The 57,671-nt window shown below is 59.2% G+C and carries 51 protein-coding genes and 4 pseudogenes (2 of these 55 cut by a window edge); 27 read left to right on the top strand and 28 right to left on the bottom strand.

Annotated elements, in window-relative coordinates:
• Together repB and repA are read right to left on the bottom strand one after the other, a co-directional pair.
• Positions 1-915, bottom strand: partial view of a plasmid partitioning protein RepB gene (gene repB, locus CO664_RS24165; RefSeq protein ID WP_097540148.1) — the 5' portion only. 66 nt of this gene lie to the left of the window's left edge; the window shows 915 of its 981 coding nt (coding positions 1-915); it begins with the start codon at positions 913-915; the stop codon falls past the left edge of the window.
• 54 nt (positions 916-969) lie between these two features.
• Positions 970-2,193, bottom strand: coding sequence for a plasmid partitioning protein RepA (repA, locus tag CO664_RS24170; protein WP_097540149.1), 1,224 nt, complete (start codon positions 2,191-2,193; stop codon positions 970-972).
• Between the two features lie 569 nt (positions 2,194-2,762).
• Here repA and CO664_RS31335 point away from each other — a divergent pair.
• Positions 2,763-2,885, top strand: a pseudogene (locus tag CO664_RS31335) (aldehyde dehydrogenase family protein); the annotation flags it as partial.
• A 635-nt stretch (positions 2,886-3,520) separates the two neighbouring features.
• Here CO664_RS31335 and CO664_RS24180 read toward each other — a convergent pair.
• The 9 genes from CO664_RS24180 to CO664_RS24225 form a co-directional block, all read right to left on the bottom strand.
• Positions 3,521-4,402 carry a zincin-like metallopeptidase domain-containing protein gene (locus tag CO664_RS24180; protein WP_097540150.1) on the bottom strand — a complete coding sequence of 294 codons (882 nt, stop codon included), beginning with the start codon at positions 4,400-4,402 and terminating at the stop codon, positions 3,521-3,523.
• 220 nt (positions 4,403-4,622) lie between these two features.
• Complete coding sequence (locus CO664_RS24185) at positions 4,623-5,672, bottom strand: Fic/DOC family protein (protein WP_097540151.1); 1,050 nt, start codon at positions 5,670-5,672, stop codon at positions 4,623-4,625.
• A 63-nt stretch (positions 5,673-5,735) separates the two neighbouring features.
• The gene (locus tag CO664_RS24190) at positions 5,736-5,942 is read right to left on the bottom strand and encodes an antitoxin VbhA family protein (RefSeq protein ID WP_097540152.1); all 207 of its coding nucleotides are present in this window, start codon (positions 5,940-5,942) and stop codon (positions 5,736-5,738) included.
• A gap of 120 nt (positions 5,943-6,062) precedes the next feature.
• On the bottom strand, positions 6,063-6,395 hold the full coding sequence (locus tag CO664_RS24195) for a DUF736 family protein (protein ID WP_097540153.1): 333 nt from the start codon (positions 6,393-6,395) through the stop codon (positions 6,063-6,065).
• A gap of 397 nt (positions 6,396-6,792) precedes the next feature.
• On the bottom strand, positions 6,793-7,305 hold the full coding sequence (locus tag CO664_RS24200; RefSeq protein WP_097540154.1) for a thermonuclease family protein: 513 nt from the start codon (positions 7,303-7,305) through the stop codon (positions 6,793-6,795).
• Complete coding sequence (repC, locus tag CO664_RS24205) at positions 7,302-8,579, bottom strand: plasmid replication protein RepC (RefSeq protein ID WP_097540155.1); 1,278 nt, start codon at positions 8,577-8,579, stop codon at positions 7,302-7,304. Before repC ends, CO664_RS24200 begins: the two co-directional genes overlap by 4 nt.
• Positions 8,580-9,143: 564 nt before the next feature.
• Positions 9,144-11,072 (bottom strand): ParB/RepB/Spo0J family partition protein, encoded by a 1,929-nt coding sequence (locus CO664_RS24210; RefSeq protein WP_097540156.1) that lies wholly within the window; start codon positions 11,070-11,072, stop codon positions 9,144-9,146.
• Between the two features lie 576 nt (positions 11,073-11,648).
• A complete protein-coding gene (locus CO664_RS24220; RefSeq protein ID WP_097540158.1) occupies positions 11,649-12,656 on the bottom strand; it encodes a dienelactone hydrolase-related enzyme in 1,008 nt (335 codons plus the stop codon).
• A 12-nt stretch (positions 12,657-12,668) separates the two neighbouring features.
• Positions 12,669-14,258 carry a hypothetical protein gene (locus CO664_RS24225; protein WP_097540159.1) on the bottom strand — a complete coding sequence of 530 codons (1,590 nt, stop codon included), beginning with the start codon at positions 14,256-14,258 and terminating at the stop codon, positions 12,669-12,671.
• Positions 14,259-14,592: 334 nt separating this feature from the next.
• On the opposite strand from CO664_RS24225, the gene CO664_RS31340 reads away from it, so the two are divergent.
• The 4 genes from CO664_RS31340 (at position 14,593) to CO664_RS24240 (ending at position 20,495) form a co-directional block, all read left to right on the top strand.
• Complete coding sequence (locus CO664_RS31340; protein WP_234820333.1) at positions 14,593-14,895, top strand: hypothetical protein; 303 nt, start codon at positions 14,593-14,595, stop codon at positions 14,893-14,895.
• A 941-nt stretch (positions 14,896-15,836) separates the two neighbouring features.
• Positions 15,837-16,310, top strand: coding sequence for a response regulator (locus CO664_RS31345; RefSeq protein ID WP_234820326.1), 474 nt, complete (start codon positions 15,837-15,839; stop codon positions 16,308-16,310).
• The gene (locus tag CO664_RS24235; protein WP_234820327.1) at positions 16,252-17,487 is read left to right on the top strand and encodes a Glu/Leu/Phe/Val dehydrogenase; all 1,236 of its coding nucleotides are present in this window, start codon (positions 16,252-16,254) and stop codon (positions 17,485-17,487) included. Before CO664_RS31345 ends, CO664_RS24235 begins: the two co-directional genes overlap by 59 nt.
• A gap of 35 nt (positions 17,488-17,522) precedes the next feature.
• The gene (locus CO664_RS24240) at positions 17,523-20,495 is read left to right on the top strand and encodes a response regulator (protein WP_097540160.1); all 2,973 of its coding nucleotides are present in this window, start codon (positions 17,523-17,525) and stop codon (positions 20,493-20,495) included.
• Between the two features lie 146 nt (positions 20,496-20,641).
• Here the strand turns inward: CO664_RS24240 and CO664_RS24245 are convergent, their stop codons facing one another.
• The gene (locus CO664_RS24245; protein ID WP_176536657.1) at positions 20,642-21,337 is read right to left on the bottom strand and encodes a GntR family transcriptional regulator; all 696 of its coding nucleotides are present in this window, start codon (positions 21,335-21,337) and stop codon (positions 20,642-20,644) included.
• Between the two features lie 3 nt (positions 21,338-21,340).
• On the opposite strand from CO664_RS24245, the gene CO664_RS24250 reads away from it, so the two are divergent.
• The 12 genes from CO664_RS24250 (at position 21,341) to CO664_RS24305 (ending at position 34,978) form a co-directional block, all read left to right on the top strand.
• Entirely contained in the window at positions 21,341-22,720 is a 1,380-nt protein-coding gene (locus tag CO664_RS24250; RefSeq protein WP_272939099.1) for a CapA family protein, read from the top strand.
• A 452-nt stretch (positions 22,721-23,172) separates the two neighbouring features.
• Positions 23,173-24,330 carry an amidohydrolase family protein gene (locus CO664_RS24255; protein WP_097540162.1) on the top strand — a complete coding sequence of 386 codons (1,158 nt, stop codon included), beginning with the start codon at positions 23,173-23,175 and terminating at the stop codon, positions 24,328-24,330.
• On the top strand, positions 24,327-25,370 hold the full coding sequence (locus CO664_RS24260; RefSeq protein ID WP_097540163.1) for an amidohydrolase family protein: 1,044 nt from the start codon (positions 24,327-24,329) through the stop codon (positions 25,368-25,370). Before CO664_RS24255 ends, CO664_RS24260 begins: the two co-directional genes overlap by 4 nt.
• 42 nt (positions 25,371-25,412) lie before the next feature.
• The gene (locus CO664_RS24265) at positions 25,413-25,826 is read left to right on the top strand and encodes a Rieske (2Fe-2S) protein (protein WP_202859985.1); all 414 of its coding nucleotides are present in this window, start codon (positions 25,413-25,415) and stop codon (positions 25,824-25,826) included.
• A gap of 82 nt (positions 25,827-25,908) precedes the next feature.
• Positions 25,909-26,865 carry a PDR/VanB family oxidoreductase gene (locus CO664_RS24270; protein ID WP_097540165.1) on the top strand — a complete coding sequence of 319 codons (957 nt, stop codon included), beginning with the start codon at positions 25,909-25,911 and terminating at the stop codon, positions 26,863-26,865.
• A 100-nt stretch (positions 26,866-26,965) separates the two neighbouring features.
• Complete coding sequence (locus CO664_RS24275) at positions 26,966-27,739, top strand: VOC family protein (protein WP_097540166.1); 774 nt, start codon at positions 26,966-26,968, stop codon at positions 27,737-27,739.
• An 8-nt stretch (positions 27,740-27,747) separates the two neighbouring features.
• On the top strand, positions 27,748-28,719 hold the full coding sequence (locus CO664_RS24280) for a peptidyl-alpha-hydroxyglycine alpha-amidating lyase family protein (protein WP_097540167.1): 972 nt from the start codon (positions 27,748-27,750) through the stop codon (positions 28,717-28,719).
• Positions 28,720-29,393: 674 nt separating this feature from the next.
• The gene (locus CO664_RS24285) at positions 29,394-30,422 is read left to right on the top strand and encodes an ABC transporter ATP-binding protein (protein WP_158254935.1); all 1,029 of its coding nucleotides are present in this window, start codon (positions 29,394-29,396) and stop codon (positions 30,420-30,422) included.
• 46 nt (positions 30,423-30,468) lie between these two features.
• Positions 30,469-32,022 carry an ABC transporter substrate-binding protein gene (locus CO664_RS24290; RefSeq protein ID WP_158254936.1) on the top strand — a complete coding sequence of 518 codons (1,554 nt, stop codon included), beginning with the start codon at positions 30,469-30,471 and terminating at the stop codon, positions 32,020-32,022.
• Complete coding sequence (locus tag CO664_RS24295) at positions 32,012-33,025, top strand: ABC transporter permease (protein WP_097540170.1); 1,014 nt, start codon at positions 32,012-32,014, stop codon at positions 33,023-33,025. The genes CO664_RS24290 and CO664_RS24295 overlap by 11 nt, the downstream gene beginning before the upstream one ends.
• A gap of 128 nt (positions 33,026-33,153) precedes the next feature.
• Positions 33,154-33,951, top strand: coding sequence for an ABC transporter permease (locus tag CO664_RS24300; RefSeq protein WP_158254937.1), 798 nt, complete (start codon positions 33,154-33,156; stop codon positions 33,949-33,951).
• Positions 33,952-33,976: 25 nt separating this feature from the next.
• Positions 33,977-34,978 carry an ABC transporter ATP-binding protein gene (locus CO664_RS24305; RefSeq protein ID WP_097540172.1) on the top strand — a complete coding sequence of 334 codons (1,002 nt, stop codon included), beginning with the start codon at positions 33,977-33,979 and terminating at the stop codon, positions 34,976-34,978.
• Between the two features lie 344 nt (positions 34,979-35,322).
• On the opposite strand, the gene CO664_RS24310 is transcribed toward CO664_RS24305, so the two are convergent.
• A complete protein-coding gene (locus CO664_RS24310; protein WP_097540173.1) occupies positions 35,323-35,778 on the bottom strand; it encodes a MarR family transcriptional regulator in 456 nt (151 codons plus the stop codon).
• A 636-nt stretch (positions 35,779-36,414) separates the two neighbouring features.
• Between CO664_RS24310 and CO664_RS24315 the strand changes: the two genes are divergently transcribed.
• Complete coding sequence (locus CO664_RS24315; protein ID WP_202859986.1) at positions 36,415-37,668, top strand: MFS transporter; 1,254 nt, start codon at positions 36,415-36,417, stop codon at positions 37,666-37,668.
• 8 nt (positions 37,669-37,676) lie between these two features.
• Here CO664_RS24315 and CO664_RS31350 read toward each other — a convergent pair whose 3' ends face one another.
• From CO664_RS31350 to CO664_RS24340, 4 genes and pseudogenes are all read right to left on the bottom strand, one after another.
• Positions 37,677-37,919, bottom strand: coding sequence for a hypothetical protein (locus tag CO664_RS31350; RefSeq protein WP_234820328.1), 243 nt, complete (start codon positions 37,917-37,919; stop codon positions 37,677-37,679).
• A 112-nt stretch (positions 37,920-38,031) separates the two neighbouring features.
• Positions 38,032-38,176 (bottom strand): annotated as a pseudogene (locus CO664_RS31005) (hypothetical protein); the annotation flags it as partial.
• 284 nt (positions 38,177-38,460) lie between these two features.
• On the bottom strand, positions 38,461-39,096 hold the full coding sequence (locus CO664_RS24335; protein ID WP_097540177.1) for a 3-oxoacid CoA-transferase subunit B: 636 nt from the start codon (positions 39,094-39,096) through the stop codon (positions 38,461-38,463).
• On the bottom strand, positions 39,096-39,806 hold the full coding sequence (locus tag CO664_RS24340) for a CoA transferase subunit A (protein ID WP_097540178.1): 711 nt from the start codon (positions 39,804-39,806) through the stop codon (positions 39,096-39,098). Before CO664_RS24340 ends, CO664_RS24335 begins: the two co-directional genes overlap by 1 nt.
• Before the next feature lie 83 nt (positions 39,807-39,889).
• Here CO664_RS24340 and CO664_RS24345 point away from each other — a divergent pair, with 83 nt between their 5' ends.
• Complete coding sequence (locus CO664_RS24345; protein WP_097540179.1) at positions 39,890-40,807, top strand: LysR family transcriptional regulator; 918 nt, start codon at positions 39,890-39,892, stop codon at positions 40,805-40,807.
• 381 nt (positions 40,808-41,188) lie between these two features.
• Here the strand turns inward: CO664_RS24345 and CO664_RS24350 are convergent, their stop codons facing one another.
• A complete protein-coding gene (locus tag CO664_RS24350) occupies positions 41,189-42,088 on the bottom strand; it encodes a LysR family transcriptional regulator (protein WP_097540180.1) in 900 nt (299 codons plus the stop codon).
• 113 nt (positions 42,089-42,201) lie between these two features.
• Between CO664_RS24350 and CO664_RS24355 the strand changes: the two genes are divergently transcribed.
• Genes CO664_RS24355 through CO664_RS24370 form a run of 4 tightly spaced genes read left to right on the top strand, consistent with a single transcriptional unit; the run spans position 42,202 to position 45,931 of the window.
• The gene (locus tag CO664_RS24355) at positions 42,202-43,284 is read left to right on the top strand and encodes a 4-oxalomesaconate tautomerase (RefSeq protein WP_097540181.1); all 1,083 of its coding nucleotides are present in this window, start codon (positions 42,202-42,204) and stop codon (positions 43,282-43,284) included.
• Positions 43,285-43,329: 45 nt separating this feature from the next.
• Entirely contained in the window at positions 43,330-44,331 is a 1,002-nt protein-coding gene (locus CO664_RS24360; RefSeq protein ID WP_097540182.1) for an ABC transporter substrate-binding protein, read from the top strand.
• Between the two features lie 12 nt (positions 44,332-44,343).
• Positions 44,344-45,174 carry an ABC transporter ATP-binding protein gene (locus tag CO664_RS24365; RefSeq protein WP_097540183.1) on the top strand — a complete coding sequence of 277 codons (831 nt, stop codon included), beginning with the start codon at positions 44,344-44,346 and terminating at the stop codon, positions 45,172-45,174.
• Positions 45,158-45,931 carry an ABC transporter permease gene (locus CO664_RS24370; RefSeq protein ID WP_097540184.1) on the top strand — a complete coding sequence of 258 codons (774 nt, stop codon included), beginning with the start codon at positions 45,158-45,160 and terminating at the stop codon, positions 45,929-45,931. Before CO664_RS24365 ends, CO664_RS24370 begins: the two co-directional genes overlap by 17 nt.
• Positions 45,932-46,346: 415 nt before the next feature.
• On the opposite strand, the gene CO664_RS24375 is transcribed toward CO664_RS24370, so the two are convergent.
• The 4 genes from CO664_RS24375 to CO664_RS24395 all read right to left on the bottom strand — a co-directional run bounded on the left by CO664_RS24375 (position 46,347) and on the right by CO664_RS24395 (position 49,604).
• Positions 46,347-46,544: a trans-acting factor B gene (locus CO664_RS24375; RefSeq protein WP_097540185.1), complete on the bottom strand. Its 198-nt coding sequence runs from the start codon at positions 46,542-46,544 to the stop codon at positions 46,347-46,349.
• 1,136 nt (positions 46,545-47,680) lie between these two features.
• Entirely contained in the window at positions 47,681-48,127 is a 447-nt protein-coding gene (locus CO664_RS24385) for a hypothetical protein (RefSeq protein ID WP_097540186.1), read from the bottom strand.
• A gap of 32 nt (positions 48,128-48,159) precedes the next feature.
• Complete coding sequence (locus CO664_RS24390; RefSeq protein ID WP_234820329.1) at positions 48,160-49,155, bottom strand: hypothetical protein; 996 nt, start codon at positions 49,153-49,155, stop codon at positions 48,160-48,162.
• On the bottom strand, positions 49,155-49,604 hold the full coding sequence (locus CO664_RS24395; RefSeq protein ID WP_097540188.1) for a protein psiB: 450 nt from the start codon (positions 49,602-49,604) through the stop codon (positions 49,155-49,157). The genes CO664_RS24390 and CO664_RS24395 overlap by 1 nt, the downstream gene beginning before the upstream one ends.
• A 418-nt stretch (positions 49,605-50,022) precedes the next feature.
• On the opposite strand from CO664_RS24395, the pseudogene CO664_RS24400 reads away from it, so the two are divergent.
• Together CO664_RS24400 and CO664_RS24410 are read left to right on the top strand one after the other, a co-directional pair.
• Positions 50,023-50,130, top strand: a pseudogene (locus tag CO664_RS24400) (CsbD family protein); the annotation flags it as partial.
• Positions 50,131-50,866: 736 nt separating this feature from the next.
• Positions 50,867-51,355 carry a GNAT family N-acetyltransferase gene (locus CO664_RS24410; protein ID WP_097540190.1) on the top strand — a complete coding sequence of 163 codons (489 nt, stop codon included), beginning with the start codon at positions 50,867-50,869 and terminating at the stop codon, positions 51,353-51,355.
• A gap of 65 nt (positions 51,356-51,420) precedes the next feature.
• Here CO664_RS24410 and CO664_RS24415 read toward each other — a convergent pair.
• From CO664_RS24415 to CO664_RS24430, 4 genes and pseudogenes are all read right to left on the bottom strand, one after another.
• Positions 51,421-52,001: pseudogene (locus tag CO664_RS24415) on the bottom strand (AAA family ATPase).
• Between the two features lie 163 nt (positions 52,002-52,164).
• Entirely contained in the window at positions 52,165-52,521 is a 357-nt protein-coding gene (locus tag CO664_RS30825) for a DUF6176 family protein (protein WP_158254938.1), read from the bottom strand.
• A 165-nt stretch (positions 52,522-52,686) separates the two neighbouring features.
• Complete coding sequence (locus CO664_RS24425; RefSeq protein ID WP_097540192.1) at positions 52,687-53,226, bottom strand: GNAT family protein; 540 nt, start codon at positions 53,224-53,226, stop codon at positions 52,687-52,689.
• A 40-nt stretch (positions 53,227-53,266) separates the two neighbouring features.
• Positions 53,267-54,058: a class I SAM-dependent methyltransferase gene (locus CO664_RS24430; RefSeq protein ID WP_158254939.1), complete on the bottom strand. Its 792-nt coding sequence runs from the start codon at positions 54,056-54,058 to the stop codon at positions 53,267-53,269.
• A gap of 286 nt (positions 54,059-54,344) precedes the next feature.
• On the opposite strand from CO664_RS24430, the gene CO664_RS24435 reads away from it, so the two are divergent.
• The gene (locus tag CO664_RS24435; RefSeq protein ID WP_097540252.1) at positions 54,345-55,337 is read left to right on the top strand and encodes a carbon-nitrogen hydrolase family protein; all 993 of its coding nucleotides are present in this window, start codon (positions 54,345-54,347) and stop codon (positions 55,335-55,337) included.
• Between the two features lie 283 nt (positions 55,338-55,620).
• Here the strand turns inward: CO664_RS24435 and CO664_RS24440 are convergent, their stop codons facing one another.
• On the bottom strand, positions 55,621-55,875 hold the full coding sequence (locus CO664_RS24440; RefSeq protein ID WP_097540194.1) for a hypothetical protein: 255 nt from the start codon (positions 55,873-55,875) through the stop codon (positions 55,621-55,623).
• 133 nt (positions 55,876-56,008) lie between these two features.
• On the opposite strand from CO664_RS24440, the gene CO664_RS24445 reads away from it, so the two are divergent.
• On the top strand, positions 56,009-56,572 hold the full coding sequence (locus CO664_RS24445) for a DUF5710 domain-containing protein (RefSeq protein ID WP_141471772.1): 564 nt from the start codon (positions 56,009-56,011) through the stop codon (positions 56,570-56,572).
• 231 nt (positions 56,573-56,803) lie between these two features.
• On the opposite strand, the gene CO664_RS24450 is transcribed toward CO664_RS24445, so the two are convergent.
• Positions 56,804-57,671: the 3' portion of a hypothetical protein gene (locus CO664_RS24450; RefSeq protein WP_097540196.1), read on the bottom strand. 728 nt of this gene lie beyond the right edge of the window; 868 of the gene's 1,596 nt are visible here — the last part of the coding sequence; its start codon lies off the right edge, out of view; its stop codon occupies positions 56,804-56,806.

Consider the following 57,671-nt stretch of genomic DNA (forward strand, 5'->3'; position numbering starts at 1 on the left):
ATATTGGCCGAACCGGCCGGCATTCTTCGACTTCATCGAGAGCACGAATGCCTTGCCGGAGTTCGAATACTGGGCGGACACAGACTTGTCCTCTGGCTGCCACGTTTCCTTGACAGCAAGCGCCGTTTTCCTGACGGGCTTTGCCGAAGTTGAAAGAGCACTAAACAGTGTGTTGAACCGCTCGTCGCTCGAAAGCGAACCGAATGCGGCTCCGCCGATGACGTCCTCTACCTTTGCCGCGTTCGTCGCCTTTCCGACCAGCAGCGAGAGTTCGAGCCAGCGGTCGCGCCCCGTCGATGGAGCAGGGCCAATGCTCTCGATTACCGCCGGCAAAATCCGCTCGGTTACGCTGAGCATCTTGGAGACCGCGGTCTTGTCGGCCGCAAGCGCCGAAGAGATAACCGAACGGTCGTAGCCGAGGGCCTCCAAGCGGGCGGCAAAACTGGCGCGCTCGATGAACGAAAGATTGGCGCGGGCTGAGTTTTCCTGGCCTTGCGCGATTACGTGCGTACGATCATCAAGAGCCTTGACGACCGCCTTGACCTTGCGGCCAAGCTCTCGTGCAACCCGAGCTCGACGATGCCCAAAAACGATCTGGTAATGGCCGGAGATGGTCGGGTGTGGGCGCACGAGGATCGGCGTGTCCTGACCACGTTCTGCAATCGCCGCCTTGAGCTCCTGGAATTGTCCCTGGTCGTCCGCCAGACGATCGATCACAAATGAGCCCTCGATCGTCTCGGGATCGAGTTCGACAACAGCTTCCCCCTCGAGGAACTTTTCGGCCTGCCGTGACAACTCATCGAGCGAGCGCACCATGCTCTTCGAAGCACCACGCATCGGATAGGCCGGCGCCGCCTCAGCCTGCGAGATTTCCGCTGCGTCTACCAGACCGGCCAATAGGTTCTTTCTCGCCATATGCCTGCTCCGTTTGCCTTCAATCTACAGGACGTCCTCGCGAAGTTGCCTTCCTCAGCCGACAATCTTCCTGCCCCACGATGCGTGGACGAGTTCTGCGATCTCAGCATTGACTGCGTTCAAGGATTCCATTGCCCGTTCGTAAGTCGACCGTGTCATCTGGCTCTTGTCGACTTCGTAAAGCGTCTGCTTGGTGATGCCGGCGTCGGAGACGGCTGTCGATTTCACCATTTGGTTCTTCAGCACGAACTGATGGAACAAGGTCTGCATGAAGCCCACCATCTGCGCCTGCGGTCCGTCCATCGGCTCGTATCGAGTGATCAGGTAGCGATACCATTCGAGATTGACCGCAGCGCCCGCATCGCGGATCGGCTTCAGGATGCCGCCGAGCATCAAAAGAAACTGGCCCATCGACATAACGTCCAGCATTTGCGGATGGATCGTGATTAGTACGCTGGTGGCCGCGGTCAGGGCGGTGATCGTGAGATAGCCGAGTTGAGGAGGGCAGTCGATCACGACGACATCATAGCGATCATCGACTTCGGCCAGCGCGCGCGAAATCCGCGTGAAGAAGGTCTTGCCGTCGTTCGAGCTCTTGTTCGACATAGCAAGAGGAGTGTCGTACTCATACTCTTGGAGCTCGAGGTTCGCGGGTACGATATCGAGACCGGGAAAATTGGTCGGCTGGATGATCTCGCTTATCGGTCGACGCTGTTCGTCATAGCGGATCGCGTCATAGAGCGACGGCGCCATGTCGAGCTCTGGCTGAAATCCGTGAAGCGAAGAGAGCGAGGCCTGCGGATCAAGATCCACCGCCAGGACGCGATGCCCGGTAAGCGCCATATACTGCGCAAGATGGGCGGCAGTCGTCGTCTTGCCCGAGCCGCCCTTGAAATTCACGACCGCGATGATCTGAAGCTTTTCACCGGCGCGCCTGTGCGGCACGTAGTTCCGCGCTTCCGACCGGCCGTGCTGATCAAGATACTGACGCAGTTCCACCATCTGCTCGGCACTATAGGACCGGCGACCCGACGAAGAGGTCTGGGGGAGGGGGCCTTTTCCTTCGAGGTGGAGCTTCTTCAGCGTGCTCTGCGAAACGCCCAGAAACTGAGCAACTTCCGAAAGAGAGAACTGACGAAGCAGTTTCTTGGCATTCGGCGGGAACTGCTGCATGCTTAAGAGATGCAGCTTCTTCGAAATCAGGTCGCCCTGTTCGAGGATGAGATCCTCGAAATGCATCGGCTGCGCAGGAGCCGTGGACGGCGAATTAGCGTTCATTGAAGTGGAACTCTCGAATAACGATTTTTCGGTCTGAGAACTGACATAACCGTTATTATGTGCGATTCTAGCCGACTGACAAGGAATATAGAGTTAACAAAAGGTTAATGCCGCGCCCCCAGCGGCCCCGCGCGCTCGCAATGCGCCCGGCTTTCTCCTTTATTCCTAGTCACTTAGAAGGCCGCTCCCGGTCTACTAGCCACCGGCATTTTCGCAGGGGACAAATACGGCCGTTCGCCTGACGACGAAACGTCACCTCGAAATAGCGTTGTGTTTCTTCCCGCGACTCACACGACTCAGGCTTGGTGGACACATCGAGTTCGGAGTTGCTGCCGTTTCCGGGACGCCCGCCTGGGCATCATTATACTGCGTTAATTGCGGATCCCGCAGCCCGGCGGCTGCCGAACGCGTTCGCGCCCAGGATCAGGCGGTTCGCCCAAGCCCGGATGGCGGATCGGCGTCAAATCGACAGCAGCTGTTATTAGTTGAGAAGGGCGGGGTTGTTCAGGGGAGCCCGACGCGATGACCTCAATTAGACGCTGCTTATCGAGGACGACAGTATCCCTCCGAACACCGAGCTGATTTCGACAGAAGTGGCGCCTTTTGGCGGCATCAAAAAGTCTGGGCAGGGTAGGGAGGGATCGAAATACGGTCTCGATGATGACACTGAACTCAATTACCTTTGTCTGACGTGTCACGATCCTCCTGATGACCTGAGCGGCGCCCTTTCGAAGACCACCATGAGGGCGGCGCCCCTGTTGCCTGCTTAAAGATGGAGCTTGTTCATTTTCCATCCAACGATCCTCTTCTCACATTGGAAGGGCTATGTTGATGGTGCAATGGTGCGTCTGCATGCCACATGTAGCAAAGTGCCTCTGAACTACGAAGCACGCTTTACGACTACTGACGACTTCCATCGTGCACAGCCGCGCCAAGGCTGCTTCAGCATAGTTCAGTGCCGTCTTAACTGCTACCGCTCCTCATCGGCGAAGGCCGGTTAGATAGCCTGAGATCGCGTTGAGGGGAGGTCGCGAGTTAACTTATTCGTCGCCAGTGAAAATGTATCTCCATGAGCAGCGGCTCAAATTCTCCTTGAAAAAAGTATAATTCGGAATACGTATCGAGAACGACTTTGCTGACAATCTCGCTGCCATCGTCTTGACTGAATTCTTCGCCCGCGGGGAACTCGCTCCTGTCAACGGGCGTCCCCCGCCCTCAGATTCTGCATCACACGCAAATAGTGACATGCTCGTCTGGGCCGACGAACAAACCGCCGGCCGCGACGGAGTTCGCGACCCAGTTCCCCGCGGCGAACTTTTGCGCGGGATCAGACTGGCGGAATGCCAGTCGTTTGAAGCTCGTGCAGATAGTCGGCTGCTGCCTGGGCTTTGGCGGACGCGGTGATGATCGCCCGCTTGTCGTTCCTCAGCACCTTGAGCCAGCTTTCCAGGTAGGTTGCGGTATTGTCGCGGGGATCGTGGGCCACTCCGAGATCCGCGCCGAGGAACGAAGCGGAGAGCTCGGCAACCAGCTCCTCCATGGCGTAGCTTTCACTGCCGAAGCGGCCGCTCAGGTCACGGTCGAGGCGATGCTTTGCACCTGACCAATGCGACATTTCGTGAAGCAAGGTCGAGTAAAGGTGAACCTCGTCGACGAAGCGTGACCGATCGGGCATGAGGATGTCGTCGGGGGCGGGGCGATAGCAGGCGGTCGGCCCGCCGTAGGTGATCGCCGCACCCGTTTTGCGGACGAAGATCTCGACGGTCTCAAGCTGCGGAACTGGCGTCGCCGGCAGCTCCTCAACCGGTCGATAGAACCGGTCCGGAAGGCTCTCGATCTGCTCGACGTTGAAGACCGTGTAACCCTTCAGATAGGGAATTGCGCGTTCGTCGTCATCTTCGCGCTCCTTGGGGGTGAATGTGCCGTACTTGACAACGAGGGCACCCTTCTCGCCCTTTCGGACTTGTCCGCCGAGATCCTGAGCTTGGCGGTAGGTCATCCAGGTGTTTTCCTCGTAGCCGGCGAGCTCGCTTGCGAGCCACAGCATCAGGACGTTGATCCCGCGATAGGCTTCGCCTGTAGCGCGGCGCGGAACGAGGGAGCCGCGGCTGTTTCCGCGCCAGGGCCGGATCCACGGCTTTGTGCCGGCTTCAAGCTGCTCAATAATGGCATCGGTGATGCGCTGGTAGGTGTCCTTGATGCTCTGCATTGCCGTCTCCTTCCGTTGGTTGACGGCAAAAAACGGAGATAGCCGAAGCGAGCCCAAGCACCCGAAGGGCCGCAACAGAGTGGAGGACCGCGCCAGCGGTTGCGTGGGGGAGGGGCTATCGTAGCTTGTCCGTCAAATCACCCAACGGAAGGAGAGGGAGCAGAGCGTCGGCGCCTCCTGCTCACGAATAGTTCTTGCAGCTTAAAAGCCGCTCGGCCGGTTACCGCCCGCGATCGTCGTCGTCGCGCTCACGGCTGCGCTTTGCCGTCATTTGCGCCTCGATCGCCTTCAACTCCGGGTTCAGGTCCTGCTGTGGCGGTCTCGCTGGCGCCGGCTGCGATTGCGCCTCCTGGGCCGGCTGTTCTCTCCTCATTCGAGAAAACTCCGACCGGGCAGTGAAGGTAATTTCCTCGTCGTCCGGCAACCTCTCCGGCAAATCCGCGCGATCGGCGGCGACAATCCCTTGATCGGTCACAAGGCTGGCAACGCGATCGTCATGGCCGAGAACTGTTCCCGTGATCTGCTCGCCCGAGCGGGCGGTGCGAACCTGGTGCTGCAGAGGCTCCTCGCCGACCTCCCGCAAGTCTTCGAATGCGGATCGAATGGCCTCCCGACGGCCCGGGTTCATCGCATCCTCAATCACATGCTTCATCGCGGGACTGGACGGGTCATTTGTGGTCTCGATCGACGCCTCGATCATGCGCGGCTTGGTGATTACGGAAAAATCGATCTCTTGGCCGTAATGGCGGCCCAGCTCGGAAATGAAAGCCTCTTGAGCACGCCCGTTGCCCTCTCTGAATGGATGCACGTAGTTCAGCTCTGAGAGGACCATTGCGGCCCGGTCAGCAAATTCCTCCGGCGTTGCATTGCGAAGGGCCCGCGGATCTCGGATCGGCTTCAGCGCCTCGTCCAGGCCCATTTCTATCCGCGAGCCGGGCAGGAAGGACGTGCGCCCCTTGGAGAGACCGCCGATTGGCTCCACCGGCTGGCCGTCGACAATGGGACTTTCGTTGCGCGTATGACCAGCCCACTCATAGACGTCCTGAAAAATGTACCCGTGAATCGCCTTCAGATGTGCCGTGTCGAAATCACCGCTCGGTCCACGTCCCTCGGTTATCTCGATCTGTCGGATGTTGGTCAGCGCGTATTCGGCCGGTCGAAGTTCGGAGTGCGTCGTCAGGCTCAGTTTGTTGCGCAGGACGCCAGTGCGATCTGGGTCACCGGGAACGTCGGGGTAGGTGTAAGAGCCATTCGGCTGGTCGCTTGCCAATCGATTCCTCATAAAAAAGCCGCCCGGGAATGCAGGCGGCTTGTTCAAATCACTGATCGAAGATCAGGCGCGCTTGAAGCGCGCCAGCATCTCTTCGCGAAACTCTTCCGTGGTAATCTCGCCGGCGACATAGCGAGCGTTGGCTGCCTCGAGCACCGGATCGTGAACGTAGCCCTGCCGGATGTTGGCAGCGCGCGCCTGCTCGACGGCCTTGCGCCGCTTCTCGATGGCTTCCGGGGAACGATCCGGACGGCGGGAATGAACGTTCATCGGCAAATCTCCAGTTACGGGCCACCCTAGCAGGAAAAGTGCTGGAAATCCAGCACTTTGCCGGGTTTTCCGGTCTTTCGACGGTGGGCGCCCGGCTGCTCGCCGGGCGCTGTGGGCGGATTAATCGCGGGGTTCCCATTCGATGATCGCCTGCAGGGAGGCGTCGTCCTGGCCGGGGAACCGGCCGAGATTGGCGTTGTAGCGAAGCTTGCGGATCGAGAGGGTGTAGTACGGCTTGCCGTCCTGGTTCTCTTTCTTCCAGATGCCGCCGACCTCGATGTCATGGCCGCGCGGTGACTTGGCGTAGACGCGGTGCGTCGGGGCCTTTTCATTGTCGGACTCGAACGGCACGACCTTGACGTCCATGTCGCGGTCGATAGTGGAGATGAGGCCGGCGCCCTTCGCGGTGTCGAGCTTGTCGCCGTCAAACTGGATGTAGTTGGTGATGTTCATGTCTTTCACTCCTCTTTGGTGGTTGCGATGATCGTTCCAAAGGCACGGCGGAAAGCGGTGCGCACCGTAGGCCGGAGCGTGAGCGGAGGAGGCGAGGGGACGCAAAAATTTGCTTCGCGAGGAAGCCGAAGGCGGGGAAATTATTGTGGCGTCCGCTTTGCGTAAACTGCGTCGACGTGCGAACGAGCGTCACCAGCAACCGCCTTGGAGGAGTGTGGCGTGAACCGTTTTGGCAACATTTCCCCGTTTGTCAGCGACGTACCAACCGCACAATTTGCGCCAATATTATTCAGCGCTGACACCTGATCAATAGGGTTTTCAGCGTTCTTGTCCGACAACTGGAACCAATTTGGCTCACAAGCCGTCGGCGCCATTGCGCCATATTGGCTACTCTCGGTCACGGGATCTCGGTAGTTTTGGAACGGCGGTAGACATGCGGGCTTTCGATCTCAGCAGACCACATGCCGAAACGGTGATCGCGGGCACTGTTCTCGGCCTCGCCGTACTCGACCGCGCTGATTGAATGGTTCGCCGGCAGATACCGCAACATCGCCTCCGCCAGTCCGGCCTTCACCATCGCAAGGCCGACATCGATTTCGCCGATGAAACATTGGCCCACCAGGCGCCGATATTGATCCTGATCGATGATGTCGCAGCGGACATGCTGACCGTCGACGATTTTTGCAAGATAGCTGCGAGCTACAACGCCGCACCGCCAGACCTTTCCATCCTTCAATCCGGTTTGATTGCGCTCGCAAGCGTCGATGGCCGCGATCCTGATGCGCTGCTTCCGGATGCTGATGGTGTCTCCGTCGATTACACGAGCGCGACCCGAATAATCGGCGGCCGCGGCTGAACCGTGAATGACGACGAGGGCGGCGAAAAGCGCCGGTAGGGCATTACGTCTCAATGTGTGACCTCCATGGAACTTCGGGCCGCGAGCCCGAAAACAGAGCGGGCGAGATACAATTCGCCCGCTCTAGCGCGGTCCGTCATAGCCCGCAAATAGCCTCCCGGCGAGCTGACGTCCTGCCGCTCGTATTTCTCGAGCGTCACGGCGACCGCAACGGCGGCTTGCTGCTCACCCATTTGTTCGACGGCGCGGCGGCGGGCATCCTCGGAGATACCGGCAAACCGGCACATCAGCGGGACGGCCCGCGCCAGGTCGGCCCAACTCTTCGGGGCAAGCCCGTAGGTCTTTAGTGCTGGCGCCGCCCTAATCACGTCTTGCAATGCCACCATGGCCTGCGGCAAGTGCCGGGGTTGGTTGATTTCGCGCCGGCGTCGCCTCAGGCTCTTTTCAAGAGCCCATTTGCTGGCGGAGCTAGCCTTAAGGGACCTGTGTTGTTCGGCGTCAGCCGAACGCCGTTCCTCATTACTGGCTGCAAAGGGATGAGGGGTTGTAATCTGTCTGTGCATGCCGTTTTCGACACGCAGGCATGTCATATTTTCTGTTTCTTGCGCTTCCGCGGATCGGGGCGGGAGGTGCATCAATCTCTCAACTAGCCATTCCAGGAGGGCGGTCGCCCGGCGCAGCAATCGGCTCGATGCCTTTCCCGCGACCCCTACGAGATTGCTCACGCGATCGACGCGGGCTCCGATCCGGCCCAAAATGTACTCGGAATGCTCTGCGGCAGTCGCAAGGGCATGGCGGGCATTGCGAAGCGCTCCACGATAGCGCCGCAAAGCCGCGTCGGCGGCCTTCTTCTCGGAGCGAACCTGTCTCACGAGCTCGTCGAGCTCGGCATATCGAGCAACCAGGATGCGAAGGTCGATCCCGCACCCATCGGTAATTTCGCCTTCGCCATTGCGGATCGGGTAACGCTTGTAGTTGCCGCTGTCTTGCATCGTGATCAGGCCAGTATCGAACAGGCGCGACAGCATGCGGCTGACGCGCCCGACCGATCGGCCGATCTCAAAGGCCAGTTGCTGGTTGGATTTGAACACGATCGGACGGCCTGACTTGTCGAACGCTTCGGCCGGAGCCGTATTGATCAGGGCGACCAACAGGTGACTTTCGGTCCCGTTGATCAGCCCTGTGCATGTCAGGCTTTGAGCAAGTACGGCCAATTGAGCGCGCGTCACCGTCCCAATTTCCGCCGACTGTGCCAGTCGCCGATTTTGCGCACGCTGCGGCGTTATCCTGCGGCCGATTGGCCGCGGATGCATGTGGGTGTCCCTCATTTCCCATCTCCGTTTAGGGACCAGGTAAAGCTTCGCCGTTCACCGAGAAGGTGTTTTCATTGTTGACAGGGAAGGGAGGGTCTGCGAGAACGGTTTTGGCTAATTTTTCGACTCATAGACCCGCTTCCGGATTTCTTCGGGAGCGGTTTTTCTTTTCTGGTCGGCTTTCTCTTCTCCGTAAAAATGGTCAGATTGTCAGACTCGGAATCGCACCGATTCCGCTGCTTCGGAACATAGCCTCATAAGCCATATTGGCGCAACAACGTGCTACACGCGGTTGCCATTCAAGCGCGCGTTATGGCTTTATCTCCCTATTTTTTCAGGGTTTTTCGGCTTAACACCTATTCTCTTCATGCATTTCTCCCCCAGTTGCGTGAGCCAATTTGGCTCAGCAATCTAGCAAAAGCGCGTCGGATCGGGGAGGAAGGGGAGCTTGAGGGGAGGGGTGCCGGCCTCCCCTCAACATGACCGTGGGCCAGGTCGATCCTGGCCCACGGTCATCGGCGGTTGTGAATGCGGGAAGGCCGATCACGCGGGAGGGACGTGACCGGCCCGCGACTGAGGTCACTCAGCCGCTTTGGGGAACTGCTCGTCTTCGGTGATTCGCTCGGCCTCAGCCTCCTGTGCAGCCTCGACGGCTGCTATTCGAACAGGAGCCGGTAGCCAGCCGCTTCCGGCAACGAGGCGGTCGGCAATCGTAACCGCCTCGGACTTCTTGGCTGCGACTCTCACCGACAATTCCGCGTCGCTGCCTTTCGCTTCGGCCACCGCAAGTTCAATGGTGGTGCGATTGACGTGCTTGAAATAGCTGTCGCCGGTCGTCTCGAACCAATCCGCCATGTTCACCTTGAGCGCTCGGCCAAGCTGGTTCGCTTGCTCAATCCCCTTTTTGCGGTCTGTGAACTTCTTTTCCACCGCATTGACCGAGTGCGCCGCGCCGAAAGCCAATAGTGCAAGCACCATGTCTTGCGGCTGCTCCATCAGCCAATCGAACAGATCGGCGGGATTTCCCGGCAGATGATGGCCGTAGATCTCCGCAAGGTCGTTGAAGGCGGAGAGCCCCTTGCAACTTTCGGCGTCCTTCATCGACGGCTCCAAGCGTTCATGCGTGAGCGACAATTGCAGGGCGCTCTGCTCCGAATTGTAAGGGTAGGCCACCCTCAACAGCATCGCGTGAACGACGGCAACGAGCGCCACGTCCGGATTGTTCGCGAGTTCGATCCGCAGAGCCGCAGTCTTCTGCGCGGTCAGGTCCTCAATCAACGCGGCCGAATGGGTGATCGTCGGTGCCTTCGGCTGTGCCGCGCTGCTGGCGCTCGGCAAGCCTTCGCCGCTCTCGTCGTCGTCCCCCGTCTCACCGGTTTCCTCCGGCTTCACAAAGCCGCGCTCGATGCAAAGCCGCCCGTAGTAATCGACGAAAACAAAAGCTCCCGCCTGTGCCAACGCCTCGGCGCTGTAGGCTTCCGTCCGGGCATTGAGAGCGTCGATCCGCTTTTCGACTTCCGCCAGCTTTGTCTCTGCCTCGTCGTCGGCCACGCCGTTTTCGATCAACTCGGAAAGCTCGTCATATTCAGCCTGGGCGGCATCAAGCGCAGCCTGATCTTCCTCGGAAAGAGCAATCGCCTCCGGATAGCGACGCTTCAGGGCATGGTAGCCAACGGGGGCTGTTGCGGAGCATTCCACCCATTGCCAGCCTTCGGCGCGAACAGTCGCTGCGGTCGCCTCGAGCTTTTCCGCGACGAGCCTTTCCACTAACGCGGCGTCCGTCGCATAACCGGCGTTACGGTCATCGAACAGGTCGCGCTTTACTGGCCCGCCAGCTTCCTCGTAAGCCGCCAGTCCGCCAATGAACTGCACACGCTTGTCCGTCGCGGCGATCATTTCTTCGGTGAGCGCTCGTCGGATCGAATGAGGGTCGCGGCTCCAAGAGGGGAGCGCGTTCCAAACCGCCACCTGCCTTTCGTGATCATCGCTGATCGTGAAGGCCGATAGCTGCGCAAAGCTCACGTCCTCGTCGCGGTAAAGTTGCAACAGGACCGGCGAAACGCGAGCGAGCGCCAACCTCTTTCGGACAATGGTCTCGGTCGTGCCGAAACGCGCCGCGATGTCCGCGATCTGCTTTCCCTGCTTGGCGAGCGCGTCGAACGCCTCATATTGGTCAAGCGGGTGCATTTCCTCGCGCATGACGTTCTCTGCGAGGCTGATTTCCGTTGCGATCTCGCCTTCACGCTCCTTGCACTCGACGGGGAAATCCTTAGCGATCTCTCCCGCCTCGGCCAGCAGGTTGAGCGCGGCCAGTCGGCGGCCACCGGCCACCACGAAAAAGCGGCCCTTCTTGTCGCCCTTGCGAACAACAAGGTTCTGCAAAAGCCGATAGCCGTCTTCTCGAATGTTCGCGGCCAGAACTTCAATACCCTCGGCGCTGTATGTCTTGCGGACGTTCTGCGGATCGGCGTCCAGCTTGTTCAAAGCCACGGTGATGATGTCCGTCATGGTGGTTCCCTTTTTCCCTAATCCCGCGAAGCGGCCTCATGCCCGAAGGGGCAGGAGCCCCGCTCCTGCTCCCGAGCTCGCGCGGAGCAGCGGGGAAGAGGGGGGCCAAGGGGACAAATCGGAGGGGGATCGCCCGCCCGAGGCGAAGCCGAAGGGGCGACGCTGATCCGCACCCAAGCGGATCCGCGTCGATCATGCACGAGAGCGAGCGAAGGCGAGCGGAGGAAGGACGGGGAGACCGATTTTCCCCTTGCAGGGGAGAGGGGGCAGAGCGCCCTTTCCCCACTAAGGCAAACAATGAGCATACCAGGCGAAGGCGTAGCCGAAGCCAGTTCGCGCACCGCTTGACCGGTCTAAAAGGGCAGCCGCAGGAGGTTTAGCATAGCGCCGCCCGAAGGGCGGAAACCGGGACCGACTGCCCCCGGCAAGCGGTTCCATGTAATATCGGCCAGAGACAGCCCGTTCACCACCGCAGCTTCGAGTATGGAGCGCTCCGCGTCGCCGGCGAACTCCGCAGCGCCGATGCGCCCCACCGTCCCTCGAAGGAAGCGAGCAATCTCAGCCGCGGTTTGGCGGTCATTCAGCACGCGACAGAAACCGCCTCAAGGACAAACCGGCGAACAAAATATATGGCGGCATGGCGAGCGAATAGTGACCGCAATTTAGTTCCAAAATGTTTGGCTTAGCTCCGGCGTCCCTCAGCTTCTGCATGAAGCTCCCCGATAGCTCTGGCAAAACAACCTTGTCCCTCTTAGCCAACACGACGTGAAGCTCGAGATTGGGCCGTGCCAAATTATGCGCGTAATTCTCCAAGTTAAGCGGACCCCATGCCCTTCTGAGATCGGTCAGCTCAATTGCAGGCTCAAGACTCTCACGTATCGATCGTGTCGCGCGCCCCGTCCAAACCATATCCGCGAGACTTCCAGCCGTGAGAAATAACGAGGCTTTTGACACTGCCAAATCGTGCGCCGCGATCATTCCCGCGACCCAGGAACCTAAGCTCATACCGAGAACCGAAATCTCTCGATAGCCTTTGCTCTTCAACCAACGTATGAGTTTTCGCCCGTCCCACACTGCCTGCCTTAGAGACTGGATCGTTCGACCGAGATTAGGGCTAAGCATATAATCGGCGTACAGCGAACCGGATCGGCTGCGCTCGAAGTGATAAGGCATAGCGATCTCGACTACCGTGATTCCACGCTGCGAGAAAAAGCTGGCAATCCGACGGTTCCGGGCGCTTGCATTCCAATGATGAAAAATCACCATCGCCTGATCGAAGGACCCGCTTTCTGTGATATTAGCCCAGACGACATTGTTCTCTCCGACGTCAGTAGAGATGTCCGACGGAAATTTGAGCCACCCGCCCTGGCTTTCGAAACCCTGATCACTCCCTGCCGGCTCATCGAAATAGGCCGGATCAGCCGCGGCCTGGTCCGCAAGGACACAAAACTCCTCGATAGTCGCGACGTTCTTCGCGCCTGGAAAGGCGCGGTCGGCGTCAAGGATGAAATCGGTTGCTTTCTTCCATTCCTCACCGCGCCGCGCCCGCCGCTCATCCCACCAATCAAGCCAGCTATAATACACCCTGCTTGTTTCCTACTCGCTCGCCTGCGATTGCCCGAACCCTGGATCAGTAAGGCCATATATCGCGAGCAGCACCCCAATGCCCAGGAGGATCGAGAAACCTGCAAACACACCGATCAGCAGATAGCCAGCAAAGAGTATCGCTACGACTGCCGACATCTTCCACAAGGCCAGACGAAATCGGCTTTCGGCGCCTAAACGGATGGCGCCATGCAGAAAAACAACACAGGTCGAAATAGCGATAAGAAGGCTGCTGTAATGCGTCGGCATTCTATAGCTGAACCCGTTGCTCACATCCTTGCGCTCGTACAGGGCTGAAGACATATCGCCGACCAACCAAGCCGCAATATCCTCGCCATTCGATGTCAGGTAAGAGCTTTGGGCCTTCATGCATATGGCCATCAGAATCCCCAAAACAGTACACCGAAAAATTCCGCGCATCATCCGTAGGCTGACTTCATGGACTCCGTATTGATGATCCACTCCCGGCAGGTTCTTCGATGCTTGGCCAATTTTCCAAAGGTCATGGACCACCGTATGAAGCAAAATGAGACCTGCGAAGAACAGATAGAAACACAGGCACATGTAGAGGTAAGCGAGCGCTGTGAATACAATCTGCATCGGCAGCGATATAACTTCAGGGCGCACAATTGCTAACTTACCCCAATCTATCGCGTAGTTGCCTCCACCGTTGATCAACGGAATCAAGGACACACCGATCCACTGAAAAAGACCGGCGAACAGCACACAGATTAAAAAAACCGCCCAATATGAATACGAGTAAGCTTCAACGTTGCACGCCCAAGCATCGTCGCTTTCCATCCGGTCGCCCTGCGCGACAAGCTTTAAGCGCCCTTCATATTTCCAGAAGAGCAGCAGCTCTATTACGAACGCAAAAAACAGCGGTAGAAGCACCATGAAGAGGAATGTCCAATTCGGCGCCCAAAGGAATCCGACCTGCTTAACAAGGCCATCCGGCCGGCTGTAAGTAGCGTTGTGAATTCCCGTGATATAAGACAAAAACCCAAGAGCGGTGGCACCCGCAAACACCGACGCCGGTAAATTCAGAGGAGATCCGCGACTAAAAAGCGCCTCCGATCTACTCGCTAAACTGAAACGCCGACTTGGCCCGTGGGCGTCCGCAACCTGTGTTCGCTCTGCCGGGGACTCTGTACCATCATCGGCGGTCCCAGTATGTTCCAGATCTGGGGGCCGTGGCGCAGCGCTGCTTCCCGCTTTCTTTGAGTCTCGCCTCTTGGCGGTTAACCGAGATTGCGCCGCACTAAGCTCTATCTGCCATTCGCTGGTTGCCGCCGGATCATCGCACCCAAAAATCCTTGCCAGCCAACGAATGTTGGCAGTGCTGATTCCCTTGTCGTTCTCTTGAAACCAAAGCTGCACCGTTCGCAGATCGACCCCGATCCGGTTGGAATCGATCTGTGAAATCGCCTCTGCAAGAAGCTCGGGCGTCCATGGTCCCGCGGGAAATCCATCAGGGCCCAATGGCCGACCCGCCCCCGCCGCGGCTAATTGTCGAAAGAGTTCTTTGAAATCACTCCCGTCTTTCGGCGGAGGGAGAAATAACTTTCCGTTCTTTAACAATGACTTACAGGCTCTGGCTTCGTTTCGTTTCGCTAGATTTCGTATCCTATCGTGCCTTTGTCCCCAATCAACGTTTTATCGCTCGTGCAACTTGGTGGCACTTCCGAAATGAAGCGTACAACTGCGGGGCGGAGGGGCTTTTTCGCCATCGATGAGGCATTCAACCATGTCATTAGTGTCGTTATCAGCGTCGCAGCGAACGATAGAGACCGACAGCTCATCAAGCTCGCTTCGGTCCCATGGTCGCGGATTCATTTCTTCAGGCCTTCACACCGCTTTAAGTGCGTCAGCTTCCGAGAGTACGGCGGAAACTGCGGTTTCCCTTGGTGACTTGATTGATCGGCATATCGCGGCGCGTCTGGCGACTGCGGATGCCGTTCGTGCGTGGGATCAACGCACGGCGGCGGGAGAGGCTACGAGCGTAGCCGGTCCAAATGGACTGTTGGATGTTGCGCGGGACGAAGAGGCCGCCCGACTGGCGATCGTCAATTACAGGCCGCGGGGTTCTCGGGAATCAAGGCAGAAGCTGGTCTATTTGGCGGCTTACCTGTTCGCGACACGGGGCACCCTGAACGCCAATGAGATGAATTCCGTCTTGGAAGCTCCTCGCGATCGGCCAAACGCATCGGTTTCCTGAGTCCCCGTTTTATGCCGACTGCACAATGATGTGCCCGGACCACAGTGCTGTCGATCATGTCTGCGGTGGCGTTCCGTTCCACCACTAGAGGGGGCAAGGGGACAAATCGGAGGGGGATCGCCCGCCCGAGGCGAAGCCGAAGGGGCGACGCATGATTCGCGGCCCAAGCGGATCATGCGTCGATCCTGCACGAGAGCGAGCGAAGGCGAGCCGAGGCGAGCGAAGGAAGGACGGGGAGACCGATTTTCCCTTGCAGGGGAGAGGGGGCAGAGCGCCCTTTCCCCACTAGAGCAAACAATGAGCATACCAGGCGAAGGCGTAGCGAAGCCAGTTCGCGCACCGCTTGACCGGTTAATAGGGCAGCCGCAGGAGGTTTAGCATAGCCCGAAGGGCGGAAACCGGGACCGACTGCCCCCGGCAAGCGGTTCCTGTGGAATTCCACCTCTGACGCCGGCGTTTCCCACAAGCCTCCGGCAAACCCTACGGCGCTACCTGGCGGGCGCGGGTTGCCTTCGGCTGCTCCGTTCCCTGAAGCTCACTGCGGCCGCTTATGCCGGCCTTGCCGGCGCGGCTGGAAAACACCTCCCGCAATTCGGGAACGTGAGGGCTGAACTTCTCAAGAGGGTGGGATCCGGAAATTCGCAGCAACAGCGCCGAATGGCAAGATTGCTCGCCAGCACCGGACATCGTCGTCGCTATGAGCGGGAGCGGTGGGGTCGAGCCGCTACTCCGGAGCCTCGCGGGTAATCGCGAACGTGTTCTCCGATTCGAGATCTCATATGTATGATGTATGAACGGGAACTAGGGCTGCCTTCGCGCCGCGACGATATGATGCCACCACGCCAACGGCGGGTGTGACACGCTCCCTCCGACAGTCAAGATTCAGCAGCCACGACAAACCTGATATACTCGCGGGGCGGCCGTCCGGAGGGAGGCAAAGCATGAGCGATCAAACAGTGCGCATATTGCTTGTCGAGGATAACCCGCTCCACGCGAAGCTGATCCAAAGACTGCTCGACACGGAAATGCAGTTGCGCTGCGAGGTGGTGGCTGTGGATTGCCTGGCCGACGGGCTTGGACAGCTTGAGCGGGGCGCGACTGATCTGGTGCTGCTCGATCTGATTCTGCCCGATAGCCAGGAGCTGGAGACGCTGTTCAGAATCCGGTCGGCTGCGCCGAATGTCCCGGTGGTGATCCTGACCGGCCTCGACGATGTAAAGCTCGCGGCGCACGCGGTCGAGGCAGGTGCCAGCGACTTTTTGCTAAAGACGAGGCTCAATGGCGTCGCGCTCGACAGGGCAATCCGCTACACGCTGGCGCGCAAGCGCGCCCCATGGCGGCGAGTGGGACTCGCCGATGTTCCGCCTCGCCCAGCAACAATTCCTGAAGGCCGCCCAGATCATGAATCTGGATGACAACATCCGCCAACGGCTGCTGTTCCCGCAGCGCACCCAGGTGGTGTCGTTCCCGTTCTTCCGCGACGACCGCGCGCAGGTCGAGACGGTGTTCGGCTACCGGGTCCAGCATGTCCTGACCATGGGGCCGACCAAGGGCGGCATCCGCTACCACGAGGACGTCGATCTCGGCGACATCGCTGCGCTGGCGACCTTGATGACCTGGAAGTGCGCGCTGATGCGGTTGCCCTTTGGCGGCGCCAAGGGCGGTGTGCGCGTCGACCCCACCGTGCTCTCGAAAAGCGAGCTGCAGCGGCTGACCCGGCGCTACACGGCCGAAATCATCGACATCATCGGACCCGACAAGGACATCCCGGCGCCCGACATGGGGACCGACGAGCAGGTTATGGCCTGGGTGATGGACACGTACAGCCAGCAGGTTGGTCATGCGGTTCCGGCGGTGGTCACCGGCAAGCCGGTGGTGCTCGGGGGCTCGCTTGGACGCAAGGAGGCGACCGGGCGCGGACTGGTCTATGTCATCGAAGCCGCGGCGGAAGCGATCGGGCTGGATCTGGCCAAATCGACCGCCGTGGTCCAGGGGTTCGGCAATGTCGGCAGCTTCGCGGCGCGGTTTCTGGCCGAGGCGGGCGTCAAGATCATCGCAATTAGCGACGTCTCGACCGGGCTCTACAACCCCGCCGGCCTGTCAGTGGACACGCTGTTGGAATATGTCGCCAAAAATCGCGTGTTGGCGGGCTTTCCGGATGCGGAGGCGATCTCGAACGCCAAGCTTCTCGAACTGGAATGTGATGTCCTGGTGCTGGCGGCACTGCAAAATCAGGTAACCGCCGAGAACGCTGAGCGGATCAAGTGCCGTTTAATCGCCGAAGGCGCCAACGGGCCCACCACGCTGGAAGCTGACGAGATCCTCAACGAGCGTGGCGTGCACATCATACCCGACATTCTCGGCAATGCCGGCGGCGTGACAGTTTCCTATTTCGAGTGGGTGCAGGGTCTGCAGAACCTGACCTGGACGCTCGACGAGATCAATCACCGGCTCAAGGCGATCTTGCTGGATGCGTTCGTGCGGACGCGCCGCCGTGCGGAAGATGACCAACTGGATCTGCGCACGGCTGCCTTGATCGAGGGGATCACCCGCGTGACCGAAGCCAAGCTGCTGCGCGGTCTATTCCCATAAGGAGCCTGCACATCCCACCGGATGGGAGGGATCTAATGACCAAGAATACCGCCATTACTGACGCTTCCCGCACCGAGCACATGCTTGCGGAGCAGCTAGAAGCTGCCCGGGCGGCACAGGCACGGGCAGAAGCAGCGCGCGACAGTCTTTTGGACGGGATCGAGTCAGCTTTGGAAGGATTCGTTCTTTATGACGCCGACGACCGAATGGTCGCGTTCAACTCGCGCTTCGAAAAGCTGTTTGCCCCCAGGGTCGCGATCGGAATGCGCTTCGAGGACCTGATACGCTCCGCAGTGGAGCACGGGTTGGCCCCAGTTGGCGAGCTCAGCGTGGAGGAGTGGGTTGCGCAACGAATGGAGCGGCACCGCAATCCGGGTCCGCCATTCAAGCTCAGGCTCAACAGCGGAATGTGGATTCGCATCAGCGAAGGCCGGACCCGCGATGGCGGTCTGGTAGGCGCCTATACCGACATTACCGAACTGGAGGAACAGCGCGAGCATCTCGAGGAACTGGTCAAGACAACCGAGGCTGCAACCGAGCGAGCCAAAGCCGCGCAAAGGCAACTGCTCGATGCAATCGAATCTTCCCTGGAGGGTTTTGCCCTCTATGACTCCAGCGACCGGCTGGTCGTCTACAATTCGCGCTACCGAGATTTCTTTTCAGGGCCCGAGCGTGCCGTCCTTCCTGCCGAACCATTTGCCGTCGAAACACCGGGCACGCCCTTCGAGCTGGTGATCCGTACTTTTGCGGAAAGCGGCTTGTCGCCGCTCGACGGCCAGGCGGTCGACGAGTGGATTGTCCAGCGCCTCGAGCGCCACCGCAATCCGCGCGGACCCTTTAATTTGATGCACAAGGATGGGACCACTATCCGCGTCAGCGAGCGCAAGACCAGCGATGGCGGAACGATATGCGTCTACTCCGATATCACCGAGCTTGAAGAGCACCGCCATCACCTGGAGGAACTGGTTGCCAAGCGCACAGCCAAGCTCGAGCAGCGCACGGAGCAACTGCGCAAGTCGCGTGAGGACCTTGAGCGCGCCCGTGACGCGGCCGAGCAGGCCAGTATCGCCAAGAGCGAGTTCCTCGCGAATATGAGCCATGAGATCCGCACGCCGATGAACGGTGTGATCGGCATTGCAGAACTGCTCGAGGGCACCGAGCTTTCCGAACAGCAGCGCAGATATGTCTCGATCATCCTCCATTCCGCCGACACGCTGATGGACCTGATCAACGACATTCTCGACTTCTCGAAGATCGAGGCCGACCGGCTTGAGCTCGAGGCGATCCCGTTCATGCTGCGCGATACTTTGGGCGACACCCTGCAGACGCTCGCCAAACGCGCTGCCGACAAAGGCCTCGAGCTTGCCTGCCATATCCCTCCCGAAGTGCCGGACCATTTGGTCGGTGATCCGACAAGGCTCCGGCAGATCATCGTCAACCTTGTCGGCAATGCCATCAAGTTCACAGAGAACGGCGAAGTGGTGGTCGATGTCACCCTGGAAGGGCAGAACACAAAAGGAGCACGCCTTCAGTTCGAGGTGCGCGACACCGGCATCGGCATCCCGGAAGCACAGCAGGAGCGAATATTCGAGGCTTTCGCCCAAGCCGATACATCAACGACGCGGCAATATGGCGGCACCGGGCTCGGCCTGGCGATCGCGGCACAACTTGCCGAGAAGATGGGCGGGCGGATGCAGCTTGAGAGCTCGCCAGGCGCTGGCAGCGTCTTCACCTTCGCTGCCGATTTCGGGCTCGCGCCGGAGGAAAAAAAGGCTCGCCCCGTGCGCGAGGCAGAATTGCGCGGTCGGCGCGCCTTGGTGGTCGACGATAACGCCACCAATCGCCAAATTCTCGAGGAAATCGTCGTGAACTGGGGCATGATCCCGATCGTCGCAACGGACGGCGTGGCGGCGCTCAACGCACTTGAACGGGCTTCCGGTGCCCCGCCGGACCTCGCGCTTCTCGACGTGATGATGCCTGGGATGAGCGGGTTCGAACTTGCGGCCTGCATGCGGCTGCGCCCAGGTCTCAAGGAGACCCGGATCGTCATGATGTCGTCCGCAGGCCGGCCAAGTGACGAGGCGCTGCTGCGCGAACTGGATATCTCCAGGTTGCTGGTGAAGCCTGTCAAACAGTCCGATCTCCTCAATGCCATCACCAATGCCCTTGGAGTCTCGATGCGGGAAGACGAGGGCGAGGGCCTCGCCGGCGCGGCGCACCTGCGGACGGGCCCGGGGCTCACCGTGCTGCTTGCCGAGGACGGGGCGGTCAACCGGCAGGTCGCAGTTGACCTTCTGACGAAGCGCGGGCACCGGGTCGTGGCCGTCGGGAATGGCCAGGAGGCAATCGAAGCGGTCGAACGTGGAAGTTACGACCTGGTGCTTATGGACGTGCATATGCCGGTCATGGACGGGCTCGCCGCGACCGCTGCAATCCGGGCGCTCGCTCGGCCCGACAAGGCTCGTGTACCGATCGTCGCGCTGACCGCCAGCGCGACGGCTGCCGATCGCGAGCGCTGTCTCGCGGCAGGAATGGATGGCTACGTCACAAAACCATTTCGCGCCGCCGAGCTGTTCCGTGTCGTCGAACAATATGACCCAATGCGGGTTCCGATCCCCGAAGAGCCGGTAACCGCCGTCCCAACGCAGCCGGCGGCTGCCGATGCGTCGGTGCTGGATTGGGAGCGCGCTCTGCGCAATCTCGATCGGAACGAGGCACTCCTGCGCGAATTGGCGGCAATGTTCCTCATCGAGTACCCGAAACTGATCGCCGCTCTCGACGCGGCGTATGCCAGCGGCGATGCTGCGGAGTTGCGGCGTGCAGCCCACACCTTGAAGGGCTCGGCAGATGTGGTCGGCGCCGACGCCGTCGTGACGGCAGCACAGCGGCTTGCAGATCTGGGTCGCGAAGGGAAGCTTGCGCCCGTTCCAGAGGCACGGCGCGCACTGGGCGCCGAGCTGGATCGCCTAGAGCCGGAACTCCAGCGAGCAATGGTGGACGCCGAGTAAAGCGCTTCTACTAATTAGATTGGCCCGCTGGAAAGGCGGGCAGTCGCTGGATTCGGCCTAAAGCTTATTCGCGGACCCGGTCACCTTTATATGGGTGATGGAGACCCGCAGGGCACTCGCATTCCACGTGAACGACTTGTGAGGGCTCATGAAACTTTGATACCCCGGGCGCGCAAGCTCCTTTTTCCATCCGTCAACGATTGTACCAGTCGCTCACACGCCGCTTGGATGTGCGATCTGGTCAGCTCGACGGCATGATCGACCCGCCCCTGACGCAGCGCGTCCAAAACGGCGCGATGTTCGCTCCAGCCTTGATTGGACGCGCTGATCTCGATCCAACGCACCCGCAACAATCGTGTCATGCAGTCGCTGATGCCCCTGGTGATGAATTCATTCTTGGCCAGTGAACCGATCTTCAAGTGGAAACGGCGAGCGGCATCGTCGTTTTCCTCCTGTGTTGATGATGTGGTGACCGAATTTAAGATTGCCTCTATTTCCGCAAGGTCCGACGGGGTGATCACGGGGCCACCGATCTCGATCGCTGCAACCTCCAACACCTCTCGGTAGGTGAAGAGCTGTTTGATTTCATCAAGATCTATTGGCGGCACGATCCAACCCCGCCCTTGCCGTGCAACGAGCCCCTCGGCTTCCAAGCGAAACAGCGCTGTGCGGACAGATGTTCTGGAGGTTTGAAGTTGGCCCTCGAGCCAGCGCTCGGTGAGGCGCTCTCCGGGTCCGATATCCATGTCCAAAATCATTCTGCGAAGCCGGTCCTCGCCCATTTGCGTTTGCGTCAACAAGATTTCCTCCTTGTTCTGCGTTGACAACCGAAGCTCGGCCATCTTATGTACTCCAAATTGGTATACCAAAACGGAGGATTTGTCGTGCCAAAAGTTAGCATTCTTGCTACAGGCGACTCCATGCTCACGCAACGCATCTCGCGCAATCCCGATGGCGATTTCCTCGCTCTCGTCGACATGTTGCGTAAGACGGATGTCACCATCACCAACGTGGAAGTGGTCTTCCCAGGTCGCGGTCGAATGGCCTCGACGACAATGCACGGCATACCGTGCGGCGTGGAACCCGAGTTGCTTTCCGAGTTCGAGTGGCTCGGGGTCGACATCTATGGTCTGGGGCACAACCACGCGACTGACTACGGAGTTTCCGGGCTCGTGTCCTCGATCGAAGCTCTCGAAGCGCGCGGCCTGACCTACGCCGGAGTGGGGCGAACGCTGCAAGAAGCGCGCTCTCCTCGCTATTTCGATGCCGCCGGATGCCGAGTGGCCTACATCGCCGCCGGGTCAAGCAACGCCAGGCTCTGCCTTGCTGCAGATCCCAGCGTCGGTGACGTGGGACGCCCAGGTATTGCGCCGGTTCGAGTGCAGAAAACCCACTACATCAAAAACGAGCGGTTTGCAGAGCTGCGCGAGATTCTCGCGGAGGCGGGTGTCAATGTCGAGGCGAAGGGGACCACCGCTCCGGGCATCCATTTCCCCTATCCCGACAAGAACGTCTACGACCCGCCACCGCCCGGCGGATTTGCCGTGGAAGGAGTCAATTTTGCGCCAAGCGACACCTCGCGGGTTCAGACCGATGCTCTGGAACGTGACGTCGCGGCTCTTGAGGCATCGGTCTCCGAAGCGTCTCGCCAAGCGGACCTGGTTTTTGTCGGGCTCCACTGCCATGAGGGTCTTGATGGGCGCTGGAACAGCGAGGTTCCTGCTGAGTTCCTGCAGCCGCTGACCCATCGGCTTATCGACGCTGGTGCACACGGGATTTTCGCGCATGGTCCGCATATGTTGCGCGGTTTGGAGCTCTATGCCGGCCGTCCGATATGCTACTCCCTCGGCAACTTTATCTTCAATGTCGAGACGTTCTCGTCCTTCCCGCTAGAGGTCTACGAACAGCAAGGCATGCCGCCTTCGTCGACGCCCGCCGACTTGTTCGACGTCGTGACGGGCTACGGTGCTCAGCCGAAATTCTGGGAGTCGGTTGTCGCACGCTTCACATACGAAGACGGCGTACTCGCCGACAGCGAATTCCACCCGATCACGCTGGGACGAGATACGCCACGAAGCCGGCGGGGCTGCCCGCAGCTGGCATCGGCCGAGGACGGCGAACGCATCCTTGCCCGCCTGAACGAACTATCGAAACCGTTTGGTGCTGGCTTGGATATCGTTCGCGATGGCGACCGTTACGTCGGCAAGCTTGAGGCGCGAGTCTAAAAATACAGTTCTCCTGAAGGTTCCAGGCGGCGCGCAAGTGTCGCCTGGACGTACATCGTTTGCGTGGCACGCGACGGCGGGATCTCCGCCGGCGTGCATATCGCTGGCGGAAATCTACACGCATTCGATGCGACTTGGCAAAATGCCGGCGAGCGAAGGAAAATCACCTTGTTCGCCCCAAACGCGCTACCGGCGCCGAAATTCGGCGCACTTTCGCAATTTGGCCCAAGGCCTGCGCACCGTCGCGACCGTTTGCACGCCAGCCATTCCAGCAGATCTGGAGCGGATGACACTCTGCCGCATCAGGTTTTTTGCCTGCGAGCTCGCCTTCATTCCACCGAGTTTGACAAACGCCAATTTCCCCGTTGACAAATAAAAATATACAGGCAAACTGATGATTATATCAGGTAGGCTGATTAGTTTCATCGCAACACGTTCTCGGGAGGAATACCGTGACGACGACAACCCTCGCTCGGCCGGAAGTGCCGGAAGGTGGACTCGACCCCATCGATGTCAAAGTGATCGATACCGATGTTCACGTTGAACCACGTTCTTTCGAAGAGCTTATCGACTACATCGATGCTCCCTGGAAAGACCGTACGCTCAAGGCGCGGGTTCCGTTCAGGCGCGCAGGCTTCACCACCTTCGATGTGGCGGGCCGAATGGATGCCTATCCGACGACCGGCGACCTCGGCTCTGATCCGGACATGGTCGCGGGACATCTTTTCCAGGACGACCCGATTGACTACGCCATCCTGCTGCCTTGGAGCCTTCGCGGCTTCACGGTCGATCCGGCCCTGGACACTGCCTTGGTAAAGGCCGTCAACCAGTGGCTCTCAGAGACCTGGCTCTCGAAGTACAACGCCGAGAACCGTTATGTCGGGTCGATTTCGGTGTCCGTTGAAGATCCGATCGGTGCGGTGAGAGAGATCGAGAAATGGGCAGGGCACCCGGGGTTCAAGCAGGTGGCGATCAGTCACTACGGTCCTCGGCCCTTCGGCCATCCGATGTATGATCCGATCTGGGAAGCAGCCGCGCGCCACGGGTTGCCGGTGTCGATCCACTTCAAGGGCGGCGCCACGCAGCCTCTGGGATGGACGTCGACCGGCCCGCTGCAATATTTCGTCGAATATCACTCGCTGATCGCGCCGATGGCGTACGCCACGCACATCGCGAGCTTCATCTGCAATGGTGTCCTCGACCGTCATGCAGGGCTGCAGTTCCTGTTCCTCGAAGGCGGCTTCCTCTGGTACCGACCGTTTGTCGATCGGATGACCCGCCACTGGCAGAAGACGGGACAGGAATTCTCCGCCGCCAAAACGCCGCAGCAATATGTGCTCGACCACTTCCGTTTTGCGACGCAGCCCGTCGAGGAGGCGACCGATCCGCAGCATATTGCGACGCTGTTCGAGGAAGCCAACGCGGGTGACCTGTTGATGTTCTCCAGCGACTATCCGCACTACGATTATGACCCTCCAAGCAAGGCGCTTCCGCGGGCGATGGAGGACGAAGCCAAGAAGAAGATCATGGCTGGAAACGCGCTGGATTTCTTCAAATTGCCAAAGACGCGTCCGGCAGACCGGTTCGATCGTAAGGAGGGTCGGGTATGATTATCGACTGCGCAGTTCACCCCGTACTCGAGAGCGAGCGGTTCAACGAATTTGTCGGCGGCCCGTGGAATCTGCGGCAGCTGCCAACTCTCTTCGGCGAAAAATATGGAGCGCCCTTCGACCAACTGGCGGTACCCGCAGAACAGGCTTCGAGCCCGTCGGCGGTAGCCAGGCAGATGCGTGAAGCAGGCATTGACCTTGCGGTGCTGTGCCCGACGACGTTCGGCTACTGGCCCAACCCGCATCAGGCAATTGCCGTCGCCAACGCCGCCAATCGAATGCTCGTCGAGGATTGGCTGAATGCTCCGGAAGCAGATAATCGGTTCCTTGGCTCCATTCGCGTGGCCATGAATGATGTCGATGCGGCCTTGAAGGAAATCGATCTTTGGGCCGATGATCCTCGCTTCGTGCAGATCGTCGTACCCGCACGCGCTTTAGCGACCTTTGGCGACCAACGCTTCTTCCCGATCTGGCGGGCTGCAGCGGAACGCGGGCTCACAGTCTTTATCCACGACGATCTGTCGGCCGTTGTCGAGCCACCTCCGACCCAGGTCGGCTTCCCAAGCTTCTATGCCGAGATCCACGCACTTCGCCCGTTGTCGGGTATCGTCAATCTCACCAGCATGATCGTTTCCGGCGTGTTCGATCGGCTTCCGGAGCTTCGCCTGGTGCTTGGCGATGTCAGCGTCCATGAGGCGAGGGCGTTGGCAATCCGAACCTTCAAGGATTGGCAATCCGACCGCGTCGAGGTCCCGTGGATGAAAAAGGATCCGACGGAATACTTCGAAAGCAATGTTCGCTTCGTCTACCAGCCCGAGGACGAACTTTCTCCGCACAGTCACCGCGCGACCGGTACGCTGGGTGGCGACAATTCCTCGCTCGTGGTTTTTGGCAGCCGTCACCCGTACTGGGACGGCGTCAGTCCGCAGCAGATGTTCCCCACGTGGCCGGAGAACGAAAGGTCCCGTTGTTTATCTGACAACGCGCTCAAGTTCTACCCGCGCCTCAGGGGGCTGGTTTCGGCCGAGTTGGCCGTTTGAGCATCCACGATTGAACACGGGATTAAGAACATGCGGTACGTAGTGGGAGCAGTCGCCGATATTCCGCCCGGCGCCTCGACGATCGTCTATCCGGACAAAGTGAAGAGTGGGATTGGCGTTTTCAACATCGGTGGAGAGTTCTACGCGTTGAAAAACACCTGCCCGCACATGGGCGGCCCGCTTTGCAAAGGCAGGGTCCGTGGCACGACCGAGGCCGACGTTTCGGACGAAAATCGCGTTGCCATGCATTGGGTTCGCGACGGCGAAATCATCGCTTGTCCCTGGCATCACTGGGAATTCGACATCAAGACAGGACGCACGCTGTTTGAATCAAGGCAAAAGGTTCGAAGCTATCCTGTTACGGTCGAACCGCCAGAGGTGCTCGAGCGCCTGAAAGCGGGGGTTGAGACAGTCCCTGTCTCGGTCGACGGTGCAACCGTCGTGCTGGAGATCTGATTGGATTAACCGATGTTCGCGTGCGAAGGAGAGCACGCGAACATCGGCTACCGAACTACGCTGGAATAGTGAGGATACGTCGATGTCTGAGAGAGACTTCGAACTTGTCGTCACCTGTGTGGAGCAGGTGGCCAAAGAGGTCCTGCGTCTTTCATTTGCTCGCAAGGACGGTGCAGACCTTCCTGCTTGGGAAGCCGGCGCGCACATCGATCTCCATTTCGTATCCAAGGGTGTGGAGTACGTGCGGCAGTATTCGCTGTGCGGCCGAACGAGCGATCGACGCACCTGGCAGGTCGCCGTTCTGCTCGTTACGAATGGGCGCGGCGGATCGGCCCATATCCACGACGCGTTGGCTGTGGGCGACACGATCCGCGTGACGGGTCCTCGTAACAACTTCGCACTCGCCAAAGCCAACCGGTATCTGTTCATCGCCGGGGGGATCGGAATTACTCCGATTCTGCCGATGATTGCGGAAGCGTCTGCAACGGGTGCCGACTGGCGTCTCGTCTATTGTGGCCGATCTTCTGAGACGATGGCTTTCAAAAACGATGTCGCTCGCTACGGGCCCGAAAGAGTTGTGCTCCACGCAAGCGACAAACATGGCAAAGCGGACCTGGACAGGCTGATCGCCGAGACAGATCCTGAAACGGCGATTTACTGCTGTGGACCGGAATCGATGCTCCAGGCGATTGACCACAGTTGTGCTGCTCATCAACGCAACGCTCACATGGAGCGCTTTTCCGCCTCCGGAAGTATCGTGGAGGGCGTTACCACCGCCTTCGAGGTCGAATTCGCCCGCTCCGGCATCGTGCTGACCGTACCGGAGGATCGCTCGATCCTTGAGATGGCAGAGGACGCGGGTGTGGATATCGACTCCTCCTGCCAGGAGGGCGTTTGCGGTTCGTGCGAGACGAGGGTGCTCTCAGGGACGCCGGACCACCGTTGTTCGGTGCTGAGCGCAAAAGAACGTGCCGAAGGAAAAACGATGATGGTGTGCGTTTCAAGGTCGTGTTCGGCGCGTTTGGTGCTCGACGCTTAATGCGAATCAATCGCCGCCGCAGCTGGCTTGAGGATTGCCGCTGATCGCGTCCGCGAAACGAGCGGAACACACAGAAAAATTCAAAAGTGAGGAGAGAACCATGACTGCCGCAGCTTCCACGACAAGCGCGACCGAAGCCCTGCCTCGCCATCAGCGGATCTTGCAGGAAGCGGGGCCCGCGGTCGGCCGCATCTCCGGCATCAACCACCTTGTTCTGTTTACCAATGACATGAACGAAGGCGTCCGGTTCTATCGGGATTTGCTCGGACTTCGCGTCGTGCGTACCCAGCGCTTTGTGACGACGGGCGAGGGATTGCGTTCCTCGGCCCATCATTCGAGCGGCTCGGCGCTTGACGCCGCAGACGAAGCGTCGTCGATTGCCGTCGAGATTGAGGTTCGCCAGGTCTTCTTTGAAATGGGCAATGGGGAGCTATTCTCCCTTTACGAGGCGCCGACCGTCGCCAACCATCCAGACGCACCCGTCAGCTCGGTCCTTTGGCCGTCGGCGGACAAAGACCGGTGGAGCCAACCCGTTCAACCTCAGAAAATGGACCACCTGTCATTCGACGTTCGCTCCCACGCTGATGTGGTCTGGTTCCGGGAGCATTTGCTCTCACATGGCGTGACGGTGTCGGAGGTCTCCGAACGACGGGGCATCAATAACAGTCATCGGTTTATATCGTCGATATACTTCTCCGACCCAAGTGGCAATCCGCTCGAGATTTCCTCGTTCGACAGCGCGGACGTCGCTTGGCAATCCTACGACTTCTCGGACTGGTTTATCGACGAGGAGCCCGTAGCCGCGCTTTTGGATGGTACGGGTAGTAAACCCCAGGCGCTCGTCCCTCACTGGGTCGGCGCATCCAACGATTGAAAGCCGCCATGCAGTACGAGGAGATCGCAGGATGGAGTGAGGAGACCTGGGATAGCGACGTCACCGGTGTTGCGATCGATGCTCGTGATCGCGTCTATGCTCTGCGACGCGGAGAGTATGCGGTCACCGTCTTGGATCCCAGCGGGAAGGTGCTGGATCGTTGGGGTCATGAGTGCTTCTCAACCCGGCCCCATCAAATCTCGATTGGGAGCGACGACAGGATCTATATCGCTGATGACGGTGCCCATCGAATTTATGTCTTTGAACTTACTGGACGTTTGCTGGAGACGATCGGAAGGGGGACACCATCGCTCACGGGATATGACGAGAAGGGGGCATTGAGCGCGGACGTCACGCTTGAACAGGTTCAGGGAGGCGCCCCGTTCAACCGGCCCACTAAAGTTGTCTTATCAGCGGACGGTAAACTCTTCGTCAGTGACGGCTACCGCAATTGCCGCGTGCATCGGTTCTCCTCTGATGGAGAGCTTGAACGCTCTTGGGGTAGATTCGGAGCCGACTTGGGATGCTTCGTCATACCGCATAGCGTCGCGATTGATAGTGTCGGTCGCGTTCTGGTGTGCGATCGCGAAAACGATCGAATACAGCTGTTCTCACAAGACGGCGAGCTGTTGGAGGTCTGGAACGATGTCCAGCGGCCGACCGATGTCGCTCTCGACAGAAGCGGACGACTATATGTGACCGAGCTTCCACGAGGCCCGAAAGACCTGAAGTCGTGGCGGCTGGGTCCGGCGATCGAGGAACTGCCTGGACGCGTGACGATCCGGTCTCCGGACGGCGCGATGAGCGCACAACTTAGCTTTCCCGAATTTGAGTTCCATGCCCCCCATGCATTGGCGGTCGATTCTGCCGGCGCGATCTATGTGGCGGAAGTGCCGGACTCGTTCGCGAAGTATACCGGCAAGACGCCGACGCCACAGCGGTGTCTGCGAAAGTTCGTGCTTCCAGGCCAGCCCGCATAGGTTTTGTGACGTAGGAGGATGTCGGCCGAACTGAGCAAGGCTATTCGCCTCTCAGCAAGGCGGAGTTTGGTGCCGCACGGAGATCGGCATCTCACGGGCATCTCGTTTGGAAGTTGAATGTCAATTCGGATGCGGTCAGCCACGAAAAAGAATTGACGAATGCAAATATTCAGTTAGACTGATCAGTGTTATCTGGCTAATCCGCGCCGAGGAGGGCGCCCAGCGAGATCAAGCTCTTGGAGCGGTAGGAGGAGTTTTATGAGCCCATTTGGATTTGGTGTGTCGGTTCGCGTATGGCGGCCGGTTACGATTCTTATCCCGGTGCGCTGACGGCGCGGCTGTTCTGTGTTTCTTGTAAACCACGAGAGCATTGTAGCGCCAATGTTCCATCTGAGCTTTTCTGTGGCCACCGCGGCGACCGATAACTTGCGCAGCGACAAACACCAAAGCGGATCAGCTTAGGGAACAGGAGTCGTCCCTTTGGGTTCTTGCGACTCAATTTATACAGTTAATCTGATCAGGCAAGCGGGATTTATCTCGGGAGGCATCAATGAAGAACTGCATCGCACGAAGAAGTTGTCCGGGTAGGACTGCAGGATTTGCAGTCCGGGTCGGAAGTTTTGGCTCGAACTCTGCAGTGGGCCTGTTCAATGTGCACAAGGTGGCCTGCCGACATGTTGGCTGATCCAAAACATATTCTGCGGGAGGGCGCAGCACGGCCCGACCCGGCCTCCCAGCCGATCCTCGAAATCGACGGTTTTTCGGTAATCTTTGGCGGGACGCGTGGCCGCGGTGGACTTGTCGCAGTCGATAAGGTTTCGCTCAATGTTGGCAGCGCTCAGACCGTTGCTCTGGTGGGCGAATCCGGTTCCGGAAAGTCGACCCTCGGGCTCGCGGTCATGCGTCACTACCTTGCCTCAACAGGCGCAATCCGCTTCGAGTCGAAGGACATCGCGACGTTTAATAAGGCTCAACTGAAGGCCTACCGTCGCCAGGTCCAAATGATCAACCAGGACCCTTACGCCTCGCTTAGCCCGCGCATGCGGATCAGGGATATCATCGCCGAACCGATGAAGGCCCACAACATGTACGAGGGGCCTGGCGAGCGTGATGCAGAAATTGAAAAGCTCGCCGGTCAATGCGGCCTTCCGGCAGGTCTTCTCGATCGCTTTCCGGATGCTCTGAGCGGCGGACAACGGCAGCGCGTCGCAATCGCCCGTGCGCTTGCTTTGCGCCCGAAGTTGGTCGTTGCCGACGAACCGACCAGCGCGCTCGACGTATCCGTGCAGGCCCAGATCCTGAAACTGTTGCAGCAACTCAAAGACGAGTTCGGGGTCTCCTACCTGTTTATCTCGCACAATCTCGCGGTGGTGCGCCAGGTGGCCGATGACGTCGTCGTGCTTCTGTCGGGCAAAGTCGTGGAGCGCGGTCCAACGGAGGCCTTGTTCTCCAAGCCGTTGCACCCTTACTCCCGCTCATTGATCGACGCGATCCCGGTACCGGACCCGGATGCGCCTTTTGCCTTCAATGTCGGCCAGGCACGGAGTTCCCGCCGCGAACTGGTCGCTGGCTGTCCTTTCAGTGATCGCTGCGCCTTTGTGACGGAGGTCTGCAAAGGTCAGATGCCGCCGCTTGAAGAAAAGGCAAACGGGCAGCGGGTGGCATGCTGGCATGCCGACGCAATTAATCTCGACAAGAAATGAACCCAAAGTTGAAAGTGGAGGAGAAACAATGGGTAGAAATAGTCTGATGACGACAACCTGGTTTGTCGGCGCCCTTGCGGCCACCGCCATTACGGCAGGCAACAGTGCGCGGGCCGCGGACTGCGCCGAAATGGGCGGCGAGGGGGAGAAGTGTCTCGCCATCGCCTCGGCTCTGGAGCCTGGAAGCCTCTTTGTTATCCGTGACGGCGACGACGGCAACACGCTTGTCAACTGGAGCATTAACGAGCCGTTGGTCGACCGTGACGCGAGCGGCGCGCTTGTTCCCGTGCTTGCCGCGGAGTTGCCGGTAGCAGATGCGAAGGACCCGACGATCTGGCACGTCAAGTTGCGTGAAGGCATCAAGTTCACCAATGGGGAGCCGTTCAATGCTGCGGCCGTCAAGCACAACATCGATCTTGTCGCAAATCCTGAATTTGGCGCCTCGATCAACGGTATCGAGACACTCAAGACGGCAAACGTGATTGACGATCACACCCTGGATATCGTCACCAAGGAGCCCGACCCGTGGCTGCTCTACCGTATTTCGACGCTCCGTTTCGTGCCGCCGGAAGCCTCTAAGGATGCCACCGCCTACTCACAGCATCCTATCGGCACCGGCCCCTACAAGTTCGTTCGGTGGGACAAGGGCCAGCGGATCATACTCGAAAAGAACGCCGACTATTGGGGGGGCGATAAAGCCGAGTTGGATCGGGTCTCGTTCGTGTTCATTCCGGAAGCGGCCACGAGGATTTCTGCGCTCAAGGCTGGCGAAGTGGACATGGTGTCCTCTCTGACGCCAGAGGATGCCGTCAAGGTTCCGAAGGTGATCACGTCCTCCAATGCCGCCAACGGTACCTATCTTCGTTTCAACGTCGAAACCCCTCCCTACGACAACAAGGCCTTCCGGCAAGCGCTGATCTATGCGATCAACCGAGATGCCCTGAATGAGTACCTCTGGGCTAAACAGGGCTCGGTCGAGGCCTGCCAGACGCTGCCGCCGGGCGAAGTCGGTTTCAACAAGAGCCTGCAAGCCTATCCCTACGATCCGGAAAAGGCCAAGCAACTCCTGGCGCAAGTTAACCTGCCCGAGGACTTCGTCGTGAGAGCGGTCTTTACGACCGGCGGTTACCTGCCCAAAGACAGCGAAACCGGTCAGGCCATTGCAGCGGACTGGGAAGCGATAGGTCTCAAGACCAAGATCGAGTATGTATCGAGCGATAAGTGGCTCGATGACATCCTTGCCGGCGGCGAAAAGACCAAACCTGATAGCCCGGCTCCCATGACTTACGTGCAGCTGGACTATCACAGTATGTACGCCGCGCGCATCACCAGCCGCATCTTCTCGCGCACAAACAAGATGTCCGGCCTTGGGACCAAGTATCCGGAGCTAGACCCCGCACTTGCGACCGCTCAGGGGTCGTTTGATGTGCCGAAGGCGACTGCTGCTTTTGAGCAGGTCTACAAGATCGGCTGCGATGAAGCGCTCTACATTCCGCTGATCGACTACCCCGACATCTGGGGCGCCGTCGAGAGCGTGAATTACGAAGCCGGGCCGGGCGTCATCACCCGTATTCATTTGGATCGTGTCCATGTCGACTAAGATGATTTCAACCAACACCGGTACGGGGCTGAACAAGCCCCGTACGTTCCGGGATCGGATACCAGCCTGGTTTGACAATTCGACGCTCTCCTGGCTGGGAGGGCGACTGTTGACGAGCGTCGTCGCCGTTGCCGTCGTGATGACGGCGGTGTTCCTTGTCACCCGTCTTATTTCCGATCCGGCCAGGCGAATGCTGCCACTTGGTGCAAGCCAGGAACAGATCGACGCCCTCAATGCCACGCTCGGGCTCAGCGATCCGCTGTATGTTCAGTACATCCACTTCCTGGGGGACCTCGCTACGCTCAATCTGGGCGAGTCGATCTGGTATCATTTGCCATCGCTCGAAGTGGCACTGGGGCGGTTGCCTTCCACGCTTTCACTGCTCGCGATCGCATTGGCCATCAGCATCGTCGTTTTTGTGCCGATGGGAATTCTGGCGAGCACGCGGCCGGGAAGTCTTGTCGATCGGCTCGTGACGGGCGTGTCGCTGGCTGGATTGTCGGTCCCGCAGTTCTGGTTGGGCGCGATGCTGGTCCTGGTCTTTTCGGTCGGTCTCGGTTGGTTTCCGACCTCGGGTGCGGGATCGCTCAGCCACGCCATCCTGCCGGCTGTCACCTTGTCTTTGTCCCTTGGAGGACGGCTTGCCCAGGTGACGCGGACTTCCTTCCTTGATCAAGGCAAGATGCCCTACGTCACGATGGCCCGTGCCAAGGGGTTTTCTTCCCTCTACGTGCTGAGAAAGCATGTGCTGCGCAACGCGCTTCTCCCGATCCTGACGATCATTTCGTGGGACTCGGCGCGGATGATCACAGGTCACGCCGTTATCGTCGAGGTCCTGTTCGCGCGACCCGGATTCGGCCGCCTCGTAATCGAATCCGTCAAACGGCAGGACTTCACGCAGCTTCAGGCCTGCGTATTCGTTGGCGCAGTCGTGATCGTGATCGTCAACATCCTGACCGACATACTTGCACGCATCGTGGAACCGAGGAGAGCGTCCAAATGATCAAATTGTCGAGACAATCACGCTCCTCCCAAGCCGCCGTCTCGGCGCGGAAGTCACGCAGCCGCCTGTTCAGAAAGGTGGTCGGGGACAAGGTTGTCCTGGCGTCGATCATCTTTCTCTTCGCTCTGGTGGCCGCGACCATCGTCGCCAAGCTGGCAGGCGTCGACGCCTCAACCGCCCGCATTGCCGAGCGGCTTCTTGCGCCCTCGTGGGAGCATCCGCTGGGAACCGACGGTCTGGGGCGCGACATTCTGATGCGCACGATCCTCGGCGCATACAACTCGATCGTCATCGGTCTGGGTGCGGTTTTGATCTCCGGAACGATCGGGACTGCGATGGGCATTCTCGCAGGCTACTTCGGCGGCAAGTGGGACGCGTTTATTATGCGTCTGGTGGAAATACAGTTCGCCTTCCCCAACCTTCTTCTGATCGTTGCAGTGGTGTATTTCTTCGAGGCAAGCGTGTCGATCCTGATCGTGGTTCTGGCGGCCGTCTACTGGATGGTCTTTGCGACCGTCGTCCGATCGGCCGTGATGACGGCGAAGACCAGCCTGTTCGTGCGCGCGGCGCATTTCGCCGGCTGTTCGACGTCCACAATCGTGGCCCGTCACATCCTGCCAGCAGTGGCGCCGATTATCCTGACCCAGGCCATGCTTGAATTCGCTGCGGTCGTCCTTGCAGAATCGGGTCTGTCGTTCCTTGGGCTCGGCGTACAGCCGCCCGCCGCATCATGGGGCCTGATGATTGCGGAGAGCCACGACTACATGGAAAACGCTTGGTGGAGCGTCTTTTTCCCCGGCCTCGCCATCGTTCTAACCGTGCTCGCCGCCAACCTGATCGGCAGCGCGTTCCGCGTCTGGCTCGACCCGCGTCAAAACAGCGAAAGGAACGCCGAAGACGTCACCAAGACCGAGGTCACGGTCTAATCTGCGAAAGGACGGGAGAGAGAAAATGCAGACAGAGTTGTTAGCCCCGGATCGAAAGTCGATTGCAGCCGGCGATGCATTGCTTGAAGTTGAGGGCCTTCAGGTGACGTTCGGCGATGCCTCCGATCCTCAAGCCGTGCGCGGAGTACAAGGCGCATCATTTTACGTTCGCCCTGGAGAAACACTTGGGATCGTCGGTGAATCGGGTTGCGGAAAGACCATGTCGGCTATGGCCGTGATCGATCTGTTGCCTGAGTTCGCAAAGGTAACCGGCGGCACGATTTCCTGGAAGGGCCGTGTGTTGAACGCTCGGGAGGCGCGACGTTTGCGCGGACGATCCATCGCGTTGATCCCGCAAGACGCGATGACCGCACTCAATCCCCTTCTAACGGTCGAGTCGCAGATCGCGGAAGTGCTGCGCAAGCATATGGGAATGCGCGGCAGCCAGGTTCGGTCGCGAATATTGCAATTGCTCGAACTGGTGCGGATTGACGAACCCGCACGCATCGCGGCTCAACGTCCGTGGCAATTATCAGGTGGCATGGCTCAACGCGTCGTGATTGCGATGGCCTTGGCCGCTGAACCCGAGCTTATCATTGCCGACGAGCCCACGACGGCGCTCGATGTGACCGTTCAGTCAGAAATTCTCGCGCTGCTGCATAGCCTGCAGACTGAGCTTCATCTGGCACTGGTGATGATCACCCATGACCTGGGGGTCGTGGCCCACATGACCAATCGAACGGCCGTCATGTACGCCGGTCGTGTTGTTGAAACGGGCCCTACCCGCGAGATCTTTAGAGCGCCCGCGCATCCTTACACCCGAGGGCTTATTGCAGCCACGCCGCATCCCTTTATTCGCCAAGAGATGGTTGGCATCCGGGGCCAGGCGCCGTTAGCCTTGGTCAAGGAAGCTGGCTGCAGTTATCGCGAGCGCTGCGACCGTGCCACTTCGGCATGTGCGGTGCGCCCAGAATTAGTGCGCCACACTGAAGAGCAGCGTAAAGTCGCTTGCTGGCATGCGGATTAGCGGCAGCTATTAGGCAGACGGTATTGTCGCAGATAGGGCCAACATGGTTCTGCGATTTCGCTAGCGATAATGCTCAAGAGGAACTTGTGACCCAGCAGCGAATGGCCCAAGACTTGTGGACGCCTCCTTTCCCAAAACTGAGGCGAGGAGGCCTCCCACGGGGCAAGCCCATTTAGCGGCGGCGCAGGCGATCCGGGGCCGCAGCCGAACTCATGCTCGGTGCAGTATGTGTCTGTTAGGAAAGCGACCGCTTTTCTCGTTACGAATTCGGTAATCAAGTGAAAAACTGATCCGAGGGTGACGACGAAACGCGACCCTATGGCTGCCTGGCGCAGCTACTGACTTCACTCGGATTCAATAATTCTGTTAATGAGCGCCAATCCGCGCTCCAGATCATGACGGTCGCGATCGTCCAGGTGGCGAATGATCAATGTCGTTAGCCAATCTTCGCGCATCGCGAAAATGTCTTCGAGCGTTTTGACGCCCTTTGGCGTCATTTCGAGAAGGATTTGCCGACCGTCGGTTGGATGCGGGCGTCGACCAACCAATCCCTCTTTCTCAAGAGCCTTGACCGTTGCTGTCATCGACTGCGGGCGAACGCGCTCAGCCGCGGCAAGGTCGTTGGTGCTCAACGCGCCACGTCGTTGTAGGTGGCCCAGTACCGTGAGTTGTGAGAGCGGCGGGCCTGCCTCTATACGAACGCGCCTGGCTCCCCGCCCCAAAATGTCGCGGAGCTGAAACGCGAGTCTCGTCGCAGTGCTCTTTTCATCCTCAGTTTTTAGCAGCTTTTTTTCCAGCAACGCTCAACCACCCCTTACGTCAGATTACTGCAACACAGCTTACCCCATCCGAACGACAGCTAAGTGCGGTTGATATCAGCGGCCTCATTCAACTGAGATGTCCCGTGCTTTCAACGACACTGTGTATGGCGTCCATTCTGAAGGATGAGAGACCTTCGTCGAGGTGTTGCAAATTGCCACTTATGCTAGCGCTCCGTCGGTCGTTTGCCAAGTCCAATATGCAGGTACACTGATCAGGACGCCTCGGCATTCTGCCGCGGCCGCTGTTTTGCGTCCCTTAGTCGCATTAGCAGAAAAAGTTCCCTCCGGCTTTCTCCGACGCCTGGCCGGTAACGGGCCCCCAATTGCGGCCTCAACGCGTTCGATTGCGGCGAGGTCGTTCCTACAGAGCGCCTCGACGCTCGGGGCGAACAAACGTCGATAGATTAATCGATGATCGCGCAACTGATGAATCGATATGACCAGTTGTCCTGAATATGTGACGCGGCGGTAAGCTAGAACGTCAATAAGAGCGATTTTCGCATTTCTCAGAAAGGCGCGTTGGAAGATAGGCGGACAATCTGAAATCCACCGCATTGACAAGCCGCACGCGCTCTGATTTAGGGTATTCCATATTGGTATACCAAAGAAATTGGAATGCGTGTGATGGACTTCGTTCCTGCTCCTGCCTGCGAAACTTGCTGGCAACGCAATCTTGCGATCTGCGTCTTCGGGTCGTTTGCAACCGTCTTCGCGATGACGCTAGTGCTTCCCTTCTTGCCGATCTACGTCGAACAACTCGGAGTCGAGGGGCATGCGGCGGTGGCGCAATGGTCGGGTATCGCCTACGGCGCAAATTTCCTTTCGGCGGGCCTGATCGCGCCGCTATGGGGACGTCTGGGGGATCGGTACGGCTACAAGACCATGCTTCTGCGAGCAAGCTTGGGAATGGCACTCATAATGCCGCTCATGGGACTAGCGACGAACATCTGGCAATTCGCGGGACTTCGCCTGCTTGCAGGAATCGCTGGCGGGTTCGCCTCCGGAGCTGTGATACTTGTCGCAGCTCAGACGCCGAAAGCGCGCTCAGGCTGGGCCCTCGGTTTGTTGGCTTCCGGCGTTATGGCGGGAAACCTTCTCGGACCATTGGTCGGCGGCTCACTACCACCATTGATCGGGCTTCGCCCAATCTTTTGGGGCTCCGGCGCGCTGATCTTTGTCGCCTTCATTGTGACCCTGGCCTTTGTACGGGAGACGCCGCGTGAGCCACAACCGGCCGCGAACGAACAGACGAGCGGATGGTCGCAAATCCCGAACAAGGGCGTCGTCCTAACGATGATGTCGACGGGCCTTCTTTTGATGGTCGCAAACCTGTCGATCGAGCCGATCATCACGGTCTACGTTCGCTCGCTGCTGGAGAACGCGGCATCCGGCTCAAGCTTACGGGCGGATACCGCCCAGGTGACGTTTCTTGCCGGTCTCGTCGTATCGGCAGCGGCACTTGGCAGCATCCTCTCAGCTTCTCGGCTTGGCAAGCTCGCCGACCGTCTAGGCCATGCCAAGGTGATCACACTGGCGCTCACCGCGGCAGGCCTGCTGGTGATCCCACAAGCGTTCGTTACAGCCGGATGGCAATTGATCGGTTTGCGCTTCCTCATGGGACTAGCGCTCGGCGGCTTGCTGCCATGCATCGCCGCCGTGATCCGCCACAACGTTCCGCAAAATCTCGTTGGCACGGTCCTCGGCTATTCGCTGTCCTCACAGTTTGCAGGACAGGTCTTGGGACCGTTGATCGGCGGGTTCGTGGCAGGTCACATCGGCACGAGGGCGGTGTTCTTTGGAACCTCGGCCCTGCTCCTCTTCGGCGCTGCGTGCAACTTCAAAGTTCTCCGCGCCTCCCGGCGCGCTTAGTTTCCCTTTTACAACATCAGGAGTTCATATGACCCACTTGCTTTCCATCGATCCAAGTTCGACCGCGTTGCTGTTGTTGGATTTTCAGGGCTTTTCGAGACCTTGTTCTTGCCGGCGTTACCACAGCCGGTGTCGTGCTTTCGACGCTCAGGCAAGCTTTTGATCTCGACTACGATCTGGTTGTCGCAAGCGATGCGGACCCCGATGCCGATATTCATGCTCTCCTTATGGAGCAGGTCGTTAATCAGCATGCGACGGTCGCCTCGGTAGCGGAGATACAAGGCGTTTTGGCGCGCGCTTGAGGGTTAAGGATCGTCCAGCGATGGAGGTTGCGAGACGTCGACGCCAAATAACTTCGACGTCTCAATCGCTGATTGAATCACGCTTCTCCGCGCCACGGCGCTTCATATCGACAAGGAGCGTGTTGAGCACCCGCGCGCCGGACGCGCCGATCGGATGGCCGATCGCCCTCGCACCACCCGTTGACGTCGACGATCGAAGGATCCCACGCCTAGATGACGGCGGCGCCGAGCTCGTGGCGCCGGCGTGTTGCCGAAGGCGCCGTTGAAGGACCGGATTGAGGTTGGCGATCACGACTGTTGGACTAGTCATTGCGGTCCCTTGCTCCTCTCTCCGGTGATTTCTTCGCTCTGAGTATCGTTTGCCTGCTTGTCGCAAACTCCCTTGCAAGAGATGCAACGGATCTTCCCTGTGAGAGAAGCCTGCGGACGACCAACTTCTGTTCCGAAGACAGGGTTGGTGGGCGACCGATGAGTGAGGGCGCGCTGGTCTTCACGCTAGGTAATGCGCAGTCGTCTTTGATGCGATTTCTCCAGCGGAAACGCTGTCGGCCAACTCGATCAGAGAAAACGGCGCGCCCGGGGAGCGGCGTTCAAAGACGCAAAGATCCGTTATGATCATGTCTACAACATCACGGCCGGTCAGCGGGAGACTGCAGGTAGGGACGAATTTCGGGGAGCCATCTTTTGAAACGTGCTCCATCAGCACTACGATCTTCTTGACGCCAGCGACCAGGTCCATGGCTCCGCCCATCCCTTTGATCATCTTGCCCGGGATCATCCAGTTGGCGATATCGCCGCCTTCACTAACCTCCATGGCGCCGAGGACCGTCAAATCGATGTGGCCGCCGCGGATCATGGCGAAACTATCGGAGCTTGAAAAATAGCTGCTGCTCGGCAGTTCGCTGATCGTCTGCTTTCCGGCGTTGATCAGATCAGGGTCCTCTTCCCCCGCATAAGGGAATGGCCCAATTCCGAGCATTCCGTTTTCCGACTGCAGCGTGACCTCGATGCCCGGCGGAATATGGTTAGCAACCAGTGTCGGGATGCCGATGCCCAGGTTGACATAGAAGCCGTCCCGCAAGGACTGCGCGGCCCGTGCTGCCATTTGATCGCGTGTCCAAGCCATTAGGCCACCTCCTTACGCCGCACAGTGCGCGATTCGATCTTCTTGTCGTAGGGGCTGCCCAGGATCAGCCGCTTCACGTAGATTCCGGGAACGTGAACGCTGTCGGGATCAAGGCTGCCTGTCGCCACGATCTCCTCGACTTCAGCGACACATATCTTCGCCGCAGTTGCCATCGGCTGGTTGAAGTTGCGCGCTGTCTTACGAAAAATCAGATTGCCGCTCTCATCGGCCTTCCAGCCCTTGATGATCGCAAGGTCAGCAAAGATGCCACGCTCCAGCAGGTATTCCTGGCCATCGAAGATCTTCGTCTCTTTACCCTCAGCCACCACCGTTCCGACACCGGTCTTGGTATAGAAGCCGGGAATACCGGCGCCGCCGGCGCGGCATCGCTCGGCAAGCGTTCCCTGAGGACAGAACTCGACCTCCAATTCGCCGGCGAGATATTGTCGCTCGAACTCCTTGTTTTCCCCAACGTAGCTGGAGATCATCTTCCTGATCTGGCGGGTCCTGAGCAGTTTACCCAGGCCCTCATTGTCGATGCCGGCGTTGTTCGACGCCACTGTAAGGCCTGACACACCGGAATCGCGCAATGCATCGATCAGACGCTCTGGTATTCCGCACAATCCAAAGCCGCCCGCACAAAGCGTCATGCCATCAAAAAGCAGGCCTTCAAGCGCGGCGACTGAATCGGGATAGATTTTTCTTGCCAAAGTTTCCTCCCCTAGAGGAGGGCAAGGAAACATTATCGCGCTCATCAATTCCAATTATTTGTTTTTTACCATAATAATAAGCGATGTCTATCAATCGCATCTCACTCTACCATCTCGAAACGCTGATCTGGATCGCCCGGCTGGGCACCTTCGCGGCTGCTGCCGAGAAGTTGAACACGACCCAGCCCGGTATCTCCGCTCGCATCAGCGAACTCGAGGAAAGGCTAGGTGCGAAACTGTTCCAACGGAATGGCCGCTCGGCAAACCTCACACCCTCAGGCCGCCAACTCGTGCGAGAATACCTTCCTCTCTGGGAGCAGTTGCAGGGTATGCTTCTTCGAAGCGCCGGTTTCGACCAGATCAGGGGGATCATTCGCGTTGGTGCCGGTGAGATTGCGGCGGCAACCTGTTTGCCGATCTTTGTGACCGAGATGAAGGAACGGTGGCCGGCTCTAACGTTCGAGATTGAAATCGAACTGACGGCGCAGATGATCCAGGCTCTCCTCAGCGGAAAGATTGACCTCGCTTTTGCCGCCGGATTGGTTGCCCACCCCGCCTTGACGGCGACGCCCATCGGCGCAGCCGAACTGCTGTGGGTGGCCAGCCCATCCTTTGCGAAACGAATGGAGGAGGGTGGACCAGACGCGACCTTTTCCCTCTGGTCGTTGCCAAGTCACTCGCCGATTTATCAGTTGATGAAGGACGGACTCGAAGGGATTCCGGTCCGAAGACACTCCATCAATCTCTGCAACAATGTCCGCACGATGATCGACATCGTCACGATGGGCGGCGGATTTGCGCTTATCCCGAAATCGTTGGTCCGATCGCAGCTCGAGTCCGGGTCTTTGGTTTCGGTCATGGTGGATCGCCAGATCGAGCCGATCATGTTCCACGTTGTCGCCCGAGCTGCGGAGGGCGATCCGGTCGTGAAGGAGATACTGCGGTGTGCAAGCGGCATTAGTCTTGACGACCGATTGCAGCCGTATCTCTTAGGCTCTTGAGGGCGATTGCTCTTTCTGCGCTGGCTGGTGCCCGACGTCTGTTCGTTGGATCACGTTCGGCATGAGAGGCGGATCGTCCGAGCCAATGTCCGGGATGCACTCAATCGTTCCGTTCGTAGTGTCCGGCGGCAAGGGCCGCAACGGGTCGATCGTTCCGGTTCATATTACGTCGCAGCAGGGTGGAAAACAGCCATTTGGCGCGGTGCGGCCGAACGGCTTAATAGCACCAGGCAGGCCTCGATAGCACCAGGCAGACCTCGAACCCGCAAACCTCGAGACAGCCGGCCGCGGGCAGCCTCGGCGAATGCGGCCAGACCCAAGGCACTTCGGTGAGCCCAGACACGCTAACAGGGTTTGTCAGCCATCCTCATGAAGGTCCCTTCAAGCACTTCCCCATGCGCCCATCAGCATCTTGAGAAATCTCTCCGCTGCCGGCGACAAGGTGCCGCCCCGGCGGCGGACCACGCCGATGGTACGCGATATCTCGGGATCGCCAATCGGGCGCGTGATCAAGAACGGATGGTCATCTTGCGGGGTCGCCATGCGCGGCAGGACCGAGATTCCGAGGCCCGCCTCCACCAGACCGAGGGAAGTGGACAGATGGGTCACCTCGTAGAACCAACGTAGCTTGATATTCGATTTTGCCAGGGCCGCGTCGAGCAAGGTTCGGTTGCCGCTTGATCGATGAACGGTTATCAGGTGGTAGGGCTCGAGCTCTGCCCAGCCGACCGCGGCCTTGGCGGCGAGGGGATGATCTCTGCGCGCTGCCAGCACGAAAGGGTCTTCCACCAGCCGGTCGAAGATCAAGTCCGGGTCCGACGTGCCCATGATATTTATGCCGAACTCCACCTCACCGCGTGCCACAGCTTGGAGGCCGTCGGTCGCGGGCAGGTCGAGGATACGAAAGCGAATGTTGGGATACTTCTCGTTGAACTCGCGAATGACGGTCGGTAGGAAGTAGAATGCTGCGGTAGGGAGGCATGCGATCGTTACCAATCCGCCTCGATTGGCGCCAACGTCGCGTACGGCGAACAAGGAACCGTCGAATTCCTCCAACATGCGCCGCACAAGCGGAATGAGTTCTGTTCCGAGCGCCGTCGCCGACACATGCCTGGTCGTTCGCTCCAGTAGGGGCGCTCCAATCGCCTGCTCGAGTTTTTGAATCCGGCGGCTCAGGGCGGGCTGCGACAGGTGCAACGCATCGGCAGCACGATGAAAGCTCTCCAGCTCGACCACGCTCAAGAACGCCCGAAGATCAAGGATCTCGCAATTAATGCTCATCTTGCATCAATTTCCCGATTCTTAGCATTTCACAAATCAACCGTACTTCCGATAATTGGATCAAACAGGCCGATTGATACGGCGATGACATAATTCCAATGGAAGCACAAGCGATGAACGACCTCTTGGCGATCCCTTGCGTGCTGATGAGAGGCGGCACCTCGAAAGGTCCGTTCTTCCTGGCAGCCGATCTTCCTGCGGAGCCCAGCGAGCGGGACAAGATCCTGCTGTCCGTCATGGGCTCGGGTCACCCGCTGCAGATCGATGGCATCGGCGGCGGCAACCCGGTCACGAGCAAGGTGGCCATCGTCGGACCTGCCACCATCGCTGGTGCTGACGTGGATTACCTCTTTGCCCAGGTGCGGGTCGACCAACAGATGGTCGACACCTCTCCGAACTGCGGCAACATGCTTGCTGCGGTCGGCCCTTTCGCCATCGAGGCGGGTCTGGTTCCGGTCCGAGGCGAAACGACGCTCGTCCGAATCCATAACGTCAACACTGGCAAGATGATCGAAGCCGACGTTCCGACGCCGAATGGCAACGTCTCATATCTCGGCGAAGCGGCGATCGACGGTGTACCGGGCAGCGCAGCGCCGATCGCGCTGACCTTCATGGACGCAGCCGGCGCGCGTACCGGACAGCTCTTCCCAACCGGCAAGCCTATCGATTGGATCGACGGTGTGGCTGTCACATGCATCGATTGCGCCATGCCGATGGTGTTGGTCGAGGCACACTCGATCGGCGCAACAGGCTTCGAGTCAACGGCTGAACTCAATGCTGATAAGGAACTGCAAGGACGGCTGGAAAAGCTGCGCATCGCTGCCGGAGAACGGATGGGCCTTGGCGACGTGCGCAACCAGGTGACTCCGAAGCCCGTGCTCATTTCCAGGGCAAAGTCAGGAGGGGACGTAAACGTGCGCTATTTCATGCCGCATCAATGTCACCCTTCGCTGGCGACGACCGGGGCCGTGGGGATTGCCACCGCCTGCATCAATGAAGGCACCGTAGCTTCCCTTCTCGTCGGCACGCGCAAACCGCCGGTGGTGCTTTCGATTGAGCACCCGAGCGGCCACCTGGACGTCAAGCTCTATGAAAGGGACGGCAAGGTCGTTGCCGGCATCCTTCGCACCGCCCGCCGGCTGTTCGAAGGACATGTCTTCGCAAAACCTGTCACGCAACTGGGTTGCGCGGCATAATGATCGTGGCCGCCGGGAGGGCGCCATCAACAGGAGGAGAATATCATGCACAAGCTCATGCTCGCCCTCGCGGCAACCGTCGCCTTTACCGGTTCCGCGTTGGCGGATCCGGTCCGCATCAGCGTCGGTTCTTATAATCTTAATAATCTTCCCTTTCCGGTCGCCCAGGGGCTCGGCCTTTATGAGAAGGAAGGCCTGGAGGTGACGGTAGAGAACTTCGCGTCGGGCGGCTCGAAGACTCTCCAGGCGCTCGTTGCCGGCTCGACGGATATCGCCGTCGGCTTCTACGACCACACCATCCAGATGCAGTCTCAGAACAAGGCCGTCGTGGCCTTCGTGCAACTCGCTCGCAATTCCGGCCTGGTGCTGGCAGGCGGGAAGGAAAGCACATTCGACCCGGCAAAGCCTGAAACGATCAAAGGGGCGAAAATCGGGATCACCTCGCCAGGCTCGTCTTCCGATTTCTTCGTCCGCTATTATCTGCAGCGCAACGGCTTGTCCGCCGACGACGTCTCGCTGATCGGCGTTGGCTCCGGATCTGCCGCCGTTGCAGCGCTCGAACAGGGCAAGGTCGACCTGCTCGTCAACTACGACCCGGCGGCAACCTTCATCGAAGCCAAGGGTGTTGGGAAGATCCTGATCGACGGGCGCAGCGACGACGGTGCCAAGGCGATCTATGGCGGGATTTACCCCACCTCCGTCCTCTATGCCACACAGAGCTATATCGAGGAAAATCCGGAAACCATCCAGAAGGTCACGAATGCGACGGTCAAAGCGCTCGAGTGGATGAATAGCCACTCCGCGGAAGAGATCGTCGACAAGCTTCCGAAGGAGTTCATCTCCGGCGATCGTGACACCTACATCAAGGCGGTCGAGAACGCGAAGGCGATCTTTTCAAGGGACGGGCGCATCGACGAGGAAGATATCAAGACTCCGCTCGCCGTCCTGAAGAGCTTCAACGAAAAAGTCGCCGCGGCTGAAATCGACCTTACGAAAACCTACACGAACGAGTTCGTCGGCAAGGTCCCGACCGTCGCTGCCAACTGACAGGAGGAGGTCATGGCATTGGCCGTAGTTAAAACCGCACCCCCGACGGACAACCCTCATCAAGCAAAGTCGATGGTTTCCCTCGACTCGGTCACCATGGCATTCGGCGCCTACGTGGCCGTGCAAGATGTGAACCTGAGTGTTGCCGATGGCGAGTTCCTCGCCATCGTAGGCCCTACGGGCTGCGGCAAGAGCACAATACTGAATGCGACTGCCGGCCTGCTGAAACCTGCGAGTGGCACCGTATCGATCGATGGTCAGCCGGTGCGTGCGATCCAGAACGACATCGGTTATCTCTTCCAGCAGGACGCATTGCTACCGTGGAAGACCGCGATCGAGAACGTGGAACTCGGTCCCATGTTCAAGGGTGTCGGCGCTGCCGAACGTCGCGAGCAGTCGATGAGATGGTTGGCGAAAGTCGGACTGAAGGGGTTCGAGCATCGCTATCCCCATCAGCTATCCGGCGGTCAGCGCAAGCGCGTGCAGATGGCCCAGGCGCTGATTACTGGCCCCAAGGTCATCCTGATGGACGAGCCCTTCTCGGCGCTCGATATCCATACCCGCCATCTGATGCAGAACGAGCTGTTGCGGCTTTGGCAGGAAGAAAGGCGCGCCGTTGTGATGATCACACACGACCTTGAGGAGGCAATTGCCCTCGGTGATCGAGTCGTGGTGCTTGCCGCCGGACCGCGATCGCGGGTGATCGACAGCTTCCCCGTCGATCTCGAACGCCCGCGCGACGTCGCCGAAATCAAGCTCGATCCACGCTTCATGGATCTTTATCGCAACATCTGGTCGTCGCTGCGCGGCGAAGTGGAGAAAAGCTATGAACGCCATGACTGAACGCTTAATCCAGGTCGTGCTGCTGGTGGTAATTGTCGGCGGCTGGCAGCTCGGTGTCACGGCAGGTGTTATCGACGTCTTCTTTTTCCCGGCGCCGGTCGACATCTTCAACCAGGTTGTTTCCTGGGTGATGGACACCAGCTTTTATAGCCATGTGGCGATCACCTTGACGGAAACCGTGCTCGGCTATCTGGTCGGAACGGCACTTGGCGTGGCGGCAGGCGTTTGGCTCGGCCTCAGCCGCTCGGCGGCGCGGATCCTGGACCCTTTTATCAAGGGCTTGAACGCGATCCCTCGCGTCGTACTGGCGCCAATCTTCGTGCTTTGGCTCGGCCTCGGTCTGTGGTCCAAGGTGGCGCTGGCCGTGACGCTCGTGTTTTTTGTCACCTTCTTCAACGCCATGCAAGGCGTCCGCGAAGTGAACCCGGTGGTGCTGTCGAACGCTCGCATTTTGGGGGCCAAGCGGTCGGACCTGCTCCGCCATGTCTACTTCCCGGCAGCAGCGAGTTGGATCCTATCCTCCCTGCGTACATCGGTCGGCTTTGCCGTCGTCGGGGCGATCATCGGCGAGTATCTCGGTTCTTCCGCCGGCCTCGGCTACCTCATCGCACAGGCCGAAGGCAATTTCGATGCAGTGGGCGTCTTTGCAGGTATCTTTATCCTCGCGATCTTCGTCCTGATCATCGACAGCATCCTGGACATGGCAGAGAGACGCTTGATCAAGTGGCGTCCGAGCGCATCCGAACGCCGGGCTTGAAGGCGCATCTTTGACCCGCCACTCGTCAAACCCATCGACCGCGCGTTCTCCCCTTCGGCCATGAAGGGTAGAACGCTGGCGCCCGCGGACTTCGATGCAATTAAGTTCGCGACCGCTCGCGAACTCGGTCTGCTGGGTCAGCGTTGTCGTCGCTGCTCATGCTAATATTCAATGGCCGCGTGGGACGACTATCTGCTGCAGGGACCCTTTCGCTGGGCGCGTTAAAGACCGCATTGCACTCATTACCGGATTTTCAATGCGCTCCCGGCGTATGTCCGCAACGGGTCGATCTTTCGGGTTCAATCCGTCGCAGCAGGATGGAAAGGTTCACGCTGACACCGGTAGCCGCGCCAGGGCCATTTTGTAACCGGGCCACGGCGGAAACGCCGCGCCTAGCCAGGCAGGCGCGGCTTTCTCACTTCGCCTTGTTGTCGTTGTCGGCCTTGGCGTTGAAATCGCACTGATAGCTCACCTCGATCTTGGCGAGGAGCGGAAGCGAGACTGCGACCGAGATCTTCAACTTGCCCTTATGGGACAGTTTGGCGACTTGCCGATTGAGATAGAGACGAAGGCGGCGGCCGGTTTTCTGGCAGAAGGTTACGAGCGCTTTCATGAGGTGATCCTCCTTAGTGGTTGTGCGTAATCGCGAAGCTCGAATACGGCAGGACCCGCCGAGTGCACCACGCAAGCGGTCGCTACGGAGCGAAGCGGAGAGGAGAACCCTTCAGGGTTGCACGCCAAGGCGGGGCATGACGTATCGTGCGCAGCATTAGGTTGCGAACAGCCACTAAGGAGATGCCGGCGAGCGCGGCCTTCGTGGCTCCCGGCCGCCGCCTTCGTCGTCAATCGGCAAGTCGCCACCCGGCCGCCAGGCCGGACCTCGGTCGCGGTCTTGCTGCAGCGGGGCAGGGCAGGGCGCCAGTTTTCAACAGCCGACAACGACAACAAGGCAAAATGAGCCGCCCGCTCGAGCGGGGCGGCCGCCGTGGATGGGGAAGGGAGCACGAGGGGAGGGGCGAAGGGGCGCCCCTCGTTCCGCTCCTGGCCCGCTCAATGCGGGCTTGGAACGGTCGACTCTTTGAACCGCAACGGAAAGGCGCTATATTCGTTTCCGGAGTGGGGACGAGCCTTGCGGCCCGCCCCCGTTTCCTAGAGCCAGAATTGGACTCGGATCGTGACTTGCCAGGTCGTCCGGGTCCTTTTCACGTCTAGGGTGATGCTAAGTGGTAGAAACCACATGCAATCACCTCCGGTTCGAGGGCGAGGCCGTCGCCTCGGTCGGGGCGGCCTATCCTCCCCGAACGCGCCGCTGGCTCGGCGCTGCTGCTTCCGCCCTCGAAACTGATGAAAGTCTTTTACCGCACTATGCCGAGTCGTTCACCCACGCTCGGCGGGTGTGGCGGTCCTGCCTCCTTGATCATCGCCAGCATCATTTCCTTCGTCAGGCCACGGACCTCGTAGCCTCGCGCCCGGGCGGCCTCGATGATGATTCCAAAGGCGGGTATTCCTCAATGAACGCGCCCAGCCAAAGAGCGCATTCGTCGGTTTCCGGGTCTGGAAACGCCTGTAGAAAGAAGGTCCGCAACGGCCGATCGTAGCCGATCGTCCCTTCCTCGTCCGTTGTCGTCCCGTTCGTGATCTGCACAGTGTATCTGCTCAACTTCCGCTCCTGTAGCTGATGCTGCGGACCGCGCCGTCGAATAGCGCGGCCGATCTTTGGTTGCAGTCTTAATAGCCTCCACACGTTTTCTAAAGCCGGAAATGCGCGACCAACGCCTGATTGGCGCGGTGGCAGGCGAGGGCATAGGCGACGATCTGCGCGATCAAATCCGGATCTTCCGCGCCCGCCCTTTTCGCCCTGTCGGCGAAGTCCTCGGCGAGCTCGCGGTCCTCCTCGCCAACATGCTTGTTGCCGACGATCCATGAAATCTGACCGGTCGGCACTTCAAGCCGGGGTTTGACCGGAAGGGCGGAAATCAGGCCCTTCCGGGTGCTTGCTGCGGCTCCGGCCTTCTCCGCTTCGGCGGCGGTCGGGAAATAGGCCATAACCAGCTTGCATCGTTGCGCTTCGGCGGCGCCCATGAATGCGTGCGCGCCGTCTTCGGTCTTGTAGAGGCTCCAATCGGCAGCAGTACCGCCGAACATGGGATCGCCCTTGCCGCAAAACTCCACCACGCAATAGATCGTCTGAGTCATCGGACTGTCCTTTCTTAGAATGGGGGAGGTGATCAGGCGGCGCTGGCGCCGCTGATCGTCTTCAACACGCGCTGCGCGGCGTAGCGTCCGGCCTCGTTCAGGTGCCGTTGCCATGCGCCTTGCGACGGCGACCAGCGGAAGCCGTTGGCCTTCAACACGCGCCGAGTCGGATCGTCGGGCTTGCCCGGAAAGAGCAGCTGGATCCGCGCAATATCGGCCTCCTTGATCTCGACGGCCCCGGCGTCCGTTTCGACCTCCTGGCTTTGGTTGCCGCGCTCCTTCATCCGTGCGAGGGCCGCAAGGCGCTGCTGCAGGCGGCGAAGTTCGGCGCGGCTGTTGGTCGTGCTGAACCCGCGCCGGGACTGCCATGGCGCAAGTTTGATGCCTCTGGCTGCGGCTTCGGGGGATAGGCCGGTGTTCGCCGCGACGGCGGCAATCATGTCCTCTTCCGTCGCAAGGTCTTTCTCCATGCGCCGGATGATCGCGTTCGCGGCCTTCATCCGGTCGATGGAAAGGGCGGTCTCCTCGATGCGCGTCATGATCCGCTGCAAGGCGGCCGGATCGCTGGAACGGATCGGCTCATCGTCCGTGCCGTGCGGAAACGCCTTCCGCTTCGCTGCCTTTCGGGCCGTCGCTTCGTGCGCCTTCAGATCGGCGCGGCGGGCGTCGGACATCTTCATGCGCCTTTCATTGCGGGTGACAGGGAAGCGGGCAGGGCCGGTGATAAACCAGTTCATGCAGCGGCCTTCCGCCGCCCAATAGCGCCGCGTCAGCTCGACGTGACGGCGAGCGAAGGCTTCGATTTCCGGCTCCGGAATCGGTGTGCAAGCCTCATTCCAAAGCTCCACGACATAGGCGGCAAACCGGTTCAGCCGCTCGGCCAAGTCGGCAAGCTCGGTTTTCGCGCGCCGGTCGGGAAAGTGGGTGAGGGCGTGAAACTGCGCCTCGATGTCCTCCGCCGCAATGGTTGCGGCGAAGGTTCCTGCGACGATGGCGAGGATGTTGTTTTCGAAGGCTGCGATTTTCATCATGCCTCTCCCTCGACAACGGTAGGGGCGCGGCGCTCGATGCGGCACTGCAGGCCGGCGAGCGCTCCGGCAATGATGATGCCGCCCGGCGACACTTCGTCAGCCTTCGCAAAAACCGGGTCCAGGACCGGACGGCAGCATTTGAAATGCTTGGCCGCATCCTCAAGGCTGATGAGAGGGGACGTGTACGGCTCGCGGCCGTCGCCGCCGACAAGCGCGATTTTTCCGGCAAGCGGCTGCGGGTAGCCGTCAAAGATGGTGAAGGCGGTCAGCCCGTCCGTCAGCCCTTCCTCGTCGACAAACAGCGAATGCCGCTCGTCGAAACGCACAAGCTCGATAAGGCGGCAGCCGAGCAGATCATAAAGAGGTTTGAAGCTAATTCCGTTTGGAAGCGTAACAGCCCTGAAAATCGTCGTTTCCGGGTCCAGCAGGTAGCAGGTATTCGACATGGTTTAGCCCTTTCCTTCCGCGAAGCGGTCTAGCTCTTGCCCGAGGGGCAGGAGCCCCGCTCCTGCTCCCCGAGCTCGCGCGGAGCAGCGGGAGAGAGGGAGGCAAGGGAACAAAACGGAGGGGGTTCACCCGCCCGAGGCCAAAGCCGAAGGGGCGACGCAGAATCCGCGCACGCGGATTCGTCGATCCTGCACGGAGCGAGTCGAAGGCGAGCGGAGGAAGGACGGGGAGACCGTTTTTTCCCTTGTGAGGGAGAGAGGGCAGCGCCCTCTTTCCCTCCTTTAAGGAGGCAGAGCCGGCCGCCTGGCGGCCGCCATTTCAGATACAGAAGGGCCGCCCTGGCTCGTAGATCAGGACGGCCCCTTGGTGCATGACAAGAAGGGCTAGCGACTTGCCACGACCAACTCTCGATTGTCGAACCGCGACCAGCTCGAAGGGAAAATTCAGGAACGCTACGGCATCGAAAAGGATCGGGTGCGCCGCGACATCGACGATTGGTACAGTCGCCAAACCTGGGACTGGTAGCCAATCTGTCGAATTTAAAACCCACGTTAAAAGGGGGTCTAGGCGCATGCCTGGCAGTGCCCGCTTTTTAGCGGACACTGCTTGCCATCAGTAGTTCAGGTCGGTTCCGGCTGGGGGCCTGCAACAGCGTGTGATGACCGCCTTCGGCCCATTGCGGGCATTCGAAAAAGTGGTAGGTCTGGGCATACAAGCATAAGTTTAAGCTGGAGAAAAAGGCCGAACCATGTCTGAAGAGGTTACAGCAACATGCCTTTGTGGAGCGGTCAGGATATCGTGCGGTAAACCAGTTGGACCAGGCGGGTATTGTCATTGCGAAGACTGCCGCAAATCCACTGGAAGCGCCTTCGGCGTCAACATTCCGTTCGAGGTCGGCGAGTTTCGCGTTATTTCCGGCGAGGTTGGCTCGTTCACAAAGACTGCGGACAGCGGCAACGAACTGACACGACACTTTTGTTCGAAATGCGGTTCTCCGCTGTATGGGACTTCCCCTCAGCATCCGGGCCGGGTTTATGTAAAGGCCGGTATTATCGACCAGCCGTCGCTGGTTCGGCCCGCTTCTCAAAGCTGGTGCCAATCCAAGGTGGAGTGGTCGGCGATTGATCCGGGACTACTGTCCTATCCCAGAGGCACAAATTAAGCCTGGGCGGGCGATGACCGCTTTTGGCGCTTCCAAGCCCATCCTGCCCCGTCGCCTTCGGCCCATGCTCTCCGTCGCACAATCTGCTAGAGTGATCTAATGTCCGCTCCCAATCCGTACGAGTTTCGCAGAGCGACCCTGGACGATCTCGCTCTACTGAAGGCGTGGCGGTCGAACCCGCATGTCCTGGAATGGTGGGGTTCTGGTGAGCCGTATGGTGAAGCAGAACTGGTTGATCCTCGGGTGACTCGCTGGATCATTTCAATTAACGAACGGCCCTTTGCGTTCATGCAGGACTACACGGTGCACGGATGGGACAATCACCATTTTGTCGGTCTTCCCAAAGGGTCGCGGGGAATTGATCAATATATCGGAGACCCCGAAATGGTCGGCGTTGGACACGGTTCAGCGTTTATCGGAATGAGGATGCAGGCTCTTTTCGATGAGGGCGCACCTGTGATCGCGACCGATCCGCATCCAGACAATGAACGGGCGATAGCCGTCTACAAGAAGTTGGGCTTCGAACCGTCTGGACCACCTCAAGAGACCCGATGGGGCTTGATCTTACCAATGCTGGCGAGGCGGTAAGCAGAATGGATGCAACGGCAGCAAAGTCCGCTCCTACGTCATGGCGGCTGGTCGGCCCGAAGCGGTCACGCCGCAGAGTGGCTGTGCTGAGCAGCCGATTGAAGAAGTGCCTCCATCTCGCGATGAGAGCGAAGCACCGCCACAGGAACATCCCGCCCATGTTGGTCGATCTGTTTCACAAAAAGAGGCGCGTACCGCTTCTCGAATTCCAAATGTAGGACAGGAACTGTCGATCAGGCAGCGGTTCAGGGCAGCCGTCCGCCATCGTTGGGCGAACTGAACCGTAGTAACGAGAAACACGTTTCAACAGGCCGAGCAGCGCGGTACGTCTAGGCACCCGCACCCATATTATCAGTTCAGTTCGCGGTAGCCTGATGTCGAATGAAGATGCCCCGCTGCCATCCATGACCCAACGTTCGCGTTGAACCAAGTGCGCGATGATGTCTCGTTGTTCACTTCTATCACGCTCTTTCCACCCAGGAAGCCATCGTACATCCCGGTCAAGCGACTGGAATTCCAGATGGCGGTACGCCGCGATCTTTGCAGAGAACGTCGTCTTGCCTCCGCCCGAACATCCTATAACCAGCACGCGCTGGACTTTCGCGAGAAGGGCCGCTGCATCGCCCAGAGAAACGTATCGTGGCATCCACGCGTCACCTCATTAACCAGCATGCTCCAGAAACTGACTACTTGCTTCCCCATATCCGTGGCAATGACCGCTGTTGGCGCTTCTCTGCCAAGGCGGCAGTCGGCCCGAAGCGGACCTCGCACATCAGAATGTAAGGTTCAACTCGGGTGGGAAGCGGGCGTCAGGCATACGCTTCGAAAAGTAATTCGCAATCATCGAGTCGAGGAATTCTGGCTGGATCAATGCTGAGCCTTTCGGCGCTGGCTTTGTCCCAGTGCGCTTTGAAATTCTTGTGTACTTCGTCTACCGATAGCCCTGACTTGGCTGCCAGTGCTTGCGAGGCGGGGTGGTCATCAACGTCCATAACCCCCACGATGAACAGCGAACAATCCCTGCCCATAAACCACATTTCATGCCGCACGTTCTCATTCCGCAGAGCTACGGAGACCTCTTCGAGATGCTCGATCATGTAGGCAGCCCATGCTCGGACCGTCGTTTCATCGCAGGTCACGCGGATTTTCGTAGCTAGATAATTCATCGGTTAGAGAATCCCCCTACTGGCTAGCGATTATTGTCGGTAACTGAGCCAAGGTCGGCAACGGGGTCGAAATGAGTCATGCACCTATCGGCCTGCTGATGACGGCTCTTGGCGCTTGTTTCGCATTCCTCGAAAGGCAACGTAAGGCAGAGAACAGGCGGTCACTCAGGCCGGGGCGAACTCTCTGTCAAGCACCCCCATGATCAAGTCGTCTTCCCATCTGCCGTTGATGAAGGCTGATTCCCGCTCTCGCCCTTCCTCGAGGAATCCGCACTTACGATAGCAAGCGATCGCGCGGGCGTTGCTAGCCAGCACCCGCAGCGAAATGCGGTGTAGGCCGGTTGAGAATGCATAAGCCAGAGCGAGCCTGATCGCTTCTGTCCCATATCCCCTGCCAAGATATGTGGGGTCATCGATGCCGATAGCGAGGGCGGCGCGCTTGTCGTGCCTGTCAATGCTGTGAAAGCGGACATGACCGATGAAGCGGCCAGCATCGATCGCCCATGCATATTCCTGCTCCTCAATGAGGCGAATGGCGGCTTCCGCGTGCTCCCTCGTAAAGGGCACCTCAGGATCGAAGGTGCCGCCATATGCCTCGACGATTTCCTTGTGCCGCCCGAGCGCAAGGCGCACGTCCACATCTTCGCGGATGGGACTGCGGAGGATGAGACGGGCGCTTCGGAGTTCGGGAAGGTTGGCTTTCATTTGCAAGCTTCAATGTTGAATGGCTCTGCGTGGCTGAGCGTCATTGTCTGGCGCGCGCGACCCAAAGCTGTTCCCGGCCGTAATCAGGCGGTGATCCGCCGAAATCGGAATAAAGATCGATCACCTCGAAACCGGTGAGTTCGAGCAAGTAGGCCGTTTCCTGCCGCAGGTTCCAGCGCAGCGACCACGACGTTTCTTCGGAGCCCACGACATTTCCCGCTCCATCGAATTCTTCGAAACGAAGGACTTCATGGACCGTCTGCTGAAAGGGGTCGGTGCTGCGGGCCACGACCGTCCTGCGGATCAGATGGCCTGAGCGGGGATGCTGCGCCTCACGCGGCGGCGCCTTGCTGTCGTTTCCAAACAGCAGTTCGAAGTTCGGATCGAAGAGGTCCAGGATCAGATGGCCGCCGGGCATGAGGTGGCGCCGAATGCAATTCAGCGCCAGCCGTTGCCCTTCCGGCGTGACCACGTGCTGGAAGCTTCGCGCCGGCACGAGGGCGAGCGCAAACCGTTGTTCCAAGTCGAAGCTCGTCATGTCACCTTCGACGAGGCGGACACGACTGGTCAGCTCAGGCCGCTCGCGGAGCTTGGCAGCGGCTCGATCCAGCATGGGACGGGAAATATCCATTCCCACAACCTTATGGCCTGCATCCGCCAACGGCATCAATACGCGCCCGGTTCCGGTCCCGAGCTCAAGGATCGGGCCACCAAAGCGTCGCGCCGAATCCAGGTAGAATTCGACGTCGCCGGTGAGCAGTCCCCCTCCTGTAAACAGGTCGTAAAGCTCGACGCCGAGGCCCCCGCAATAATACGCATTCGGATCGGTCATCATGCCAAGTCCTCGGTCCGGATGCAGTCTGAGGTTGTCCAAGCAATCTGAAGCGCGCCGCGCAGCATGTAAAGAGGCAAACGCGTTCCCGACCCGGCGTTGACGAATCAGGGCGGGATGCGCATCCTTGGCTCCGGCGTGGCCTGCCGCCGAACCTCCCGGGACCCTCCCCAGCACGGTCTTAAATGGAGGCAAAGGGACTTCAAGTCTCGGGTCGCTGTCTTGGACCGATCGTTTCGGCCGTAGTTGCTGGGGAACTCCGACCATGACGCGAAAGGCCCTGACAATGACCCAAAACGGAAGTTTCAAACGTCGTGTACGTGCTCGCGCAGCGAAGACGGGCGAGTCTTACACCGCAGCTCTCAGACATATGCGCCACACATCGCCAGACCGTTCTGAGGCCAACTCAGTGCGGTTGGCCGTAGCCCAGACGTCGCTTTTCAATGATCCTCGCGACATTTCCGGATTTCGTTCCAGCGGAGTGGAGATGCGGCGCTTGATGCGTGAGGCCCATACCGCCGGCGCGCGACTTATACATTTCCCCGAGGGAGCAACTTGCTCACCTAACAAGCGCGTCATGTCCGAAGTCGGACCGAAGGAAATCGGTCCTTCCGACTGGACCCGTTTCGAATGGGCGGTGCTGCGCGCGGAGCTGGACGCAACCGTCAAGCTTGCGCGAGAGCTAAGGCTTTGGACCGTGTTCGGCTCGGTGCATCAGCTCACCGAGCCACATAGACCGCATAACAGCCTGTATGTTGTCTCCGATCGCGGCGACCTGGTGACGCGCTATGATGAGCGCATGCTGTCGAATACCAAGATCTCCTTCATGTACGCGCCGGGGAAAAATCCGGTGATGTTTGAGATTGATGGTGTCCGCTTCGGATGCGCACTCGGCATGGAGACGCACTATCCGGAAATATTCGCCGAGTACGAAAAACTGGACGTCGATTGCGTCATGTTCTCGACCACAGGTGAAACGCCTTCTGCTGCGCCAGCTTTCGCAGCAGAAGTGTTGGGGCACGCAGCAAGTAACACGTACTGGGTCAGTTACTCTGCCCATGCGCCGCAAAGCGTGGTGATCCCTTCGGGAATAGCGGCGCCAGATGGGCAATGGGCAGCACAATGCCCGGCGAGCGGCGCACCCGCTATCGCGATCGCCGACATCAGGACTGATCCGGAACATCCGGCGCGGCCTTGGCGACGAAGGGCTCGCTCCGAGCTCTACATGGCGCACCAGGTAAACAGCGATCCGAGGAGCGACGATCGCAACCTATTCTGAGAACACCTAACCGTCAGGGGCGGTCGCCCCTGACGCCCGGCAATTGCGAATTTCTGGCAGGCTCGTTTACTAGCAGCACGCCGCAAAGGCAGACTACGTGAGGATCGAAGAACAGCCGGAGCTGTAGTCTGTTTTGGACAAAAAGCGGCTCTTAAAAATCAAAGCCTTTCCGACCTCGAACTCCGCGAGGGTTCAATTGGGACAGTTGGACAAACCATACGGTGTCATTTCGCCCCGTACCCGAACCGACCCCTAGTTGGGGGATATGGAGCCGCTCAGCCGTTTAATGGCGGTGGCCGGCCCGTTCTGTGCTCCTCGTAGCGTCGCGCTCGATCGTTTCCTTTTCGGAGCTTTTTTCAAGGTCGCCATAGGTGGCGTTAGTTTCGGCATAGCCGCCTGCGCCACCAGGCTCGCCTGAAGAGGAGCCAGTTGTTCCGCCGCTACCACCATATGCCTCGATCACGATTTCCTCTGCGAGCGCTGCCCCGAGCGGCGCGCATGCGCTTAATACAATCAAAGCCAGCCAAAGAGTCCGCATCTCAACCCCCTCGATTACTGCACGTGCAGTATTGAACCCTTACGTGATGAAATTGAAGAAAGCACTAGCAGCGCGAGCGTTCGCTGATGCTAAATCGGATGTTCGCGTCCGTATCGCACACAAGGGGAGGCCAATGGGTAGCAATGATTGGCAGAAAAGCACCGGCCAGAACGTCTACGAAATGTTCGTCGAGCACGGGGGGCCGGGATTTTGGATACGCCGCACTACCTGGGGCGGGACCTGCGCGCGTGTAATCCGGATCGGTGAAATGACAAAGCCCGCTCCCTATTTTGGCAGCCCTACCGCGCTTATGGATGTTTATAGTCTGGATGGCGCCTCGAAAGAAGGACTGGCGCAAGTGCGGGTTCCCGGCACATTTAAGACCTGGCGGAAGATCGACGCTCCGGCATGGGAGGCGCTAGTGGACTTGCGCCCGCTCGATGATCCCAACATTGACGCGGCGCTGGCCGCTCTTGATCGCAAACGTGGAAAGGGGAAGCGGGAGCCGGTCAAAGACACCGACGATGCCGTTCCAGTCGCCCGTGTTCGCCTCAAGGTCCCTTTCGAGAGGAAGGAAGAAGCAAAAAGCATCGGCGCTCGGTGGTGGCCAGAAGAGAAGACGTGGTGGCTGCCACAAGATAAGAGCGCCGCTCTCGCACAGGCCCGATCCCTGGGCTTTTTCCCTGAAGATGAATGACCGCAATAAAAAGACCCCGAGCCGGGAGGAGGCGTCGGGGTCTTTGAACTTGATCGGCACCTTGGGAGGAGGAGGGGAGCCGATCAACGTCTTGCGCAGTGGGAGGAGGTACTGCGGTTAACAAGGGAGAGGATAAATCATCCGCCATCATTGCATAGTACCCTCGGTTACATCGCAGCTTTGCATGAAGTGCATGCGATGAGCTCTCACCGGAGAGGACAGATTGCGCTGCTACCCGCCGGATGATCGACGCAGATCGGTCCACCATGAAAGCGCTTCGGGCAAGGGAAAGCTACGCAAAGTCCTTTCTCCACCTGTCCTCTGCTCTGGCTCCTTTGAGTGAGTCGACCAAAGGTGCCATCCTTGAAACTCGGGCGTCGTCGTCCAATTCGCGAGCGCCGAAAAGAAGCTTTCGTCTGATGCTGCGAAAAGAGTTCCCTCCAGGTCCTGAATGTGCGTGATACCCACAGGTCGCCTGTCTACAGGTAAAATGTCGGGTTCTTTCGAAGTGGCCATTGCTTCGGCCAGCGCAAATACCCGATTACGACCATTTCGAGACATGTCTAGCCAGGTGTCGAGTGTGAGGAGGACGCCAACCGCGTCGTCAGAAACATGGTTTTCGCGAATTAGGCCGCGACGAACATGTGAGAAGTAGCGCCAAATCTGAAACACGCCGTACGCTAGCTCCTCAAGCCCGGCACTTTGGGTGGGATCGTCCGCAAATTTCGATGAATGAGGTGCTTTCTTGGCCTTGCATTCAATGACTGCTGCAATAGACGCACCCCGCTGGAGCAGTATGTCTGGCGTTCGAAATTCCCTCTTCCCGATTTTGTAGATGCTTTCGGGCAAGACTGATGTCTGGGTTAGGAGCCTTCCCAATATCAGCCGGCTGTATTCCTCAAATTTCGAGCCAATTCCCGTACTGATGCTGCCCGCCCCGCCGACAATGTCGTAGTAGATGCCGCTGCTGATACGGGCGCTCACGAGATCCGGCAAAGGAGCTATAAATCGTCTCTGATGGGGAAACGACACGGCGGGTCGAGCTCGAAGGACGCTCGGCTTGTAGGCCGTCAGGCCCCCATTGTTCCGTAGAGCCGCT

Source organism: Sinorhizobium sp. NG07B (genome assembly GCF_002532005.1).
Lineage (GTDB): Bacteria > Pseudomonadota > Alphaproteobacteria > Rhizobiales > Rhizobiaceae > Sinorhizobium > Sinorhizobium fredii_C.

Bases quoted from the DNA above. Each gene is read 5' to 3' on its own strand.
- repA (WP_097540149.1), bottom strand. From the start codon at position 2,193: ATGAACGCTAATTCGCCGTCCACGGCTCCTGCGCAGCCGATGCATTTC.
- CO664_RS24180 (WP_097540150.1), bottom strand. From the start codon at position 4,402: ATGCAGAGCATCAAGGACACCTACCAGCGCATCACCGATGCCATTATT.
- CO664_RS24190 (WP_097540152.1), bottom strand. From the start codon at position 5,942: ATGAACGTTCATTCCCGCCGTCCGGATCGTTCCCCGGAAGCCATCGAG.
- CO664_RS24195 (WP_097540153.1), bottom strand. From the start codon at position 6,395: ATGAACATCACCAACTACATCCAGTTTGACGGCGACAAGCTCGACACC.
- repC (WP_097540155.1), bottom strand. From the start codon at position 8,579: ATGAGGGACACCCACATGCATCCGCGGCCAATCGGCCGCAGGATAACG.
- CO664_RS24210 (WP_097540156.1), bottom strand. From the start codon at position 11,072: ATGACGGACATCATCACCGTGGCTTTGAACAAGCTGGACGCCGATCCG.
- CO664_RS31345 (WP_234820326.1), top strand. From the start codon at position 15,837: ATGAGCGATCAAACAGTGCGCATATTGCTTGTCGAGGATAACCCGCTC.
- CO664_RS24235 (WP_234820327.1), top strand. From the start codon at position 16,252: ATGTTCCGCCTCGCCCAGCAACAATTCCTGAAGGCCGCCCAGATCATG.
- CO664_RS24240 (WP_097540160.1), top strand. From the start codon at position 17,523: ATGACCAAGAATACCGCCATTACTGACGCTTCCCGCACCGAGCACATG.
- CO664_RS24245 (WP_176536657.1), bottom strand. From the start codon at position 21,337: ATGGCCGAGCTTCGGTTGTCAACGCAGAACAAGGAGGAAATCTTGTTG.
- CO664_RS24250 (WP_272939099.1), top strand. From the start codon at position 21,341: ATGTACTCCAAATTGGTATACCAAAACGGAGGATTTGTCGTGCCAAAA.
- CO664_RS24260 (WP_097540163.1), top strand. From the start codon at position 24,327: ATGATTATCGACTGCGCAGTTCACCCCGTACTCGAGAGCGAGCGGTTC.
- CO664_RS24270 (WP_097540165.1), top strand. From the start codon at position 25,909: ATGTCTGAGAGAGACTTCGAACTTGTCGTCACCTGTGTGGAGCAGGTG.
- CO664_RS24275 (WP_097540166.1), top strand. From the start codon at position 26,966: ATGACTGCCGCAGCTTCCACGACAAGCGCGACCGAAGCCCTGCCTCGC.
- CO664_RS24280 (WP_097540167.1), top strand. From the start codon at position 27,748: ATGCAGTACGAGGAGATCGCAGGATGGAGTGAGGAGACCTGGGATAGC.
- CO664_RS24285 (WP_158254935.1), top strand. From the start codon at position 29,394: ATGTTGGCTGATCCAAAACATATTCTGCGGGAGGGCGCAGCACGGCCC.
- CO664_RS24290 (WP_158254936.1), top strand. From the start codon at position 30,469: ATGACGACAACCTGGTTTGTCGGCGCCCTTGCGGCCACCGCCATTACG.
- CO664_RS24295 (WP_097540170.1), top strand. From the start codon at position 32,012: ATGTCGACTAAGATGATTTCAACCAACACCGGTACGGGGCTGAACAAG.
- CO664_RS24305 (WP_097540172.1), top strand. From the start codon at position 33,977: ATGCAGACAGAGTTGTTAGCCCCGGATCGAAAGTCGATTGCAGCCGGC.
- CO664_RS24315 (WP_202859986.1), top strand. From the start codon at position 36,415: ATGCGTGTGATGGACTTCGTTCCTGCTCCTGCCTGCGAAACTTGCTGG.
- CO664_RS31350 (WP_234820328.1), bottom strand. From the start codon at position 37,919: ATGCTGATTAACGACCTGCTCCATAAGGAGAGCATGAATATCGGCATC.
- CO664_RS24335 (WP_097540177.1), bottom strand. From the start codon at position 39,096: ATGGCTTGGACACGCGATCAAATGGCAGCACGGGCCGCGCAGTCCTTG.
- CO664_RS24345 (WP_097540179.1), top strand. From the start codon at position 39,890: ATGTCTATCAATCGCATCTCACTCTACCATCTCGAAACGCTGATCTGG.
- CO664_RS24350 (WP_097540180.1), bottom strand. From the start codon at position 42,088: ATGAGCATTAATTGCGAGATCCTTGATCTTCGGGCGTTCTTGAGCGTG.
- CO664_RS24355 (WP_097540181.1), top strand. From the start codon at position 42,202: ATGAACGACCTCTTGGCGATCCCTTGCGTGCTGATGAGAGGCGGCACC.
- CO664_RS24360 (WP_097540182.1), top strand. From the start codon at position 43,330: ATGCACAAGCTCATGCTCGCCCTCGCGGCAACCGTCGCCTTTACCGGT.
- CO664_RS24365 (WP_097540183.1), top strand. From the start codon at position 44,344: ATGGCATTGGCCGTAGTTAAAACCGCACCCCCGACGGACAACCCTCAT.
- CO664_RS24370 (WP_097540184.1), top strand. From the start codon at position 45,158: ATGAACGCCATGACTGAACGCTTAATCCAGGTCGTGCTGCTGGTGGTA.
- CO664_RS24375 (WP_097540185.1), bottom strand. From the start codon at position 46,544: ATGAAAGCGCTCGTAACCTTCTGCCAGAAAACCGGCCGCCGCCTTCGT.
- CO664_RS24385 (WP_097540186.1), bottom strand. From the start codon at position 48,127: ATGACTCAGACGATCTATTGCGTGGTGGAGTTTTGCGGCAAGGGCGAT.
- CO664_RS24390 (WP_234820329.1), bottom strand. From the start codon at position 49,155: ATGAAAATCGCAGCCTTCGAAAACAACATCCTCGCCATCGTCGCAGGA.
- CO664_RS24395 (WP_097540188.1), bottom strand. From the start codon at position 49,604: ATGTCGAATACCTGCTACCTGCTGGACCCGGAAACGACGATTTTCAGG.
- CO664_RS24410 (WP_097540190.1), top strand. From the start codon at position 50,867: ATGTCCGCTCCCAATCCGTACGAGTTTCGCAGAGCGACCCTGGACGAT.
- CO664_RS30825 (WP_158254938.1), bottom strand. From the start codon at position 52,521: ATGAATTATCTAGCTACGAAAATCCGCGTGACCTGCGATGAAACGACG.
- CO664_RS24425 (WP_097540192.1), bottom strand. From the start codon at position 53,226: ATGAAAGCCAACCTTCCCGAACTCCGAAGCGCCCGTCTCATCCTCCGC.
- CO664_RS24430 (WP_158254939.1), bottom strand. From the start codon at position 54,058: ATGACCGATCCGAATGCGTATTATTGCGGGGGCCTCGGCGTCGAGCTT.
- CO664_RS24435 (WP_097540252.1), top strand. From the start codon at position 54,345: ATGACCCAAAACGGAAGTTTCAAACGTCGTGTACGTGCTCGCGCAGCG.
- CO664_RS24440 (WP_097540194.1), bottom strand. From the start codon at position 55,875: ATGCGGACTCTTTGGCTGGCTTTGATTGTATTAAGCGCATGCGCGCCG.
- CO664_RS24445 (WP_141471772.1), top strand. From the start codon at position 56,009: ATGGGTAGCAATGATTGGCAGAAAAGCACCGGCCAGAACGTCTACGAA.